Raw genomic sequence first — 57,210 nt, 5'->3', positions numbered from 1 at the left:
CGCCGGTGCCGGCGTCGGCGCTGGTGCGCGAGGCGGTCATCGCCGCCGGCACCGCCGACTTCACCCAAGGGCCGGCGATGACCGCCGCCGAGCTGACCCGGGCCCTCGACGCCGGGGCAGCGGCGGTGGCGCGGGCGCAGGCGGGCGGCGCCGAGCTGTTCATCGGCGGTGAAATGGGCATCGGCAATACCACGGCGGCGACGGCCGTAGCCTGTGCGCTGCTGGAGGCGAGGCCTGCGGACCTGGTTGGGTCGGGCACGGGGCTCGATGATGCCGGTCTGCAGCGCAAGGCGGCCATCATCGAGCAGGCCCTGGCGCTGCATGCCGATGGGCTCACCGACCCCGCCGCGGTGTTGGCGAGGGTGGGCGGCTTCGAGATCGCCGCCCTGGCGGGCGCCTACGTTGCCTGTGCCCAGCGCGGTCTGCCGGTGCTGGTGGACGGCTTCATCAGCACCGCCGCCGCCCTGGCCGCCGTGCGGCTCTGCGCCGGCGCCGAGGCTTGGCTGCTGCGCTCGCACCGCTCGGCCGAGCAGGGCCACGGGGCCATGCTGGCTGCGCTGGGAGGGGAGACCCTGCTCGATCTCGGCATGCGTCTCGGCGAGGGCAGTGGCGCCGCCGTCGCCGTGCCGCTGCTGCGACTCGCCTGTGCACTGCACAACGATATGGCGACCTTCGCCGAGGCCGGCGTGGCCGCCGGCGTCGAGGCCGTCGACGCCACCTGCGGCGGAGACCAGCGGTGAGTGGCCCGCAGGCGCTGGGGCGTTGGGTGGATCTGCTGCGCCATGGCGAGGCCGCCGGCGGCGCTTGCTTCCGGGGCAGCCGCGACGACCCGCTCACGGCCGCCGGCTGGGCGCAACTGGAGGCCGCCACGGCGACGGATGCGGCCGCCGGGTATTGGGATGGCGTGTTCTGCTCGCCGGCGCAGCGCTGCGCGGCCTTCGCCGCCGCCCTCGGCGAGCGTCTCGGCGTGCCGGTGACGCCGCTGCCGGCGCTGCGGGAGCGTGATTTTGGTGCCTGGGAGGGGCAGCCGGCGGACGCACTGCCGCCGGCGGACCTCGCGGCCTTCTGGACGGATCCCGCGAGCTTCACGCCGCCGGGCGCAGAGCCGCTGGGCGATTTTCGCGCCCGCGTCGGCGCGGGCTGGCGGGCGGTGATGGCGCAGGCCGGATGCCGGGCGCTGGTGGTCACCCACGGCGGCGTGGTGCGTGCGATCCTCGGTGACGTGCTGGGGCTTGCGGATGCATCCCTGTTGTTATTGGAAGTGCCCCACGCCTGCCGCACGCGTATCCGGCTGCCGGAGCCACAAGCCGGCGGGCTGGCGAGCCTGGTGGCCCATGGCTGCCGCTGACCTGGCCCATGCACCGGCCTCGCCGGCGGTTGGGGGTGGTGGCACCGCTCGCGCCCGGGCCCGCTTGCCCGTGGGTCAAGGTGCTGCTACCGTGCCCGACGGACCTGTCGGCAACGAACGCTGCACATAGGCATTGCGATGGCCACCAGCCTGCTCGCCCTGCTCGACGACATCGCCACCGTGCTCGACGATGTGGCCGTGCTGACCAAGGTGGCGGCACGCAAGACCGCCGGCGTCCTGGGCGACGATCTGGCCGTCAATGCCGAGCAGGTGACCGGCGTGCGGGCTCAGCGGGAAATCCCCGTGGTGTGGGCGGTGTTCAAGGGCTCGCTGCTGAACAAGATCATCCTGGTGCCGGTGGCGCTGTTGCTGAGTGTCATTGCGCCCTGGCTGCTGACGCCGCTACTGATGGCGGGCGGTCTCTTCCTGAGCTACGAGGGCTTCGAGAAGCTCTCGCACAAGTATCTGCACCCGCATGCCGATCGCGACCGGCACCAGGCGCTGGCGGATGCGCTGGCCGATCCCGCGGTGGACTTCGCGCAGTTGGAGCGCGACAAGATCAAGGGCGCCGTGCGCACCGATTTCGTGCTCTCGGCGGAAATCGTCGTCATCACCCTGGGCATCGTCGCCACCGCGCCGCTGCCCATGCGCATCACGGTGCTCACGGGCATCGCACTCTTGATGACCGTCGGGGTGTATGGGCTCGTGGCCGGCATCGTCAAGCTCGACGACGCCGGGCTCTATCTGTCCAAGCATGCAGGTCAGGGGTGGTGGCGGGATCTGCTGCGCCGCCTCGGACGCGCGCTCCTGTCCGGTACGCCCTACCTGATGAAAACCCTGTCCGTGCTCGGCATGGTCGCCATGTTTTTGGTGGGGGGCGGTATTCTGGTGCACGGTATCCCGGCGCTGCACCACGGCGTCGAGCATCTGGCCCACGTGGTCCACGGCGTGCCCGCGCTGGAAGGTCTTCTGGGGGTGTTCGCCAATGGCCTGGTGGGCGTCGCCGCAGGCGCCGCCACCCTCACGGCGGCGACCTACGTCGGTCGTTGGCGCACCGGCGCGGGCTGATCGCCGGCGTGCGATGGCGGATGCGCCAGCCAGTCCGGTGGTGACCGCGCTCACGCATGCCTGGCGGGCGCTGTTGCTCGCCGGGCGCTTTCTCACGCGCTGGCCCTTCCCGGCCGCGGTGGATGCGCCGCCGTTCCTCTATGGCAGCGCCGCGCCGTTCTATCCTGTCATCGGTCTGTTGCTCGGGTCGGTGCTCGCGGCCGTCGCGCTCGCGGGCCGGGCGCTGGGGCTGGCCGATGGTGCTGGCGCCGCGGTACTGGCCCTGTTGGTGCTGGGGCTTTGGGTCTGGTCCACCGGCGCGTTGCATCTGGACGGGCTCGCCGATTGCGCCGATGCCTGGGTGGGGGGGCTCGGCAGCCGCGAGCGCACCCTGGCAATCATGAAAGATCCGCACATCGGCGCCATGGGTGTGGTGGTGCTGGTGCTGGTGCTGTTGGCGAAGCTGGTGGCGTTGTGGGTGGTGCTGGATGTCAGCGCCGGCGCCGAGGGCGCCGGACTCTGGCACGGGCTCTGGGTGCTCGTCGGTGTACCGGTGCTCGCCCGGGCACAGATCCTGTGGCTGGTGCTCACAACGTCGGCGGCGCGGCCTGAGGGCCTGGGCGCCGCCTTGGGGGCCTATCTGCCGCGTGGTCCGGCCTGGTTCGCCGCCGCTTTCGGCAGTGCTGCCGTGTTTGGCCTCATCGCCGGCACCGGGCTGGCGGTGGCGCTCATGGCCGCCGCCGCGATGGCTTGGGTGCTGCTTGGTTGGCGGCGGTCGTTGCTGCAGCGCCTGGGCGGTTACACCGGCGACGGCATCGGTGCGCTGGTGGAGTTGACCGAGACCCTGGTGCTCTTGGCCGTTGCGCTGACACTGGCCGCGGACGGCGGCCTCGTGTCAGCGCCTGCATAACGATTCCGCGCCGGCGGGGCCAAGCATCGACGACGGATCTGGCGCTGGTCCCGTGAGCTGGTCCCGTGATCGGTGGCCGGCTGTTCCGGGGGTGGCCGACCCCGCCGCTCAGGGCTGCGCGCTCACCGCCTCCATGGCGGCCTCGTAGCGCGTGCCCAGGGCGTCTCGCAAGCCCGCTGACTTGGCGCCGGCACAGCCGCCCAGCTCGCGCAGCCTGGTGAGGAAATCCTCTCGCATGCGCGCCTGGGCATCGCGGTAGTAGCCCTCGGGGAAGAGGTCGTCCAGCACGTCCAACACCGTCATGCGAAAGCGGCTCACGAGCTCTTTGTTGAGGTTCTCGGTGCGCCGTCCGGACTGGTCGTTGCGGCAACGGGCATTGTAGAGGTCGAGCTCGAAAGCGGCTTCGACGGCCTCGACCAGCAGCGCGCGGTCGGCGTCGGTCAGAAACGCCTCATCAACGGCGACGAGCGTCGCCGATGGCAAGCCCAGCAACAGTACGAGTGCGGTCGCGAGCCACATCCTGCGGGGATGGGCATGGGGCGGCGGTCGCATTCGGCAACGGGCAGCCTCGCCTCTGAAGGGCATGCGCACGCTCCTCAACTGCGTCCGTACACGGGTACCGCGGCGCCGCTGATACAGCGTGCCGCCTGCGAGGTGAGGAACAGCATCACGTCGGCGAGGGCGTCCGGAGGCACCCAGGTGTCGTGATCGTTGTCCGGCATGGCCGCCCGATTCTGCGGTGTGTCCACGGTCCCGGGCAGAATACAGTTGACATTGATGTCGAGCGGCTTCGTCTCCGCCGCCAGGCTCTCGGTGAGGGATACCACCGCCGCTTTGGCGGCGCAGTAGGGCCCCATGTTGCCCTGACCCTGCAGGGCGGCGCGGGCGGCCACATTGACGATGCGGCCGTAGCCGGCGTTGCGCATCAGGGGCATGACGGCGCGGGCCATGTGGAAGACCGAACGGGCGTTGAGGTCCAGCATCAGATCCCAGGTGGCGTCGTCGGTGGCGTCCAGCGTCGGGCCCATGGCGAAGCCGCCGGCGATGTTGGCAAGGATGTGGATGTGCTCGAATCGCTCTTGTACAGCACTCACGGTTCCGTGCACCGATGCCGGATCGAGCAGGTCCACGCCGAAGCTGGCGGCGTCGGTGCCCTGGGGCAGTTGGCCCACCAGCCGGGCCATGGCTTCGGCGTCGTGGTCCAGCAGCGCGATGCGCGCGCCCGCCTGCGCTAGTTTATGGCACAACGCCGAGCCGAGGTTGCCGGCGGCACCGGTCACCACGGCGACTTGGCCTTGGAATTCGCTCATCGGGTTGGTCTCCTGACTCGAAGATGGTGTTGCACTGGCACCGCTGTCAGTTGAGGGCACGCAGGGCCTGCGTAAAGCACTGGCGATGCGGCTTGGCGGCGCGGGGTGCACTGGTCGCGATGCCATGCGACGGCCCGGCGCACCTTGTATGATAGCGCCCATGACGCATGTCCACGCCGATCGAATGGTTGTGGCGGGCGCCGGGGTTGCAGCCGCCCGGGCGCCCGCCCCGCGGCGCGTTGCTGGCGCGTGCCGCGACCAGCGCGCAGACAACACGCCGGAGTATCGTTGATGGAATGGCTGTTCCTGCTGCTGCCGGTGGCCGCCGCCAGCGGCTGGTGGCTGGCGCGCCGCACACCCCGTTACGCCGGCGCCCAGAACGAGCGCGAGCCGGTGTTCTTTCGCGGGTTCAACCATTTGCTGAACGAGCAGCCGGACAAGGCCATCGACGCCTTCCTCGAGCTCGCTGAAGTCGACAGCGAGACGGTGGAGACGCACCTGGCATTGGGTGCATTGTTCCGTCGCCGCGGCGAAGTCGACCGCGCCATCCGCATCCACCAAAATCTGGTAGCGCGGCCGAGCCTCGGCGATGCCCAGCGCGGCTTTGCGCTGTACGAGCTCGGGCGTGACTACATGCTCGCCGGGTTGTTCGACCGCGCCGAGAGCCTCTTCAGGGAGCTGGTAGAGCGCCAGGTGCTGCAGCGGCGTGCGCTGCGCGCCTTGATCGAGATCTATCAGGCCGAAAAGGAATGGCTGAAATGCCTGGAGACCGCCGAGGCGCTGGAGCGCGTCAGCGACGTGTCGCTGCGTACCGAGATTGCGCAATACCATTGCGAGCTCGCCGAGCAGTGCCTGCGCGATGATAAGCCCGATCGGGCGCGCTCGCACCTGCTGGATGCTCAATGCGTAGACGCAGACTGCATCCGCGCAAGCCTGGTGCAGGCCCGCATGGAGCTCAATGCCGGTGATGCCGAGACCGCCGCGGTCTTGTATCATCGGGTTGCACAGCGTGGTCCCCGCTACCTACCGGCGCTTCTGCCGGAGTTCGTGGCGTGCTGGCAGCGCCTCGGGCGCACGTCCATCACCGCGCAGCTGCAGGCCTTGTTCGAGCAGCACCCGTCGCCGCCGTTGATGCTGCGGCTCTGCGACGCCATCGAGGCCGAGCGGGGGGGTAACGCAGCGCGGGAGTTTCTGGTGGGCTATCTCGGCCGTCGTGCCGACCTCTCGGGTGTCGGGCGCCTGCTTGCCCTGCGTCGGCAGGCACAGCCGGCGGGGTCGACGGAAGATGGCGTCATGCTCGCGGTGATCGCCCGTAAGCTCGCGGCGAGCCCCGACTATCAATGCGACCACTGCGGCTTCGAAGCCCGCGAGCTGCATTGGCAGTGTCCAAGCTGCAAGTGCTGGGGCAGCATCAAGGCCGTCGAGCCCGAGCCCATCGGCGAGCCGGCCGTACTGCGTCAGCGCCAGACGGCCTGAATCCCGGACGGCGTGAACCCAGACGGTCTGCGCCGCGGATGGCCCGCATACGGGGGATGGCCTGACCGCAGGCGCGCCCCAACCGATCTTGACCGGGCAGCAGCGGTGAGGGGCTCGGGATGGACGTCCGTTTTCGACCTACGGGGCTTCACACACAGGACGCGGCAGCCATGATCATGCCCACGGAACCACGCATCATCGTCGCGCTGGACTTCGCCGACAGCGCTCCCGCGCAGTCCCTACTGGAGCGGCTGGACCCGGCGCAGTGCCGGATCAAGATCGGTAAGGAACTGTTCACCCGCGCGGGGCCTGCGCTGGTGACCCGGGCCGTGGATGCGGGCTTCGCGGTCTTCCTGGATCTCAAATTCCACGATATTCCCAACACTGTCGCCGGCGCCTGCGCTGCGGCGGCGGATCTTGGTGTGTGGATGGTCAATGTCCACGCCCAGGGGGGACCGGCCATGCTCGCCGCCGCAGCCGAGCGGCTGGCACAGCGTACCGAGCGCCCCCTGCTGGTCGCGGTCACCGTCCTCACCAGCTTGGCTGCCGAGGATCTCGCGGCGATCGGCTGCCCTGGAACGCCGGCGGCGCGGGCGCTCGAGCTGGCCGGCCTGGCGCAGGCGGCGGGGCTCGATGGGGTGGTGTGCTCGCCGCAGGAGGCCTCTGCGCTGCGCGCGCGCTTCGGTGCGGATTGCCTGCTGGTGACCCCGGGTGTGCGCCCGGCGAGCGCCGCCGCGCATGACCAGAAGCGCATCATGACCCCCGCCGACGCCGTCGCCGCCGGCGCGGATTATCTGGTGGTGGGCCGGCCCATCACCGCGGCGCCGGAGCCGGCGACGGCGCTGGCCGCCATCGCCGCCGAGATCAACGACTGAGCGTATGGGCTGGAGCGACGCACCGCGTCGACCGGCGCCGGGATCTTCGAGCCGAGCAACACAGCACAGGAGTCAATATGGCGAAAATTCGCAAAGCCGTCTTTCCGGTGGCGGGCCTCGGGACACGTTTTCTGCCCGCCACCAAGGCGAGCCCGAAGGAGATGCTGCCGGTGGTGGATAAACCGCTGATCCAATATGCCGCCGAAGAGGCCGAGGCGGGCGGGGCCGAGCATCTCATCTTCATCACCGGCCGGCACAAACGCTCCATCGAGGATCATTTCGACAAGAACTACGAGCTGGAGACGGAGCTGCAGGATGCGGGCAAGGACAAGCTGCTGAAGCTGGTACAAAACGTGCTGCCGGAGCACGTGGATTGCATCTTCCTGCGTCAGCCGGAGGCCCTGGGTCTGGGGCATGCGGTGCTCTGTGCCAAGCCGGTGGTGGGCGATGAGCCCTTCGCCATCATCCTCGCCGATGACCTGATCCGTAACGACGACAAGGGCGTCGTGGCGCAGATGGCGGAGGTGTATGAGCGTACCGGCGCCAGCGTGCTCTGCGTGCAGGAGGTGCCGCACAGCGAGACCGACAAGTACGGTATCGTCGCCACCGAGCAACAACCCGATGGCAGCCTGCGGGTGGTGTCCATCGTCGAGAAACCGAAGCCCGACGCGGCGCCGTCCAATCTGGCCGTGGTGGGGCGTTATCTGCTGAGTCCGCGCATCTTCGAAAAACTGGAGCAGACCCGGCCCGGTGCCGGCGGCGAGATCCAGCTCACCGACGCCATCGCCGCGCTCCTGGAAGAGGAGCCGGTGGTGGCCTATGCGTTCGAGGGCAAGCGCTACGACTGCGGCAGCAAGGAAGGCTATCTGGAAGCGACGGTGGAGTACGCCCTGGCGCACCCCGAGCTTGGCGAGTCTTTCCGGGCCTATCTCAAGCAGTTGGCGGTTTGAGACGGCGCCATGGCAGGCGGGCTCGGTGCGGCGGCCGTCACGCCTGGCCGCCACGCCCGCCGCGCGCCAGCACACAGCGGCGGCGCAAGCGCTCAGCCCAAGAGCGCCTCTTCAAGCTGCGCGAGTGGCACGGCCCGCAGATAGGCTTCCAGCGTTTGGCGCTCGACGCCGCTGCCTTCCACCTGGACCTGGATGCGTGTGCCCACCAACAACAACAGCCGACTGGTGCCATCCTGGTGCAGTTCGAGCACGCCGCGGTAGCCCGCATGGGTGTAGGGGGTCGCACCCGGGCTCGCCTGCATCAGGGTCGTCAGCATCGACAACAGCGGCGAGTCCGCCGTGATGCCGATGGTGACGCTGGCGCCGGCGTCGTTGCGGTAAGTGCGGGTGAGCGTGGTGCCGGTGAACATGGCCGCGATGCCGCCGGCGTCGCTGACGGGGTCGTCGGCACTCCAACCGGGCAGTGGCGCCGGCAGCAGTGCGAGCTGCCGGGCGCGCAATTGCTCTTTGATCTGGGCGATGGCGAATTCCAGGGCCTGAATCGCCACCTGCTCATCGCCCGCGACGTAAGCGCGCTCGGCGGCATCGATCTGATCGGTAATCGCATCGGCGTGTACGGGTGCGGCGGCGAGTGCGAGCACGGCGCAGGCGAGCGGCAGGCGCATCATCGGTGTGACTCCTCGATCAGCGGTGCTCAGTACAGCAGGCGCGAGAGCTTGGCCCGGTAGGTGCTCACCAACGGATCATCGCCGAGGAGGTCGAAGATCATCAGCATGCCCTTGCGTGCGGCATCGTCGCCGTAGCCGCGGTCCTTGCGCATGAGCACGAGCAGGTTGTCCAGGGCGGCGGCGTAGTCACCGGCGAGCACTTGCTGTGCGGCGAGACCATAGCGCGCGGCACTGTCGTCGGGCGCGTCGGCCAGGCGCGCCTCGCACGCCGCGGGCGCGGGTGCCGCCGCGGCGGCCGCGGTGAAGGCCAGCTCGCCTCGCAGCCGTGCGACCGCCGGGTCGGTGGCGAGCTCCAGCGGCGTGTGCTCCAGCATGTCGGCGGCGGCATCGTAGTCGCCGCGGGCGAGGGCAAGACGGACCTCGGCGGGGAACAGGTGCTTGTTGTCCGGGTCCTCGGCGCGCACCTCGGCGAGCAGGGAGGCGGCGGTGTCGAGCGCACCGTTGCTGATGTGCTCGGCGGCGGCGGCGATGCGGCGGTCGCTTTCGCGCTCGATGTGGCGGGACAGGAATTCGCGGATCTGGCCCTCGGGCAGGGCGCCCATGAACTGATCCACGGGCCGACCGTCCTTGAACAGCTGCACCGTGGGCAGGCTGCGGATGCCGAAGGCGGCGGCCAACGACTGTTCGGCTTCGGTGTCCACCTTCGCCAACAGGAATGCGCCGCCGAGCTCGTCGGCGAGCTTGGCGAGTATCGGCATGAGCTGACGGCAGGGGGCGCACCAGTCGGCCCAGAAGTCGACGAGAACAGGCCGTTGGCTGGAGCCGGCGATGACCACCTGCTCGAAGTCGGCCTCGGTGACATTGACCACGTAGGGTGATTCGGTCATACACAACTCCGGAGGGTTCTGCGGGTGGTGACACCCGCGACGACATTGGAAAATAATTGGTCAGTCACATTGATTCAAGCAGGACCGTTGCGGGCGGGTGCGCCCGGGAGGAATACCTTGATGGCCGAGCCACTGCACTTGGTCTGTCCCCACTGTGATGCCGTGAACCGGCTGCCGGCCGCGCGACTCGGCCGGGCGCCCGCGTGCGGCAAGTGCCATCGCCCGCTGTTCGATGCCCATCCGGTGGCCCTCGATGAAGCGCGCTTCCAGCGTCATGTCACCCGCAACGATATTCCGGTGCTGGTGGACTTCTGGGCGCCCTGGTGCGGCCCCTGCAGGATGATGGCCCCTGCCTTCGAGGCCGCGGCGGCCCGCCTCGAGCCCCGCGCCCGGCTGGTGAAAGTCAACACCGAGGAGGCGCAGGGGCTGGCCATGCGCTTCGGCATTCGCTCCATCCCGACGCTGGCGATGTTCCGCGGCGGCCAGGAGATCGATCGCCGGGCCGGCGCCATGGATACGTCGCAACTCGTGCAGTGGGTGCAGACGTTCCTGTGAGTGGAGCCGGGGGCGGGCGCGACGGCGATCCCCGAATCATGCCACACTGAGATCGCCTCCGATGCCCGCCGGGCGATGGCCCCCGCAGCGCTGCCACATGGACAGCATGCGGGCCATGATTTACCATCGTCGGTCGGGTGCGGTCATGCCTGGATGCCGGTGCTGCCCGCCCCATGCTCCACGCGGCTCGATACGGCGACAGACTCGATGGCTGGCGCCGCACCGCCCTGCGTCTGCCCAACACCCTTAAGGTCTGGCCGGAGGTCGACTTGCGCCAACCCGCAGTGCTGGTCTTGGAAGACGGCTCGGTCTTCCGCGGCATCTCCATCGGAGCAGCTGGACAGAGCGTCGGTGAGGTGGTCTTCAATACGGCCCTGACCGGCTACCAGGAGATCCTGACCGACCCCTCCTACAGCCGCCAGCTGGTGACGCTCACCTATCCGCATATCGGCAACACGGGCGTCACCGACGAGGACGAGGAGTCCGCTGCTGTGCACGCGGCCGGGCTGGTCGTCCGCGACTTACCGGCGCGAGCGAGCAACTGGCGTCGCCAGCAGGACTTATCGACATACCTGCGCCTGCAGGGTGTGCCCGGCATCGCCGACATCGATACCCGCAGGCTGACGCGGATCCTGCGCGAGAAGGGGGCGCAGAATGGTTGTCTGCAGGCGGGCGAGGGCCTGGACGAGGCGGCGGCACTGGCGGCGGCGCGAGCCTTCCCGGGGCTCGCCGGCATGGATCTGGCGCGCTCGGTGACCACGGCGCAGCCATACACCTGGACCGCGGGGCTGTGGTCATTGGCGCTCGGTCAGGGGGCCCCGCGCGCCGACGATGACCCGGCGCTCGCGCACCACGTCGTCGCCTACGACTTCGGCATCAAGCGCAACATCCTGCGCATGCTCGCCGCGCGCGGCTGCCGCATCACCGTGGTGCCCGCCGAGACGCCGGCGGCCGACGTGCTGGCGCTGCGCCCCAACGGCGTCTTCCTGAGCAACGGGCCCGGCGATCCTGAGCCCTGCGACTACGCCATCAGAGCTATCCGCACCCTGATGGACGCGGGGATGCCGCTCTTCGGCATCTGCCTCGGACACCAGCTGCTCGGGCTCGCTTGCGGGGCGCGCACGCTGAAAATGAAGTTCGGGCACCACGGCGCCAACCATCCCGTGTTGGAACTCGCCACCGGCAAGGTCATGATCTCGAGCCAAAATCATGGCTTTGCCGTCGACGAGGCCACGCTGCCGGCGGAGGTCATGGCGACCCATCGCTCGTTGTTCGATGGCTCCCTGCAGGGGATTCGTCACCGCGAGCGGCCGGCGTTCAGCTTTCAGGGACATCCTGAGGCGAGCCCCGGCCCGCACGACGCGGCGCCGCTGTTCGACGGCTTCATCGCCGCCATGGCCGAGCGTGCCTAATATCAACGCCGGATAGCAGCGCCGGATCTCACAGCTCGATACCGGCGCCAGACACCAACCACGCCCACAGGGCGCTGCCGCCGACGACCTAGCGCCCGGGTGAGCCTGGCACCGGCGCGTCTGGCGGCGGCGGTAGCAGCGAAGCAACCACGAAGTCAGCGGTCATGCCAAAGCGCAGCGACATCCACAGCGTGCTCATCATCGGCGCCGGGCCCATCGTCATCGGCCAGGCCTGTGAGTTCGACTACTCCGGCGCGCAGGCCTGCAAGGCGCTCAAGGAAGAGGGCTTCCGGGTCATCCTGGTCAATTCCAATCCGGCCACCATCATGACGGACCCGGAGATGGCCGATGCCACCTACATCGAGCCCATCAACTGGCGGGTGCTGGAGCGCATCATCGAGCGCGAGCGCCCGGATGCGCTGTTGCCCACCATGGGCGGGCAAACGGCGCTGAACTGTGCCCTGGATCTGGCCCGCGAGGGGGTGCTGGAGCGCTTCGGCGTCGAGATGATCGGCGCCACGCGCGAGGCCATCGATAAAGCCGAGGACCGCGATCTGTTCCGCCAGGCCATGCGGCGTATCGGTCTGGGTCTGCCGCGCTCGGCCATGGCGCACAGCTTGGAAGAGGCGCAGCAGGTGCAGGCGCAGGTGGGCTTCCCCGCCATCATCCGGCCATCGTTCACCATGGGCGGCAGCGGCGGCGGCATCGCTTATAACGCCGAGGAGTTCGAAGACATCTGTCGCCGCGGCCTGGATCTCTCGCCCACCCGTGAGCTGCTGATCGAAGAGTCGGTGCTCGGCTGGAAGGAGTTCGAGATGGAGGTGGTGCGCGATCATGCGGACAACTGCATCATCATCTGCGCCATCGAGAACTTCGATGCCATGGGTGTGCACACCGGCGACTCCATCACGGTGGCGCCGGCGCAGACGCTGACGGATAAGGAATATCAGATCATGCGCGACGCCTCGCTGGCGGTGCTGCGCGAGATCGGCGTCGACACCGGCGGCTCGAACGTGCAGTTCGCCATCAATCCCGATGACGGGCGCATGATCGTCATCGAGATGAATCCGCGCGTCTCGCGCAGCTCGGCGCTGGCATCCAAGGCCACGGGCTTCCCCATCGCCAAGGTGGCTGCGAAATTGGCGGTGGGCTATACCCTCGATGAGCTCCGCAACGACATCACCGGCGGGGCGACGCCCGCCTCTTTCGAGCCGAGCATCGATTATGTCGTCACCAAGATACCGCGGTTCGCCTTCGAGAAGTTCCGCGAGGCGGACTCCCGTCTGACGACACAGATGAAGTCCGTCGGCGAGGTCATGGCCATCGGCCGCACCTTTCAGGAGTCCCTGCAGAAGGCCCTGCGCGGGTTGGAGACCGATCGCGACGGGCTGAACGGCGCCATCAACCCCGCCGACGCCAAAGCCACGGATAGCCTGCGCCGCGAGATCCGCCAGCCGGGGCCGGACCGAATCTTTTATATCGCCGATGCCATGCGCATGGGCTGGTCGGTAGAAACAGTCCAGGGGCTCTCCGGCATCGATCCCTGGTTCCTCGCCCAGGTGGAAGAGCTGGTCGTGCTCGAGGCCGAGGTCAGGGCGGGGGGCATCGACGGCCTGAACGCCGAGCGGCTGCGCATGCTCAAGCGCAAGGGCTTTTCCGACAAGCGCCTGGCGACGCTCGTGGGCAGCGATGAGGCGCGCATCCGCCGACTGCGCCGAGACCATGGCATCCGCCCGGTCTTCAAGCGCGTGGACACCTGCGCCGCGGAATTCGCCACGGCGACGGCCTACATGTATTCCACCTACGAGGAGGAGTGCGAGGCGGCGCCCTCGACGCGGCAGAAGGTCATGGTCCTCGGCGGCGGGCCGAACCGCATCGGCCAGGGCATCGAGTTCGATTATTGCTGCGTGCACGCGGCCCTGGCGCTGCGTGCGGACGGCTACGAGACCATCATGGTCAACTGCAACCCGGAGACCGTCTCCACCGACTATGACACCTCCGACCGGCTGTACTTCGAGCCGCTGACGCTGGAGGATGTGCTGGAGGTGGTGGCGGTGGAGCGTCCGCTGGGTGTCATCGTCCAGTACGGCGGGCAGACACCGCTCAAGCTGGCGCGGGACCTGGAAGCGGCCGGCGTGCCCATCATCGGCACCTCGCCGGACTCCATCGACCGGGCCGAAGACCGCGAGCGCTTCCAGCGTCTGGTGCACGCGCTCAATCTCAGGCAGCCCCCCAACGCCACCGCCCGCAGCGAAAGCGAGGCCCTGGAGCAGGCTGCCGCCATCGGCTACCCGCTGGTGGTGCGCCCGTCCTATGTGCTGGGCGGCCGGGCCATGGAGCTGGTGTACGACGACATCGAGCTGGCCCGCTACATTCGCAATGCCGTCAGTGTCTCCAACGAGGCCCCGGTGTTGCTGGATCGGTTTCTCGATAACGCCATCGAGGTCGACGTGGATGCCGTCTGCGACGGCGAGCAGGTGCTCATCGGCGGCATCATGGAGCACATCGAGCAGGCGGGCGTGCACTCCGGCGATTCCGCCTGCTCGCTGCCGCCCTACACCCTCTGCGCCGACGTGCAGCAGCGCCTGCGCGAGCAGATGACCCAGCTCGGGCTCGCGCTGGGCGTGCGCGGCCTCATGAATGCGCAGTTCGCCATCCAGGACGATGAGATCTTCATCCTGGAGGTGAACCCCCGGGCCTCGCGCACCGTGCCCTTCGTCTCCAAATCCGTCGGCGTGCCCCTGGCCAAGGTGGGGGCCCGTTGTATGGCCGGACGCAGCCTCGCCGAGCAGGGCCTGCGGCTGGACGTCGCACCGCCGCGCTACTTCGTCAAGGAGGCGGTGTTCCCCTTCGTCAAATTCCCGGGTGTGGATACGGTGCTCGGCCCGGAGATGAAATCCACCGGCGAGGTGATGGGCATCGGTAATAGCTTTGCCGAGGCCTTTGGCAAGGCTGTGGAGGGCGCCGGTCAGTCGCTGCCCAGGCGCGGTAACGCCATGCTCAGTGTGCGCGCGGCGGACCGTGAGCGTCTGGTGGCGGTGGCGCAGGCACTGCACGCCCTCGGCTATACCCTCTACGGCACCCATGGCACCGCCCGCGCCGTGCGCGAGGCGGGGATGGCATGCATCGGCGTCAACAAGGTCAAGGAGGGGCGTCCGCATATCGTCGATATGATCAAGAACGACGAGATCGTGTTCATCGTCAACACCACCGAAGGCGCCCAGGCCATCGCAGACTCCGCCGAGATCCGCCGCGCGGCCCTGCAGCACAAAGTCACCTACACCACCACCATCGCGGGCGCCGAGGCCACGTGCATGGCCCTGCGCCAGGGCGACCTCCTTAGCGTCAGCCCGTTACAGGCGCTTTACTGACCTCCGCGTCGACGCTACGCTTGAAGCCGACGCAGTCGCCAGCTACAGGCCACCGCATTCACGGGGCGGGCTGCTGCATCCGGTTAGCCAACCGCGTGTCGGCCACTTGATCTGCGCCGGCGATCCCGCAGCGAAACCAACACAACACGCCGTGCGCGGATGCTCGCGCCACGGCGCGGAAGAGGATTTCACACATGACCCAGGTACCTCTCACCGCCAGGGGCGCCGAACAATTGCGCGCCGAGCTCGAGCACCTCAAGAAGATCGAGCGCCCACGCATCATCGAGGCCATCGCCGAGGCGCGTGCGCACGGCGATTTGAAGGAGAATGCCGAGTATCACGCCGCGCGCGAGCAGCAGGGCTTCGTCGAAGGCCGCATCCAGGAGATCGAGGGCAAGCTCTCCAATGCACAGATCATCGATGTCGGCCAGTTGCCCCGCACCGGCAAGGTCGTCTTCGGGGTCACCGTCACCGTGCTCGATGTGGACAAGGACGAAGAGCGCACCTTCGTCATCGTCGGCGACGACGAGGCGGACATCAAACAGGGCAAGATCAGCGTCAGCTCGCCCTTCGCCCGCGGCCTGATCGGCAAGAGCGAGGGCGACGTGGCCATGGTTGAGGCGCCCGGCGGCAAGCGGGAGCTTGAGGTGCTCGAAGTCCGCTACGAATAATCATCGGTCCGCCGTCCAGGGACGGCGTCCAAAGACTGGAGACTGGAGATGACGATGTCTCGGCTGGCCATCTTTCTGCTTGGTATCATCTGTGCCGTTCCTGCCCATGCGCTGCGCTGTGGCACCGGTGTCGTCAGTGAAGGTGACAGCACTTTCGAACTGCTGCAGACCTGCGGTGAGCCGGCGCTCCGAGAAGAGACCGAGCGCCAGGTGCCCTATCAGATCTACGATCGTGTCCACGATCGCTACACCACCGCGTACGACACCGTACCCATGGAGATCTGGACCTACAACTTCGGTCCGCGGCGCTTCATTCAGCGCATCACCATCGAGGAAGGACGTATCAAGCACATCGAGCGCGGTGGCTACGGCTACTGAAGTGACCGGTCTCGCCGACGCCGCAAAGCGTCGGACGGTCCGCGGCGGCGGTCCGACATGTGCTGCATATCCTGGCGCTCGCAGGCAACCTGCGAGGCGCGTTGCATTCCCATAACCGGCGCCGGCCGCATCGGTGCTCCGCTGCGGGAATCAGCGCTGTCCCGTCCGCAGGTCATGGGGGAAGCCGCATGTACGTCATCACCAACCGCGCAGTCAGGGAGACCAAGCCCGGCGAGCCCTCGGACCTGACTATGTTCGGCGAGCAGCCGAATCCCGCAGGTCCCAATGAGCTGCGCATCGTGCGCGTCGAGCGTTCGGGCGACGATTGGGTTGCCCACACGCTGAAAGACGTCTTGTTGGTCCGCGAGGCGCGTGCGCTGCGCGATCAGTGGAACCTGGACATCGATCCCAGGGCCATCCGCCATGCCAGTCTGCAGGTGGCCTGTGATCTATACGAGCAGACCCGCACGACGGGCCGCAATCTCGCTGTCTATGTGCATGGCTACAACAATGACATGCGCGATGTGGTTGAGACCGCCGAGCGTATCGAGCGCGACCATGGCGTGATCTGCTTGGTTTTCAGCTGGCCCGCGAACGGCGGTGGTGTCATCAGCGGCACGCTCGCCTATCGTCGCGACAAGAAGGACGCCCGTGCATCCATGGATGCGCTGAACCGGTTCTTCGAGAAGCTGCAGTTCTTCCACGAGACACTGACGGCGGGGATGCGCAAGACGCTGCGCGCCCAAGCCGTCGAGCGCCATCCGAGCAACCCCGGGCGCGCTCAGGCCCTCTATGCGAAGCTCTGCAGCGAGGGGTGCGGCACCAAACTGAGCCTCCTGTGCCACAGCATGGGCAATTATCTGCTCAAATACGCGCTGCAGCCGGGCATGAGCGGTGCGCGCTCGCTGATCTTCGACAACGTCTGCCTGATTGCTGCGGACGCCAACAACGCCGGCCACGACACCTGGGTACAGGCGCTCGATGTGCGCAATCGTGTCTATGTGTTCATCAACGAGGATGACTTCGCCCTCAAGTGGTCGCGGCGCAAGCCGGGCGAGGAGCAGCTGCCGCGGCTCGGCAGCCACATCAAGAACCTCGTCGCCGTCAATGCCTTCTATGTGGATGTCACGGGCGCAGTGGGTGTCGGCGACGCCCACGGCTATTTCGTCGGCGCTGTGCTGAGTGTCAATGTCAAGCTCAAGCAGGTCTTCACAACGGTCGTGAACGGCGCCAGCGCGGAGAGCCCACCGGGCTCGGTACTGGCGTTCGCCGCCGATCTCAACCTGTATCGACTGGTCGGCGATTGACGCCGCCCGCGACACGCCTCGCGCCGATGCTCGTGGGGACGCCGCGACGCCGTGCCGTGATCCGTCACGGCAGGGCGCACACCCCACAGACAGGCCCATGGATGTCCGCTGCAGACCCAACTTCGGGGTATCATGTGCGATTGCTTTGGATATTTCGGAGATACGCACCATGGCGAGCTACAAAACGAACGAATTCAAGGGTGGTCTCAAGATCATGCTGGATGGTGATCCATACACCATCGTCGAGAATGAATTCGTCAAGCCGGGCAAGGGGCAAGCCTTCAATCGCGTCAAGGTCCGCAACCTGAAGACCGGCCGTGTGGTGGAAAAGACATTCAAGTCCGGCGACTCGGTGGAGGCGGCGGACGTCCACGAGACAGACCTGCAGTACCTCTACAATGACGGCGAAATGTGGCACTTCATGGACACCGAGACCTTCGAGCAGATCGGTGCCGACGCCGCCGCCGTGGGCGATGCTGCCAAGTGGCTGAAGGAGCAGGATCTGTGCAAGGTCACGCTCTATAACGGTGCCCCGCTGTCCGTGGATCCGCCGAATTTTGTCGTGCTCACCATCACCGAGACCGACCCCGGCTTGCGCGGTGATACCGCCACCGGTGGCACCAAGCCCGCAACGTTGGAAACGGGCGCCGTGGTCAATGTGCCGCTGTTCCTGGAGGCGGGCGAGATGATCCGCGTCGACACCCGCAGCGGCGAGTATCTGTCCCGCGCCAAGGAAGCCTGAGCGGCGCATCACGGTGTGCAGGTGCACGCATGCGCAGCCGCGCCGCACCGGCGGGTGCCCGTGCCCGTCGGCGCCGGTGCTCACGCCGGCCGCGAGCGTCCATCGAAGGCGCTCGCGCAGGTCCATGCGCGCAACCTTCAGCCGCCGATGTGCTTAGGCCGGATTTGCCGTGACCCGCGACGACCCTTGGCGCCCGTGCGCCGATCACACGGCGCTGCGCGCCCGCGCACGACTCCTCGCCGAGCTGCGGGCATTCTTTGCGGCGCGCGGCGTGCTGGAGGTCGAAACCCCCGTCCTCAGCGCCGCGGCAAACCCTGATCCGGCCATCGAGCCGCTGCATCTGCAGGCGGATCTCACCGGCACGGGCGCGCGGCGTTGGTTCCTGCAGACCTCGCCGGAATTGCCGATGAAGCGTCTGCTCGCCGCCGGCAGCGGGCCCATCTACCAGGTCTGCAAGGTATTTCGCGCCGACGAGTGTGGTCGCCGGCACCATCCGGAATTCTCACTGCTGGAGTGGTACCGACCGGGATTCCCGTTGGAGGATCTGATGGACGAGGTGGCCGCCCTGGTGCGCCGACTCCTCAGCCGCCCGGCATTGCCCATCGAGCGTCTGCGCTACCGCGACCTGTTCCTGGATACGCTCGGCATCGATCCATGGACTGCCACGCCGGCGCAGCTGCGCAGCGTCGCCGCCACCCGCGGCATCGCCGGCGCCGGCGAGCTGGCGCTGGACACCGACGGCTGGCTGGATCTGCTGCTCAGCCATTGCCTGGAGCCCCATCTCGGCCGCGGCCGCCTGACCTTCGTCCAGGACTATCCGCCGAGCCAGGCCGCCCTGGCCCGGGTGCTGCCCGGTCCACGGCCGGTGGCGCGACGCTTTGAGGTCTATCTCGCCGGCATGGAGTTGGCGAATGGCTTCGATGAGCTGTTGGATGCGGCAGAGCAACGCCGGCGCTTCCGTGGCAATCAGGTGCGGCGAGCGGCGCATGATCAGTGTCCGGTGAGCCCGGATGAACGTTTCCTCGCGGCGCTGGAGGCGGGGTTGCCGCCCTGTGCCGGGGTCGCCCTGGGCCTGGATCGGTTGCTCATGTGCGCACTCGGCGCCGAGCGCATCGACGCGGTGCTCACCTTCTCAGCGGACCGGGCCTGAGCGCATGGGCCGCGGTCGTGATCGGCGGCGCACCAGGATTGTGCAATATCCCGTTGACCGGTGCGTACTGCGCACCGGCATAGGGCGCACCGGCTGGATGCTCCTGGTGTGAGTCCGGCGGATGTGACGGCTTTCCCAGCAACGTGAATGGCTTGCTACTTTGGCTTGGTCTTTGCTTGGCAGGCGTTGCCATGGCGGGTGTGCCAGCACCCGCTGCAATTTCCTCGAGACGGAGCCAGACTAGATGCCGAAACGTGCCACCGCCCGGACCACAAGTGTCCGTGCCCGACTGATTCAATCCTTCACGCTCGCCGCCGGCCTGGTGCTCGGCGCCGGCCTGTTGCAGGCCGAAGACCAGGACGACGCAGCCGCCGGCGACACCATCAAGGTGGGTGTCCTGCACTCGCTCTCCGGCACCATGGCCATCAGCGAGACGACGCTGAAGGACACCATGCTGATGCTCATCGAGCAACAAAACGAGAAGGGCGGCCTGCTCGGCAAGCCGCTGGAGGCCGTGGTAGTCGATCCGGCGTCGGACTGGCCGCTGTTCGCCGAGAAGGCGCGTGAACTGTTGGAGCAGGACAAGGTCGCCGTGGTGTTCGGCTGCTGGACGTCGGTGTCACGCAAGTCCGTGTTGCCGGTGTTCGAAGAGCTGAACGGACTGCTCTTCTACCCGGTGCAGTACGAAGGTGAAGAGTCCTCACGCAACGTCTTCTACACCGGCGCAGCGCCCAACCAGCAGGCCATCCCCGCCGTCGACTACCTGAAAGACGAGCTCGGCGTGGAGCGCTGGGTGCTGGCGGGCACCGACTACGTCTACCCGCGTACCACCAATAAGATCCTCGAGGCGTACCTGAAGCAGAACGGTGTCGCCGAGGAAGACATCATGATCAACTACACGCCCTTCGGCCATTCCGATTGGCAGTCCATCGTCGCCGACATCAAGCGCTTCGGTTCCGCCGGCAAGAAGACCGCGGTGGTCTCCACCATCAACGGCGACGCCAATGTGCCGTTCTACAAAGAGCTCGGTAACCAGGGCATCTCCGCCGAGGATATCCCCGTCGTCGCCTTCTCCGTGGGCGAGGAGGAGCTCTCCGGCATCGACACCAAACCGTTGGTGGGGCATCTGGCGGCGTGGAACTATTTCATGAGCGTGCCCACCGACGACAACGATGCCTTCATCGAAACCTGGCATACATTCATCGAAAACCCGGATCGGGTCACCAATGACCCCATGGAAGCCCACAAAATCGGCTTCGACCTCTGGGTGAAGGCGGTGGAGAAGGCCGGCACCACCGATCCGGACGCCGTCATCGACGCCATCGTCGGTCTCGAGACCCAGAATCTCACCGGCGGCACGGCGACCATGCTGCCGAACCACCACATCACCAAGCCCGTGCTCATCGGCGAGATTCAGGAAGACGGTCAGTTCGCCGTCGTCTGGCAAACCGATGCGGAGGTGCCCGGCGACGCCTGGTCCGACTACCTGGAAGGCTCCAAGGATCTCAAGGGTGACTGGACCGACCCGGTGAACTGCGGCAACTACAACACCAAGACCAAAGAGTGTCTCGGCAGCGAGTCCGCCGAATAGGCCGCGCCGAGCCCGGCAAGCGGCGGTTCGCCAACGCGCACCGCCGCGGGCTGGATGGTGGTCGTCGCACGGGCGCCCGCAGGGCTGGGCCGGTGAGATTTGCCGGGCCCATACGCCGGGTGTCGGCGATGGTCGTCACCAGCCCCGCAACGACTGATAACGCATCGGCGACGGCTGTCCGTCAGCGCCCTGATCGCTCAACCGGCGATCGGCGCACGCCGCCGCCCGTGCCTGTGGAACGCAACGAACAACGCTGAGAACGCTGCACTCATGGGCTCGCCGCGCCTGTTCAGATTTCATCGTCCATCCGGGACTGTGCCCACCCCGCCGGTTGCAGCACTGCTGCTGCTGCTCTTTGGCGTCGCGGCAGGCGGCGCATCCTGGGCGCAGGCCGTCCCCGACGTCGCCGACGGCGACTCGACACCTACCGCCACCGCCGCTGCGCCGCAGCCCGGCGGTGGCAAAACGGAGGCGTCGCCGGCGACCACTGTCGATGCCGATGCGGCCACGCCGTTATCCGCAGCGCCCCCGACACCGTCGGCTGCGGCGCCAGACCCGGGCAGCACCGCGCCAGCGCCGCCGTCGGGCACGGGCGCCAACACAGATGCAATGGCCGCGGACGTCGAGCCCGCGGACCCGCCCGTAGCGACGCGGGCCGAAGAGGCTGCCGCCGCCGAAGCACCCAGCTTGGCGGCGGCCCTGGCGGCGCTCGCGGACCGCTCCTTCCAGGTCAAGCAGGCGGCGGCCGAGGCGATCGCAGCCAGCGGCGATGCGCGGGCGGTGGATTTCCTGAAGGCCCTGCTGGCGGGCGACCTCTACTATCGCACCGACGACGATCGCATCGTTTTCGCCGAGCGCAGCGATGCCGGCTGGGCCCTCACCGACGCCCTCACCGGCGAGCCACTCGGCGAGGTGGGTCGTCGCGACGCGCGCAAGATCACCGTCAACAATCGTATGCGCACGGCCCTGCGTACCGACATCGCCACGCTCACCTTGGCCAGCCCGGATGCGGCGTTGCGACTCAGCGCAGCCCGGGAAATGGTCGGCACCACAGACGCCGACACACTGGCGGCGCTGGAGGCGCAGCTGCCCGCTGAGGAGGACACAGCGGTGCGTGCCGCCATCGAGCTGGCACTCGCCATCGCCGGACTGAATGCGGCCTCCGCGGACGCGCGGCTCGACGCGGTGGCGGCGCTGGGTGACAGCCTCGACCCGCAGGCGCGCAACGCCCTGGACGATCTCATCCGCGCCGAGCAGGACCCGGCGGTGCTCGCCGCCGCGCAAGCCGCGCGGGCGCAAACCGAGCAGCGGGTCGAGAACATGCGCCGGCTCGAGACGCTGTTCTTCGGCCTCAGCCTCGGCTCGGTGCTGGTGCTGGCGGCCATCGGCCTGGCCATCACCTTTGGTGTCATGGGGGTCATCAACATGGCCCACGGCGAGCTCATCATGCTGGGTGCCTACACCACGTACCTGGTGCAGCTGGCCATGCCCAACGCCATCGACTATTCGCTGTTCGTGGCCATTCCCATGGCCTTTGTGGTCGCTGGACTCTTTGGCGTGGCGATCGAGCGTGGCGTGATTCGGTTCTTGTACGGCCGGCCGCTGGAGACGCTGCTCGCCACCTTTGGTATCAGCCTGGTTCTGCAGCAGTTGGTGCGCACCACCATCTCGGCGCAGAACGTCATCGTCGAGAATCCGAGCTGGATGAGCGGATCACTACAGCTCAATCCGGCGTTGTCGCTCACCTTCAACCGGCTCTATATCTTTATCTTTGCGCTGATAGTGTTCGTAGCCCTGCTGCTGGTGCTCAAGCGCACCGCCCTGGGCCTGCAAGTGCGGGCGGTATCCCAGAATCGGGCCATGGCCCGCGCCATGGGCGTACGCTCCGGGCGGGTGGACGCACTCACCTTTGGGCTCGGCGCCGGCATCGCCGGCGTCGCCGGCGTGGCCTTATCGCAGCTCACCAACGTCGGCCCCAACATGGGGCAGGCCTACATCATCGATTCCTTTATGGTGGTGGTGTTTGGTGGCGTCGGAAACCTTTGGGGCACCCTCGTGGGCGGTCTCAGCCTCGGGGTCGCCAACAAGTTCATGGAGCCCTGGACCGGCGCAGTGCTGGCGAAAATCCTGGTCTTGGTCTTTATCATCCTGTTCATCCAGTGGCGCCCGCGTGGGCTCTTCCCGCAGCGTGGACGGGCGGCGGATGGGTAACGGGCGCGCAGCGTGGGGTGCGGCGGTTCGGCCCGGGCGTGTAAGCAGTCTTTGATCAACGAGGGGGAGCGGTCCATTGGGACTATTCAAGGGCGACACCGGCGGACAGGTCATGCTCGGGCTGCTGCTCGCGCTGGCCATCGTGGTGCCAGTGCTGAATCTGGCGGTGCCCGAGGGCAATCCGCTGCATGTCAGCACCTTCACGGTGACCCTGCTCGGCAAATATCTCACCTATGCGCTGCTGGCGGTGGCGGTGGACCTGGTTTGGGGGTATCTCGGCATCCTGAGTCTTGGTCATGGCGCCTTCTTTGCGCTCGGCGGCTATGCCATGGGCATGTATCTGATGCGCCAGATCGGCGACCGCGGCGTCTATGGCGACCCGGTTCTGCCGGACTTCATGGTATTCCTCGACTGGCAGGCGTTGCCCTGGTTCTGGCACGGCTTCGACCTGTTCTGGTTCGCGGCGCTGATGGTGATGCTGGTGCCGGGGGCCCTGGCCTTCGTGTTCGGCTGGCTCGCATTTCGTTCCCGCGTGACGGGCGTCTACCTCTCCATCATCACCCAGGCGCTCACCTATGCCCTGATGCTGGCGTTCTTTCGCAATGAAATGGGCTTCGGCGGCAACAATGGTCTCACCGACTTCAAGGATCTGCTCGGCTTCGATCTGCAGGCCGACGGCACCCGTGTCGGACTCTTCATCGCCTCTGCCGTGGCGTTGGCCTTGGGCTACATCGCCTGCCGCTGGATCGTCACCTCCAAGCTCGGCCGCGTCGCCGTGGCCATTCGCGATGCCGAGGCCCGCACCCGCTTCATCGGCTATCGGGTGGATCGGGTCAAGGTCGCCATCTGGACCTTCTCGGCCATGCTCGCAGGCATCGCAGGTGCCCTGTATGTACCGCAGGTGGGCATTATCAACCCAGGCGAGTTCTCACCGCTGAATAGCATCGAGCTGGTGGTCTGGGTCGCCGTGGGTGGTCGCGCGACGCTGTATGGGGCGGTCATCGGCGCCGTCGTCGTCAACTATGGCAAGACCTACCTGACCGGGGCCTTTCCGGAGATTTGGCTGTTCGCCCTGGGCGGACTCTTCGTGCTCGTGACCCTGTTCCTGCCGCAGGGTATCGCCGGACTCTTCCGCCAACTGCGGCGTCGCCGCAGCGATACGGCGACGGGCGCGACGGCATGAGCACCAGACATGTTAGACCGTGCGGGCGGCGGCGTCGGGATCGTAGCCTCAGGTGGTCCCGTGTCCACGCCGGCACCGACAGTTGTAATCGGCCGTTTTAATCGACAGCGCAGGCGAAAGCCCTGAAGACGGAGGGGATGGCATGAACATGCATAAAGAGGAGCCGCGGGATCTGCTGCGTCGGGATCGCGCGTTCGATTTCAGGGGGCGGCGTCAGACCTGGCGCCAATTCAGGGACTCTATTCGCCGAGACCGTCAGTTCGCCTTCGTGGTCAAGGCGAAGGGTCAGAGGCAGGAGGGTTGAGCTTGAGCCCGGTGGTGGACAACGGGCGCGACCTGCTGCGGCGGGAGCGCGCCTTCGACTTCAGCGCCCAGCGCCAGGCCTGGCTCCAGTTCAAGGAGAGCATGCGCCGGGACCAGACCTTCGAGTTCATGGTCAAGACCCAGGACCTGGAACTGGATGTGAGTCATGGCCCGATTCTCTACATCGAGGATCTCAGCGTCAGCTTCGACGGCTTCAAGGCCATCAACCACCTGAACTTCTATGTGGATGCCGGCGAGCTGCGCTGCGTGATCGGTGCCAACGGCGCCGGCAAGACGACGATGATGGACATCATCACCGGCAAGACGCGGCCCGACGCCGGCAGTGTCTACTTCGGGCAAAAGATCGATCTGCTGCGGCTTTCCGAGCCCGAAATCGCCCAGATCGGCATCGGGCGCAAGTTCCAAAAGCCCACGGTGTTCGAGCATCACACCGTGTTCGAGAATCTTGAGCTGGCGATGGCCGCCGACAAGCGCGTCTTCTCGACCCTGTTGGCGAAGCTCACCGCCACGCAGCGCGATCGCATCGACGAAGTCCTCGAGACCATCGGTCTCGGGGAGTACGCCCGCCGGGAAGCGGGCAGCTTATCCCACGGCCAGAAACAGTGGCTGGAGATCGGCATGCTGCTGATGCAAGACCCCCTGCTGCTGCTCGTCGACGAGCCCGTCGCCGGCATGACCCACCAGGAGATGGACCGCACCGCGGAACTGCTGCTGTCACTGCAGGGCAAGCACTCGGTGGTGGTGGTCGAGCACGATATGGACTTCGTGCGCTCCATCGCCCGGCGCGTCACGGTCTTGCACCAGGGCAGCGTGCTCGCCGAAGGCAGCATGGAGCAGGTGCAAAACGACCCGCGCGTGGTGGAGGTCTATCTCGGTGAGTAGTCCAGACGCCGTGCTTTCTATCGCAAACCTCAACCAGTACTACGGCGAAAGCCACACCCTCTGGGATCTGGAGCTCGAGGTGCCGACGGGGCAGTGCAGTTGTGTCATGGGCCGCAACGGCGTTGGCAAGACCACGCTGATGCAGTGCATCATGGGCTTGCTCCCGCTGCGCTCGGGCGCTCTGCAATTCCAGGGCCGCGATATCGCCCGGCAGGCGGCCGAGCGCCGCGCCGAGCTCGGCATCGGTTATGTCCCCCAGGGACGCCAGATCTTTCCGCTGCTGACGGTGCAGGAGAATCTGGAAATCGGCCTGCCGGCACGCGCCGACGGCAAACGCGAGGTTCCCGGTTACATCTTCGAGCTGTTTCCGGTGCTCAAAGACATGCTGCGCCGCCGTGGTGGCGACCTCTCCGGTGGTCAGCAGCAACAGCTCGCCATTGGCCGTGCGCTGGTGATCGACCCGAAGCTCCTGATCCTGGACGAGCCCACCGAGGGCATCCAGCCCAACATCGTGCACGAGATCGGCGACATCATCCGTCGCCTCATCGACGACCTCGGCCTCACGGTGCTGCTGGTGGAGCAGAAACTGCCCTTCGCCAGGCGCGTCGCCGACCGCTTCATCATCCTCGACCGCGGCCGACTCATGGCCACGGGCCCGATGCCGGAGCTGAGCGAAGCGCTGGTGAAGCAGTACCTGACCGTTTGACGGCGTCGCCTGCGGCGGACCCAACGGCGCACTCCGGCGCCGCGGGCAAGCCGTGGTGCGCTCTACGCCCCGGGCCGAGGCTCCGCTGGCGCCTCAGGCATAGGCCGGCTGAAAGGCGGTTTCCGGCTCGGCGAGGGGCGCACCGGCGCTGGCATCCCAATAGGGCGAGAGCCTGCGCAACTGCGCGACGATGGGCGGCACGGCGGCGATGACCCGGTCGATGTCCGCCACGGTGTTGTAGCGCGAGAGGGAGAAGCGGGTGGTGCCGTGGGCGGCGGTGAACGGGATGTCCATGGCGCGCATGACGTGGCTCGGCTCCAGGGAGCCCGAGGTGCAGGCCGAGCCCGACGAGGCCGCGATGCCGGCCTTGTTCAAGAGCAGCAAAATCGCCTCGCCCTCGATGTACTCGAAGGCGATATTGCAGGTGTTGGGGAGCCGGTTGGACGGGTCACCGGTGACGAACGCGTTCGGCACCTGCGCCAGGATGCCACGCTCCAGGCGGTCGCGGAGCATGCGGACCTGGGTTTTTTCCGCGTCCATGTGGGCCAGAGCGAGCTCGCAGGCCTTGCCGAGGGCGACGATGGAAGCGCTGTTCTCGGTGCCGGCGCGCCGGCCACGCTCCTGGTGGCCGCCGCGCAGCAGCGGCCGGAAGCGCGTGCCGCGGCGGAGATACAGCACGCCAATGCCCTTGGGCGCATGCAGCTTGTGCCCGGAGAGTGACAGCATGTCGATGGCGCTGCGCTTGAGGTCGATTGGTATCTTACCGACCACTTGTACGGCATCGGTGTGGAACATGACGCCGGCGGAGCGGGCCAGCTCGGCCATCTCCTCGACCGGAAACAGGGTGCCGGTCTCGTTGTTGGCCCACATCACCGAGACGATGGCGACCTTGCTGGACAGCGCGTCCAGGTACTGCTGCATGTCGAGGCGGCCTTTGCGGTCCACGCGCAGATAGTGGACGGTGTAGCCCTCCTTCTCCAGGTGCTCGCACAGGCTCAGCACCGCCGGATGCTCCACCACGGTGGTGATGATCTCGCGGCGCTCCGGCTGGGCCTTGAGGGCGGAGAGGATGGCGGTGGCGTCGGACTCGGTGCCACAGGAGGTGAACACGATTTCCGAATCCAGCGCGGCACCCAGCAGCGCCTGCACTTGCTGGCGGGCGGTCTTGAGTGCACGTCCCACGCGGTCGCCGAACTGATGCATGGACGAGGGATTGCCAAACTGCTCGGTGAAGTAGGGCAGCATGGCCTCCACGACCTCGGGTGCCACCATGGTGGTGGCGTTGTTGTCGAGATAAATTCCTGCTGGGGCCTGTGTCATGGTGGGCGCTCCGGGCGTGCGATGGGGCAAGGGGCGGGGGCAGGCGTGGGCCGTTGGCAAGGCGCTTGGTCGTTGCTTGTGATTGGTTATTGGTTATTGGTTGTTTGAGGCATCGCCTGCGCGGGCAGTACGCGCACGAACTCGCCTAGATCCTCGACGATGCGCTGCTGGATGCCTTCGAGTGTGGTGGTTGCCATCTGGCAGCCGGCGCAGGCGCCGGTCATGTTGACGAAGACGTTCTTGCCGTCGATGTCCACGAGCTCCACATCGCCGTGGTCGCGCTGCAGGTTCGGCCGGATCGCCTCGATGGCGTGCTCGATGCGCCGGATGCGGGCGAGAGTGCCCAACCTGGCGCCCGCAGACCCGGACTTGTCGGCGGGCGGCGGCGCCGCTGCCGGGTCAAAGGTCTTGCCCTGCTCGGCGAGCACGCGGGTCAGGATCTCTTCGATACCCTCGTGGCAGGCGGAGCAGCCGCCGCCGGCCTTGGTGTAGTGCGTCACCGCTTCCACGCTGCTGAGACCGTTGGCGCGAATGGTCTCCTCGATCAGCACCGCGTCCACGGCGAAGCATTTGCACACCAGTGCGCCTTCCTCGTGGTCGTCCTGCCAGACCTCGCCGCGGTAATTGGCCACGGCGGCCTGCAGCGCCTCGCGGCCCATTACCGAGCAGTGCATCTTCTCGGGCGGCAGGCCTTCCAGGAAGTCGGCGATGTCCTGGTTGCTGACATGTAGGGCCTGGTCCAGGGTCATGCCCTTGATCAGCTCCGTCAGTGCGGAGCTGGAGGCGATGGCGGAGCCGCAGCCAAAGGTCTGGAAGCCGGCCGCCTGGATGGTGTCCGTCGCCGGATCGACTTTGAGCGTCAGGCGCAGGGCGTCGCCGCAGGACAGGGAGCCCACTTCTCCGATGGCATTGGCATCGGCGACGGCGCCGGCGTTACGCGGGTTGAAGAAATGCTCTTTGACGGTCTCGGAATAATCCCACATGGCTCGGCTCCGGTTGGCGAGGTTGGGCAGACTGGATGCGGTTGGCTCTACGAGGAGACTGGCCGGACCTTCTTGGCCTTGGCGGATGTCCGGGCCGGTTGGATTGACAAAGCTCACGATGCAGGTGATAAGCAAACATCGAGCCAACATGGGATTTTCACCAGAACCTATTGAAATAAAGGACTTTCTGATGAGCAGTTCCGGCGCTTGCGCAGTGTGTGGAATACGACAGGCGGGGTCGCGCAGCGTCGCAAGCGGGACGCGAAGGCAGCGCGGGCATCGCCGTCGCGCTCGCAAGCATGCGGTGCCGCGGCATGGCTGTGCCGCGTCGGGACTGTCGCCAGGGGGAGCGCTGGGGGGGGGCGCTGGGGTGGTGGGATGTACTGGGGGGCGCGCCCCAGGCGCCGGCGCCTGGGACGCGACAACACGCTCAGAGCTTCGGCTTCGGCGTTGCTTCGGTTTCCACCGGCAGTGCTGGATAGACCACGTCGGGCTGCTCGCCGGTGAGGGTCTCGAGGAACCCAGTGATGCTGGTGACCTCCTCATCGGTGAGCTTGGCCCCGAGTTGTGCCGTGCCCATCACCGCCACGGCCTGCTCCAGGTCCCAGATCTCGCCGGAATGGAAGTAGGGCGCCGTGATGGCGATGTTGCGCAGGGGCGCGGCGCGGAAGACGTATTCATCCGACGCCGTCTTGGTGACCCGGTAGCGGCCCTTGTCCTCCGGCGGCAGGATCTCGGCGCCGGGACGCTTGATCAGGCCGAACGGATAGTATGACTGGCCACCGAGGTTGATGCCCGAGTGGCAGGCGGTGCAGCCCTTGCTGATGAACAGCTCCAGGCCTTCCTTCTGGGCGTCGGTAAGGGCGCCGTCATTGCCTTCGAGGAATTGATCGAAGGGCGCGTTGGGCGTCACCAGGGTAACCTCGAAGGCCTCGATGGCCTTGGCCATGTTGTCGAAGCTCACCGGCTCGTCCTCGCCGGGGAAGGCGCGGGTGAAGCGCTCCACATACTCGGGCATGCTGTTGAGCGTGACCACCACCTGCTCGGGGTCGTTGGCCATCTCGACGCCCGCCTGGATCGGGCCCTTGGCCTGCTCCTTCAGGTCTTCGGCGCGACCATCCCAGAACTGGGCGGCGTTGAACACGGCGTTCAGCACCGTCGGCGAGTTGCGCGGGCCTTTCTGCCAGCCGTGGCCGACGGAGGTGGGCAGGTTATCGTCGCCGCCGGTGCCGAGGTTGTGGCATGTGTTACAGGAGATGACGCCGGAGGCCGACAGCCGCGGGTCGAAGAACAGCATACGCCCCAGGTCGATCTTCTCGCGGGTCACCGGATTGTCCTTCACCGTCTGCAGGCCGTAGGGGACGGGCTCGAGGCCGACGGACTTGGCCTTTTCGCGCAGCGCTGCGTCATCGGCCTGGACGCCGGCGGCGGTCAGAAGGATGGGCAGCAGTGCGCCTGCGGCGATGATAGATCGTGGCTTGCTTCGCATAGTCTTGGCTCGCATCCCGCTTGGGTTGAAGTGGAGTTGGTAAGACTAGCGAGGCAAATCAGGGAATTCATTGTCGTGGGGCATGGAACCGACACGGTTCGGGTGGCGGTATGGATTAGGTGCACGATCGAGCCCGGTACGCATGCGGCGGGTCACATCCGCCGCGGGGCAGTGTCTCGGGTCTGCGGCCTGCGTGGGCCGCACGGGATGTTGCGGGACGCTCAATGCACGCCGCTGACGGGCATCATGTCCACGTCGCAGGCGCCACCGACGCTGACCGAACGTGTGCGTGCGGCGTTGCGGCAGGACTCGCCCTGGCTCTCGATGCGGCAGTTGAGGGCCACCGGTTGGCCGGCGCTCAGCCAGTGGGGCGTTCGCCGCCAACGTCCCACGTTGCTGAAGCGGCAGCCCGGCGAGACGCCGTAGGGCGTGCAACCGCCGCCGCCGCGGAGCTGGACCTTGCGGTCGTCGACGATAAAGCCTGGATAGTTGTCCTCGATGCGGATGTCGTCGCCCCGGTCCGTCATCTCGAAACGGAGCTCCTTGAAGCGATAACCCCCGCCGACGCGATCACCCACCTGGATGCGGGTGTTGGCGATCAGGGCATGGTCCGGGCCGTTCTCGGCGACGGCGCCGGACATGTACTCGATACGATCATGTTGCGGGAAGCACTTGCCCATGGCCGGCGGGTGGTAGTAGTGGCGCATCTGCGTGAGATCCGACAGGGTATTGCCGGGGAACAGGTCCCGCAGCGCCGCGTCACCGCCATAGAGGATCCGCTCGGCATCGCCAACGCTCTGGGTGTACATGGCCTGGACGCGGTCGTAGAAGTCCTGATGCGCCAAATCCGTGCGCAGGTAACAGGCGGTGAGTCCGGAGATCATGGTGAGGTAGGCGTCCCAGATGTTGTACTGGGACACGTCGGAGGCGACGCCCTGGAAATCGCCCGGGAAGCGACAGCCCTGGCGGCTGAGGCATTGGCCCACGGCACGGTTGCGAATGGAGAGCACCACGGTATTGCGCTCGCAGGCGCCGTAGGCCGAGCAGCCGCGGTCGAGGTGGCCCTCGAAGATGGCGGTGCGCATGGCGTAATCCAGGTGCTTGGCGCGGGCGAGGGTGGTGTCGTCCCACTTGCCGCTGTTGCGGGCGATGAAGCTGTCCCAGGCCGATGCGAGCTTGGCGCGACGGTCGGTCATGCGCCCATTCACCGATGCGCACTGGGGCGAGTTGTGGAAACTGCGGACGATCTTGTCCAGCGTGCTCCCGCCGGCGCGCTCGGCGGCTTTCGGATCGCCGCGGCCCGGCGGGTCGAAGAAGGGTGACTTCTCCAGCTGATAGAGATCCCGCACACTGACCACCCGGCTTACGTTCGGCCCGCAATGGTGATTGGGCACCCGCTTGCGCTGTTGCGCGGCGAGTGCGCGCTCGAAGTCGCGGGTGGCGGATTGTCCCGACGCCCGGGACGCATCCACGACGATCTCGAAGCCCACATAGGGCGTGCCCTGGGCGTCCGTCAGCGCCCGTCCGTTGCGCACCACCAGGCAGGGGATCACGGCGGTGCCCTGGGTGAGGCTGCCGGCCCTTGGCCCCGGTCCGTCGGCGCCGATGCGGTAGGTGGGTACCGTCAGCGGTCCGTTGAACTTGTACAAGGTCATCACCGGCGCGGCGGGGATGTCCGCAACGGCGATCTGCGGCAGCAGGGCGGCGGCGAGCAGGGCTGGGCCCAAAACGGCGGTGCGCAGGGAGGCATGCATGATGGTGGCTGGATTCCGTTATCGGTGGGGACGACGAGGCACGGCGGCGGCGCGACGCGACGGCGTCCGACGGCCGCGTATTGCGCCAGTATCGACGCATGAACGCAAGCGGATGGTGCCGCGCTGCAGACGCGCGGGGCGCAGCACAAAAAAGCCCGCCATACGGCGGGCTTTGGGGGACCATGCCAGGCTTGGGCCCGGCGTGCGCGCTTACATCTCGAGCTGCACGCGCAGCTTGTTCATCGCGTTCTTCTCGATCTGGCGGATGCGCTCCGCGGAGACGCCGAACTGCTGGGCGAGCTCGTGCAGCGTCTGCTTCTTTTCGGTGAGCCAGCGCTCGCGCAGGATCGTCTTGCTGCGCTCGTCCAGCCCCTCCAGCGCCGCGAACAGGCGCTCGCGCTGATGGGCGTCGTTATCTTCGCGCTCCAGGTTGGCGGCGGGCTCCATGCGCATATCCGGCAGGTAGGTGGCCGGGGCGGAGGGGCCCTCGTCGTCGTCATCGTCGTGGCCGTCAAAGGCCAGATCGTGGCTCGCCAGGCGTGACTCCATCTCGAGCACGGTCTCCGGCTTGACGCCGAGGTCTGCCGCCACGCCTTCCACTTCTTCCTTGGAGAACCAGCCGAGACGCTTCTTCGCGCTGCGCAGGTTGAAAAACAGCTTGCGCTGGGCCTTGGTGGTGGCGACCTTCACGATGCGCCAGTTGCGCAGGATGTATTCGTGGATTTCGGCGCGAATCCAGTGCACTGCGAACGAGACCAGGCGCACACCCACGTCCGGCTCGAAGCGGCGCACGGCCTTCATCAGGCCAACGGTGCCCTCTTGGATCAGGTCCGGCAGCGGCAGCCCGTAGCCCAGGTAGCCGCGGGCGATGCGAATGACGAAGCGCAGGTGCGAGAGCACAAGGCGCCGCGCCGCCATCATGTCGCCGTGATCACGCAGCCGCAGCGCCAGACTGCGCTCTTCTTCCTGCGTGAGCACAGGAATCTGGTAGGCGCTCGCGATGTAGGCGTCGATCGTTCCCGTCGACAGGGAGCCGAGGTTGGCGATGTCTTGGATCGATGCTTCTTCAGCCATGGTGCTTATACCTGAGTAATATGCTCGGAAATTATGCTAGCAGCCTGAGGCGGCTTTGACAACACTGCTGACCGGGTTTTCGAGCAGCTTTTGAACGGAAAGTTCCTGTGGCAAAAGCTGGACATTTCCGACCTATGCCCATGGTAGTCAAAGGCCGCCGCAGCGCAATGCCTTTTTGCGACTGGGGACATCTCGTCCGATGAATGGTGCACTCCGTGGCTCGAGCGACGCTCGTGCCGCCGGCATGTGTTGATGTAAACACGTGTTTTCTAGGTAAAAGCCGGTAGTGGCCTTGGGATTTGCGGAAATCTGGATGTCGCCGTCCCCGCGCCCGGCCACGAGGGCTGTCGACGCCGCGGAGGGATGTGCGCGGTCGTGGGCGTCTTGTCCAGATTCCTTGACCAACTGCGGATCAGGCTTTGATCGATATTTGCGAGGTGAGTAACGCGGAATTCGAATGGCTCAGGATTGCGTTGCGGCTGGCCGGGCGGGCGTGGGGCACGCGCCTGGGGCCCATGGCGAAGCGGGCGGGCTGCAGCGTTGCGCGCAGCCGGGCCAGGGCGATGCGCCCGCCGCGTCGGCGCAGCTGTGGGTTCGACTGGGCGATCAGGTTTGAGGGGCCGGCTCGGGAGTCCGGGCTTGGGGAGGCTTCAGTGGGGCAGTCAGGGCCAGGCTGTGAGTGACGTGGGGCGATGCGCCGAATCGTTTCGTTTCGCCGGCTGCGCCCTGGCGGGCGTCGATACGGCGATCAGCTGCGCGCCGGCCCGAGGGCGGTGTGGCGGCGGGGTCCGTGGCGTCGGCCACCCGTCTGTGTGGTTGTGCTGAGCGTCAGTCGCCGACGCAGGGATAGCGCTCGATGCCGGCCTCTGCCATGGCGACGGCGCGGAATATCGCGCGGCCCTTGTTCATGGTCTCTTTCCACTCCAGCTCAGGCACCGAGTCCGCCACCACCCCGGCGCCGGCCTGGATGTGCAGGGTGCCGTCCTTGATGACGGCGGTGCGGATGGCGATGGCCGTGTCCATGTTGCCGTTGAACGCCAGGTAGCCGACGGCGCCGGAGTAGATGCCGCGCTTGACGGGCTCGAGCTCGTCGATGATCTCCATGGCGCGGATCTTGGGCGCCCCGGATACGGTGCCGGCGGGGAAGGTGGCGCGCAGGACGTCGATGGCGCTCATGCCCTCGGCCAGCTCGCCGGTGACGTTGCTCACGATGTGCATGACATGGGAGTAGCGCTCGACGATCATCTGGTCGGTGACGCGCACGCTGCCGGTCTTGGCCACCCGACCGCAGTCGTTGCGCCCCAGGTCGATCAGCATCAGGTGCTCGGCGAGCTCCTTGGGATCTGCCAGCAACTCCGCTTCCAGCGCCTGGTCTTCCTCCTCCGTGTAGCCGCGGCGGCGGGTCCCGGCGATGGGCCGCACCGTCACCACGTCGTCCTCCAGCCGGGTCAGGATCTCCGGTGAGGAGCCGACGATCTGGAAATCGCCCAAGTCCAGGAAGTACATGTAGGGCGAGGGGTTGAGCCCGCGCAACGCCCGGTAGAGGTCCAGCGGCTGTGCCTGGTAGGGGATGGACAGCCGTTGCGACAGCACCACTTGCATGCAGTCGCCGGCGAGGATGTAGTCCTTGATGCGCGCAACGGCGGCCTTGAAGCCCGCCTCGCTGAAGCCCGAGACGAAGTCCGTCTCCACCACCCGCCGGCCGCCGGCTTGCGGGTTGCGCGGTGCGCCGCGCTGCATCTTCGCCACTAGGGCGTCGATGCGGGCCTGACCGGTGGCCGGGCTGTCGCCGGCCGTCGGGTCGAGATGCACGATGATGTAGATGCGCCCGCGCAGGTTGTCGAAGACCACCACCTCCTCGGAGAGCATGAGCAGGATATCCGGTGTGCCCATCTGGTCGGGGTGCGGGCACTGGGCGAGCCTGGGCTCGATGTAACGGACGGTGTCGTAACCAAAGTAGCCCACCAGACCGCCGGCGAAGCGGGGCATATCGGGATGCTCGGCGGCCTTGTAGCGGCGCTGGAACTGCTCGATCCAGGCCAGCGGATCGGCGGTCTCGGCGGTCTCGATGACGCTGCCATCGCGCTCCACCACCACCCGGTGTCCATACACCTTGAGCACCGTGCGCGCGGGCAGCCCGATGATGGAGTAGCGCCCCCACTTCTCGCCGCCCTGCACCGATTCGAACAGGTAAGCGTAGGGGCCGGCGGCCAGCTTGAGGTAGCAGCTGAGCGGCGTGTCCAGGTCTGCGAGCACCTCGCAGACGAAGGGGATGCGGTTGTGGCCCTGGCGTACCAGGGCATCGAAGCTCTCGGGCGTCATGGGAGCAGGCTGTCCAATGCCGCCAGCGAGTCGATCACCGCGTCCGGCTCGGCGTCGCGGATATCCAGGCCGTGATTGTATCCGTAGCTCACGCAGACCACCGGGAAGCCCGCGGCACGGGCGGCTTTGACGTCACTGATGGAGTCGCCCACCATCAGCGATGCCGCCGGCGCGACGCCGAAGTGCGCCGCCGCGTGCAGCAGCGGCAGGGGACTGGGCTTTTTCTCCGGCAGGGTGTCACCGCTGATGATGAGGCGGAAGTGTGCCGCGATGCCCAGACCCGCGAGCAGCGGCTCGGTGAATTGCGCCGCCTTGTTGGTGACACAGCCGAGCGGGATGCCGCGCTCGGCGAGTGTCGCCAGCCCCTCGCGCACGCCGGGGTAGAGCTGCGCGTGCTCGCCGTTGTGCGCGGCGTAGCGCTCGAGGAAGATCGGGTAGGCGCGCGTGAGGTCCGCCGCATCCGGCTCGCCGTCGAGCGTGCCGGTGAGGGCGCGCTTGACCAGGCGCTCCACGCCGTTGCCCACCCAGTGGCGCACCGCCGCCTCGCCCTGGGGCGCACGGCCCAGCGCGACCATCATCTCGTCTACGCTATGCGTAAGGTCCGGCACGCTGTCCACCAGCGTGCCGTCGAGATCGACGAGGACCATCTGCGGGTCGAATACGCGCGTCATGCGGATGCCGCTCCTCAGCCGCCCACCGACGCCAGCGCCTCGCGCATCTTGGCGATGATGCTGTCGTAGCGGTGGGGGTCCGCATCCTGACCCTTGCCGAAGATGCCGGAGCCGGAGACGAAGGTGTCGGCGCCCGCGGCCTTGATCTCGGCGATGTTGTCCACCTTCACGCCGCCGTCGACCTCGAGCCGGATCTCGCGGCCCGAGGCGTCGATCATTTGCCGCACCTGGCGCAGCTTATCCAGCGCCGACGGGATGAAGCTCTGACCGCCGAAGCCCGGGTTCACGGACATGAGCAGCACCATGTCCACCTTGTCCATGACGTACTCCAGGTAGGACAGGGGGGTGGCCGGGTTGAACACCAGGCCCGCCTTGCAGCCTTCGTTGTGGATCAGCTGCAGGGTGCGGTCGATGTGCTCGCTGGCCTCGGGGTGAAACGTAATATAGGTTGCGCCGGCCGCGGCGAAGTCCGGCACGAGGCGGTCCACGGGCTTGACCATGAGATGGACGTCGATGGGTGCCGTCACGCCATGCTTGCGCAGGGCCTCGCAGACCAGCGGCCCGATGGTGAGGTTTGGCACATAGTGATTGTCCATGACATCGAAATGCACGATGTCGGCGCCGGCGGCGAGCACGTTGTCCACTTCCTCGCCGAGCTTGGCGAAATCCGCGGACAGGATGGACGGGGCGATCAGGTCTTCAGCGGCCATCGGGGGTCTCCGTTGGGGCGTGCCACGGCGCAGCGGCAGCCGCTCGGCACGGGCAGGTATCGAGACCCGGCACTTTAACCGATGCGCTTGGGCTTTTCACGGCACAGGGGCTAGGATTTGTGCGAAGACGCGGCGAGAGCGCTGCAGATGCACTCCGTCACCAGCGCCGTCTCGCCGTCGACCTGCCAACGGATGTCGCAATCGTAGAGGCGCAGCGCGAAGGCGTTGCGCTCGGGGTAGCGGTCCATGTAGCCCGGCCGTGGGTCCTGGGCGATGACTTGCTCGATGAGCCGCCGCAGCCGCAGCTGATGGTCGGGGTCGCGGGCGGCGATGGCTTCGGCGGCGGCGTCGGTGATGCGCACATGGAAGCGGCGCGCCGGCTCGGCGTGGGCGAAGCCGCCGGCGGCCTCTGCAATGGCATCGGCGTAGGGGACGTAGGGCTTGATGTCCAGCACCGGCGTGCCGTCGAGCAAATCGACGCCCGAGACGTGCAGCGCCAGCCCGTCGGCATCCGCCGCCAGCCCGTGCTGGGCCACCGCCGACAGGCCGATGGGATTGGGCCGGTAGGGCGCCCGGCTCGCGAACACCCCCACCGTACGCCGTCCGCCGAGCCGGGGCGGGCGCACGGTGGGCTTCCAGCCGGCGGTGAGGCAGTCGGCATGGCACACCCAGAGCAGCCAGACATGGCTGAACCCCTCGAGGCCGGCGAAGGCTTCGGCGCGGTCATAGGGCGGGTGCAGCAGGATACGCCCCGGGGCGTCCACCAGCCGCGGCTGGCGCGGAATGCCGAACTTGTCCGTGAAGGGCGTTCGCGCCGTGGCGATGGGCGCGAAGGAGTATGTGGTCATGGTCGACCGCCGGGTGCGTGACCTGGTCCGATGAGGCGCTTCGGCTTGCGGGCGGTGGCGAGCACATAGTCGAGCCCGCGGTAGACACTGGTGGCCTCGAAGCGCAGCGCGAGCTTCGCCGGCAGCCGTGCCATGGGATGCAGACGCGTGAGGGTTTCGGGGTGCTCGGCGAGGAAGCGGTGCAGCGGTGCGTAGACGTGCTCGCGGATGGACTCGACGCGGATCTGCTCGAAACCGCTCATGGCGAGCTTGGCGTGGTACGTGGGCCGGGTGTAGGCGTTTTCCGGCGGGATCGCGAACTTGCCGGACACGAGCCGCCAGGAGAGCTGCTGCTCCAGGCGCGCCGGAAAGCCGCGCACCGCGGGCATGGGGATAATGTCCGCGAGCACCAGCCGCCCGCCCGGGCGCAGCACCCGCCACGCCTCGCGCAGGAAGCGCTCCCGCGAGCGGAAGTGGAAGGCGCACTCCACGGCCACCACCTTGTCGATGCTCTCTGCTGCGATGGGCATCTGTGTGGCCGAGCCGTGCTGCAGGTCGATGCGATCATCGAGCCCGAGCTTGCTGACGCGCCGCCGCGCCACCTCGACCTGGGAGGCGGTGATATTGAGACCGATGATGCGGCCCGGCTTTAGGGTTTGCGCCCAGAGGATGTCCTGATCGCCGAAACCGAAGCCGCAGTCCAGCACGTGGTCCTCGGGGCCGAGCGCCGCCGTTTCGCCCACCAACATGGCCAGGGCGTCGCTCGCGGCATCGAGATCGGTGGCCGCTTGCCAATATCCCAGATTCAGGTACAAGCCACGCTCGGTGGGGGAACTGGTGGCGAGCAGGTCATAGATGCCGGCGGCATCGAGTCCGTGGAACGGATTGTAGAGCCAGTTCAGATAGCCCAGGCTCTCGCGCAGGCGGCTTGCGGGCAGCGTCGTGTCAGACATGATGGGTCTCCGTGTGCGTTCATCCCAAGGTGGGGGTGTAACAGCGGCTGCGCGAGGGCATGGTCGGCTCGACGGCCGGCGTCTTTGGGGTGGGCCATGGCTGGCGATGCGGCGCGTGGCGGCAGCGACGGGCGCGTTGGGAATTCAGCCCGTGCCGCAACCTTTTACATGGTGGGTGCCGCCGCAGCCGGCGGCGCCCGCGGCTGCCATCGCTCGAATCAAGCTGCCCAGATCAACCCCGTCAACGCTAGGAGGCTTCCATGGCTTCGGCATCTCGCTACACCTTCACCCAGCGCCTGCTGCACTGGCTCATCGCGCTGCTCGTCTTCGGTCTGCTCGCCGTCGGCTTCACCCTCTGGAGCCTGGGCTACCAGGGTGTCGTCGACACCTTCGGCCAGGAGATGACCAATCAGCTCTACAAGTATCACAAGACGTTCGGCATCCTACTATTGCTGCTGATGGTGCTGCGTGTCGTGCTGCGGCGCATGACGCCGCCGCCGGCCTACGCGCCGCCCCTCTCCGGCCCGGTCAAGGCCGTCGCCGGCGGCACCCATCTGCTGCTCTACGTGCTGCTGCTCGGCATGCCCATCGGCGGCTGGCTCGCCACCGCGGCCGGCGGCTTCCCGGTGCAGTTCTTCGACTGGAATCTGCCGGGCTTCATCGGCAAGAACGAGGCCCTGAGCGAGCAGCTGTTCATGCTCCACGGCTATGCGGGTCTCGCCATCGCGGCGCTGCTGGTCCTGCACATCGGCGCCGGCATCAGGCACTGGCGACGCAAAGACGGCATCATGCGCCGTATCAGCCTGCCGTGATCGCCCCTCAGGCATTGAGCACGCGGCGGCGCCTGGGCGCCGTCCCAGCGCTCGCCACAGCGCTCGCCGTGTTGCTCGCCGCGGCGCTCGCGGCGCTTGCGCCGATGCCGGCGCCCGCCGCGGGCGGTGTCGAGCTCACCCTCGCCACCTGGAACATCGAGCACCTCGCCGCCGCCGACGGGGCCGGCTGCCGGCCGCGCAGCGCCGCCGACTACCAGCGCCTGCGCGACGTCGCGGCTCGCTTGGACGCCGATATCATCGCCGTGCAGGAGGTCCAGAACACCGACGCCCTGGCCCGCGTCTTCGACCCCGCGGTCTACGATCTGGTCGTCTCGCCCCGCCGTGAGGAGGGGCGCAGCCGCTGCCGCGGCATGGACGGCCAGCGTCGGCTCGCACAGCGCACCGGCTTCGCCATCCATCGCCAGGCATTGCGAGCGGCGGGGCTGGAGCATCGGCTGCTGCCGGGCTTTCGGGAACTCGGCGACCAGGGGCGCCGTTGGGGGACGCGCATCCAGCTCGAGCGTGCAAACCGGCCCCTGCTGGAGCTGATGTCCGTGCACCTCAAGGCCGGCTGCGCCTGGGGCGGGCTCGAGGGGCGGGTGCGCCGCGGGCAGTGCCAGATCCTCAGGCGCCAGCGTGGCATCCTGGAGGCATGGATCGACGCCCGGGCCGGCGCCGACACGTCCTTCGTGCTGCTCGGGGACTTCAATCGCCAGCTGGATCAGCCCAACGACCATTTCTGGGCGGCCATCGACGACGGCGAGGTCTGCGACTGGCGGCCCGACCCGACCTTGGGCCGCCGCTGCCTGCCGGGGAGCAGCCGAGCCGATGCCGACGCCGACCTCGTGCTCGCCGGCGCCGGCCGTCCCTTTCCCCATGCCCCCAACCCGAAGTACCCCTACGCCATCGACCACATCGTTCTCGGTGGGCCCGCCACGGACTGGCTGGTGCACGGCAGCTGGCGGGTGCTGAGCTACGGCCGCGGTGCCAAGCCCTCTGACCACCATCCCATTGCGGTCACCCTGCGCCTGCCCACCGCCACCGACTAGGGCGCCAAGGGGCGGCGGCGTCAGCCGAGCACCGGCGTGCTCGGTCCCACCGCCGCGCGCGCCGGCTCCAGCGGCTTGCCGCTGTCGAAGGTCTCGTCCATGAACTTGAGCGCCCGGTCTTTCGTGCGAATGAAATGGGTTTCATCCAGCAGGTGGAACATCTTGCCGCGACGCAGGGTTTCGTAGACCTGGGCCTTGAGGCTGGAGAAATAGATCTCGACGCCGTTGTCGCGGAAGGTCTCGATGACGTCGCGCAGGCGCTCCTCGCCGGTGACATCGACGTCGTTGATGCTGCTGCCGTCCACCAGCACGGCGCGGGCCTGGGGGTTCTTGGCGCGGGCCTCCAGCAGCACATCTTCGAAGCGTGAGGCGTTGACGAAGTTGAGCGAGCCGTCGAAGCGCACGACGATATAGTTGCGACCGATGGGCGCGATGTCGTTCATGCTGACGCCGGCGAGGCGGCCCTCGGGGTCCAGGCCCAGGATGTCGGTGCGCGGCTTCATGGTGCGCACCAAAAAGAGCACGATCGCCAGCCCGGCCCCCAGCAGGATGCCATTGGCCAGCTGCGGAGCCATGGCCAGGGTGGCGACGAAGGTGATGATGCCCACCACGGCCTCCTGGCGCTCGATCTGCCAGGCCCGCACCAGGGCACGCACGTTGATGAGCCCGAACACGGCCATCATGACGATCACCGCCAGCACCGCCTGCGGCAGATGGTAGAGCAGCGGCGTCAGGAACAGCAGCACCAGCATGACGCCGACGGCGCTGCAGATGGCGAACATGCCGGTTTTGGCGCCGTTCTTGGCCGCCACCGCCGAGCGTGAGAACGATCCGCTCACCGTGTAGCTGCTGAAGAAACTGCCGACGATGTTAGCGAGACCCTGGCCGACGAGCTCCTTGCTGGTGTCCACCCGCTCCTTGGTCTGGGCGGCGATGGCCTTGGAGATGGAGGTGGCCTCCATAAAGCCGATGAGTGCCATCACCAGCGCCGAAGGCAGCAGGGTCCAGAAGACATCCATGCGCAGCTCCGGCAGCTGGAAGCTCGGCAGGCCGGCCGGGATGGCGCCGACCACGGCACCGCCGCCCATCATTGTCACCTGATCGCCGGTGACCCGGCTCAGTCGCCAGATGCGACCATCGTCCTCCAGCGTATCCGCCAGCTGCCCCCGCGGGTAGAACAGCTCGCCGCCGTCCGCGGTGACCACGCGCGCGAACTGCAGGTTGTGCAGCGCCACCTGGCGCTCGTTATTGGCGCGCTTGCGCTGATCCAGCTCCCGGTTCAGCACCCGCAGGTCGGCCTCCAGCAGGGCGAGCTCGGCGAAGCGTTCAGGGTCGTTCTCGGCCTTGAGGGTGCGGATTTCGGCGTTGAGCCGGGAGGTGGTCGTGCCCAGCGATTCGATGCTGCGCACCGTCATGGCGTAGTCGGCCGCCAGCGCCTGAGCCTCGGTGTCCTGGATGGCAGCGAGGGGCGCGGTGGCATTGCGCTCGAAGCCGATGGCCCAGCTCACCAGCGTCGTCAGCACCACCGCCAGCAGCACGCCCGGAACCTTGGGGATGTAGCGGCGGGCGCCGATGATGATGCCGAAGGTGGCGATCGCGAACAGGAGCGTCGGCAGGTGGGTGTGCGCCAGCTGCTCGACCACGTTCCAGAGATCGAGCACGAAGTTGTCCGTACGCGGGAAGGGCACATTCAGCAGCTTACTCAGCTGCGAGAGGCCGATGATGAGCGCCGCCGCGTTGGTGAAGCCGACGATGACCGGGCTGGAGAGGAAGTTCACCAGGATGCCCATCCGCAGCAGCCCGAGGGCGAGTCGCAGCACACCCACCATCAGCGCCAGCATCACCGACAGCACGATGAAGTCCTCGCTGCCCAGCGCCGCCAGGGGCAGCACCGCCGCCGCGGACATGAGCGAGAGCATGGCCACGGGGCCCGTGTGCAGCTGCGGCAGCGAGCCCCACAGCGATGCGATGATCACGGGCATGAAAGAGGCGTAGAGCCCGTAGACCACGGGCAGGCCCGCCAGCTGCGCATACGCCATGCTCTGCGGCACCAGCACCAGTGCCACCGTGATGCCGGCGATCAGGTCGCTACGCAGGGTGTCCCCGGAGAGCGGGAACCAGCGTAGGAAAGGAAACAGGGTCGTCAGCAGGTTCGCAGGCATGATGGCTCTTGTTGGGGCGGTCCTTGGAAGGCAGAACGCATGGTAGCCGAGGCCATCCCGGGGCTACATCGATGATCCCGCTTGTAGGGATAGAAGATCGTCTATGGATTGCAGGGACGATTGCGGGCGCACCGCAGACGGCGTCGACGGCGCCGCTGCAGGTGCGCCGGGACCGGACGAGAGATGCGCCGGGCGGCCCGGCACGGGTGTCTCCGCACCGGGCATAGGGCGACGATGGCGACGTGGCTTAGGAGACGTGGCTCAGAACTTGGTCACCACCACGTTGACGCCGTCCTCGGAGCCCAAGTCGAAGGTGTTTCCGGACACCTGAGCCACGGTGCCGATCTGCTCGACGACGAACGCCGGGTCAGCCGCGGCGTTGATCACCAGTCCGTTCTCAGCGCCGTCGGCGATGACCAGGGTCGCGGCATCCGGGCGTGTCACCGAAATACCCGCGGACGGCGACAGAATGGTGAGATTGGCGTTCAGGAAGCTGACCTGCAGCGACGATGGATCGCGGTTGGCCTCGACGAAGGACGCCGCCGCACCCACCGCACCGGTGCGCACCTTCTCCACCAGGCCCGAGGCCGTGGTCTTGGCCTTGGTGGCAATCTCCCGGGCCTGCTCGCTGTCGGCGGCTTCCTTGATGGAAGCGATGGCCTTGTCCAGTTGCTCTCTCCAGTTCATTGGGACCTCCTCTGGTGCGTTGCGGCATGCGCGGTGTGCGCACGCCGGGCAGTGTCAATCGGTCGCCCCTGCGTCGTTTGGCGGTGACAGCAGGCGTGGATCGTGGTCAGCTTAACCCCGACACTGGCTGTAGGCGCAGTATAGTCTGCGCATGGCGCGGCGCTATCGGACGGACACTGATTTGGCCTCGGTCTGGAAGCGGCAGTGTGATTGGTCCCAAGCCCTAACCCCCGGCGACCGGTCCCTCAACGCCCATGCGCTTTTGGCATGTGGATGCGCCGCCACAGCCGTCCGTCGCGCTTGAGCAGATCGCCGGCGGCGGCGGGGCCCCAGGTGCCGGCGGCGTAGTTGGGGAATTCGCGCGGGGGTAGGGCGGACCAGACATCGAGCACGGACTGGACGATCTCCCAGCCCTTCTCCACGGTGTCGGCGTGCTTGTAGAGGGTGGCATCGCCCTTCATGCAATCGTAGATGAGGGTCTCGTAGCCGGTGGCGGGCTTGTTGCCGAAGTAGTCCTCGTAGCAGAAGTCCATGTTCACGGTGCCGATGCGCATGGTCGGGCCCGGAACCTTGGCGCCCAGGCTCATCTGAATGCCCTCGTTCGGCTGGATGCGCAGCACCACCATGTCCGGCTCCAGGTCGTCCACCTCGGTGTCCTGGAACATGATGGTGGGCGCCTTCTTGAATTGAATGGCGATCTCGGTGTACTGCGCCGTGAGCCGCTTGCCGGTGCGCAGGTAGAAGGGCACGCCCGCCCAGCGCCAGTTGTCCATGCCGAGCTTGAGCGCGGCGAAGGTTTCGGTGTGGGAGCTGGGGTCGACGCCGTCGGAGGCGCGATAGGCCTGAACCTGCTCGCCGTTGGGCATGACGCCGGCGCCGTACTGACCGCGCACGGCATGGGTCAGCACCTGCTCCGGGCTGAGCGGCGTGATGGCGTCCAGCACCTTGTTGACCTCGTCGCGCATGGCGCCGGCCTCGAAGGAGTTGGGCGGCTCCATGGCGAGAAACCCGAGCAGCACCAGCAGATGGTTCGGGATCATGTCGCGCATGGCGCCGGCTTCTTCGTAGTAGCCACCGCGATGCTCGACGCCGACGGATTCGGCGACGGTGATCTGCACATGGTCGATGTGGTTGCGGTTCCACAACGGCTCGATGAAGCCGTTGGCGAACCGGAACACCATAATGTTCTGGACGGTCTCCTTGCCCAGGTAATGATCGATGCGGTAGATCTGGTCTTCGTCCAGATTCTTGTGGAGATGATTGTTGAGCGCGATGGCAGAGTCCAGATCGCGGCCGAAGGGCTTCTCGATGATGACGCGGCGCCAGTCCTCTTCGGTTTCGTGCAGGAGACCGACATCGCCCAGATAGTCCGCCACCTTGGAAAACAGACTGGGCGGGATGGCCATGTAGAACAGATAATTGCCCTCGGTGGCGCGTTCCGCGTCGATGCGGCTCAGGCGCTCGCAAAGGTTTTCGTAGTCGGGCGGATTGAGCATATCGATCTTCATGTACTGGAGGCGCTCACACAGGCGCCGCCAAACATCATCGTCGAAGCGCTCACCCACCTGGTCGCGGATCTGCTCGCCCATCATTTCGCGGAAGGCCTCGTCGTTGAGGTCCAGTCGGTCGAGGCCGAGCATCACGAAACTGTCCGGCAGCAACTGGGCGTTGCACAGATGGTAGAGCGACGGCACCAGCTTGCGCTTGGTGAGATCGCCGCCGGCGCCGAAGATGATCATCACATTGGGCGGCGCTGGCGAGGCCTCGGTGTAGTCGGTTTGCATGAGGGACATGGTTTTCTCCGAGCCCGTCCTGTGCGGATGTCGATGGACGTCAGTGTAGGTGCTGGCGAGTGTGCGAAAGGCGCAAGGGCGCACAGGTGTGCGCATGCAGGTGTGTGACGGGCAGCCGCGCCACACGCCTGCACTTGCTGGACACTAAATGTTGCTTCTCTGTTGTAACAGAGTACGGTTCTGGCGCGCGCGTGCCATTGGCGTCGGCGCAACGGAACGCTTCGTCAGGACTCGGGCTTCTCGTGATGCCCACCGAACTGAAAGCGCATGGCCGACAGGATCTTATTGGCGAAGTCCGCCTCGCCGCGGGAGCTGAAGCGCTCATACAAGGCCGTGGTGAGCAGCGGTGCCGGGGTGCCGGTCTCGATGGCGGCCTGGCAGGTCCAGCGGCCCTCGCCGGAGTCCGACACCCGCCCGCCGAAGCCGGCGAGCGCGTTGTCCTCGTGCAGGGCGATGGCGGTGAGGTCGAGCAGCCAGGAGGCGACCACGCTGCCGCGGCGCCAGACCTCGGCCACATCGGCGAGGTTGAAGTCGTACTGGTAGTGCTCGGGGTTGGCGAGCGGGGCGGTCTCGGCGTCGATGACCTGATCTTTACGGCCGATGCCGGCGTGCTTGAGAATGTTCAGCCCTTCGGCGTAGGCGCCCATCAGCGCGTACTCGATGCCGTTGTGCACCATCTTGACGAAGTGCCCGGCGCCGCTCGGCCCACAATGCAGGTAGCCCTGCTCGGCGGGCGTGGGCTCGCCGCTGCGCCCGGCGGTGCGCTCGATGTCGCCCATCCCCGGGGCCAGGGCTTTGAAGATGGGGTCCAGGCGCTGTACGGCGTCGGTGTCGCCGCCGATCATCAGGCAATAGCCGCGCTCGCGGCCCCAGACGCCGCCGGACGTGCCGCAGTCGAGAAAGTGCACGCCGATGTCACGCAGCGATTGCTGGTGACGGATGTCTTCCTGGTAGTTGGAGTTACCGCCGTCGATGATGCTGTCGTCGGCCTGCAGGTGCGGGCGCAGTTCGGTGATGACGTGATCCACCACGGCCGCCGGCACCATGATCCACACCGCGCGCGGGGCACTGAGCTTGGCACACAGGTCCTGAATGCTGTCCGCCCCCGTGGCGCCGTCCTTCGTCAGCGCCGCGACGGCCTCTGGGCTGGTATCGAACACGACGCAGTCGTGCCCGGCGGCCATCAGCCGCTGGACCATGTTGGCGCCCATGCGACCGAGCCCGATCATGCCGAGTTGCATCTGCTTGGCTCCTCTGTTTGGTTTGGAAAGTCAGGGTGGCAGGCTACGCGGATACGCGCGGACATACGGCCCATAGCCATCAGGGTTTTCCCATCAGGGCTTTCAGCGCCCTTCGAGCACGACGACGCTGCGGGGGCCCACCCGGTAGCGTCCGTGCTGCACCGGCGGCTGGTGCTGCGGGGCGAGCACGGCGGGCTCGCGCCCGGTATCCACGGCCAGCAGCCAGCGGCGGTTGTGCAGCGGCGGCAGCGCGAAGTCGAGGGTGTCTTCCCACATGTTGAGTATCACATGCAGGTGCGGCTCGTCGTCGGTGAGCCCCGCCAGCATGAAGGCCAGGGTGCGGGTGTTGCCATCGTCCCAGCCCGGGTCGTCCAGCTCCACGCCATGCCAGCTGATATCCGGCGGCGCCCCCGCGCGCTCCGGCCGGCCCGTGAGGAAGCGACGCCGGCGCAGCGTGGGGTGGCGCTTGCGGAACGCGATCATGGCACGGGTGAAGTCCAGCATGGTGCGATTGTCGTCCGCCAGACGCCAGTCGATCCACGACAGCGCGTTGTTCTGGCAATACGTGTTGTTGTTGCCCTGCTTGCTGCGCAGCAGCTCGTCGCCGGCCAGAATCATGGGCACACCCTGGCTCAAGAGCAGGATGGCCATCAGGTTCTTCGCCTGGCGCCGGCGCAGCGCCAGGATCTGCGGGTCGTCCGTCGGCCCCTCGGCGCCACAGTTCCAGCTGAGATTGTCATTGTGCCCGTCGCGGTTGTCCTCGCCGTTGGCCTGGTTGTGCTTCTGGTTGTAAGCGACCAGGTCGTGGAGCGTGAAACCGTCATGGCAGGTGACAAAGTTGATGGAATTGGCCGGCAGCCGCCCGCGGTGCTCGTAGAGATCGCTGGAGCCCGCGATGCGGGTGGCGACCTGCTGCACCAGCCCCTTGTCGCCGCGCACGAAGGCGCGCACCACGTCGCGGTAATGGCCGTTCCACTCGGCCCAGCGAAAGCCCGGGAAGTCCCCCACCTGATACAGGCCGACGGCATCCCAGGCCTCGGCGATGATGTGCGCGCGGCCCAGCTCGGGTGAGAGCTCCACCGACCAGAGCACCGGCGCGTGGTGCTCCGGCGCGCCGTCCTCGCCGCGGGCCATGGCGCTCGCGAGGTCGAAGCGAAAGCCATCCACATGCATGTCGTGCGCCCAGTAGTGCAGGCTGTCGATGACGTAGCGCGTCACCATGGGGTGGTTACAGTTCACCGTGTTGCCGCAGCCGGTGTAGTCGCGGTAGCGGGTCTTGTCGCCGAAATCCAGGTGATAGAAGATTTCGTTCCCCATCCCCTTGAACGAGACGGTGGGCCCGTCGACGCCACCTTCGGCGGTGTGGTTGTAGACCACATCCAGGATCACACCAATTCCGGCCGCATGCAGCGCCTTCACCATGTCGCGGAACTCGTCACGGGCCGCCCTGGCGTCTATCGCATAGTGCGGATGCGGTGCGAAAAAGCTGTGGGTGCTGTAGCCCCAGAAATTTTCCAGCCCCAGGGCGGCGGTCTTCGGCGGCACGTCCTGGAGATCGAACGCCATCACCGGCAACAGCTCCACATGCGTGATGCCGAGGGCTTGCAGGTACGGGATCTTCTCGACCACGGCGCTGAAGGTACCGGGATGGGGCGTATCCGCGGACGGGTGACGGGTGAAACCGCCGACGTGCATCTCGTAGATCACCGCTTCCGTCAGCGGTACGTGCAGATGGGTATCGCCCTGCCAATCGTAGTCGTCGCGCACCAGCAGCGAGCGCATGGCGGTGGCCAGGTTATCGCCCGCACGGCTCGCCGCATCCCGGTCCCACAGGCGGTCGTCCACGGCGACGGCCCAGGGGTCCAGCAAGAGCTTCTCGCGGTCGAAGCGGCAGCCGGTTTCGGTGGTGTTACCGGGGCCGTCCATGCGCCAGCCGTAGCAGATGCCGTCGGGCAGATCCTGCACGAGCACGTGCCAGAAAAAGAACGTTTTGTGCAACCGCGGATCGAGTTGCACGATCTGGAAGGGCTTCGGGCTCGCCGGACCATCGAAGAGCAGCAGCTCCACCATCGTCGCGTGTCGCGAGAAACAACAGAAATTGACGCCACCGTCGACGAAGTGGGCGCCTGTCGAATCCCAGGTGCCGGGTTGGATGCTGTAGGTGCGCGCTGGCATGGGGCTCCCCGGAGCAGAGGTGGGTTGATGCGCCGCAGACCGCCGTGGCGCCCATATCGGCGCTCGCAACCGATGCGCCCGTTGCCCACGCACTGGCGCTCGCGGCGACCGGCCCCATCTTAAGCCGGCTGGGGATGGGCTGCATGTCCATTCGACGAAGCCCGGACCCTGTTCCGGCCGCGACCGGCTTTGTGGAGGCGACACACATGAACTATTGCAGCCACTGCGGCGAAACGGTGACTCTGCGGGTGCCCGAGGGTGACAATATGCCGCGCCACGTGTGCGATGCCTGCGCCACGATCCACTATCAAAATCCGAAGATCGTCGTCGGCTGCATCCCCGAGTGGGACGATCGCATCCTGCTCTGTAAGCGCGCCATCGAGCCCCGCTACGGCCTCTGGACCCTGCCCGCGGGCTTCATGGAGAACGGCGAGACCGTCCAACAGGGCGCCGCGCGGGAGACCCTCGAAGAGGCGAGCGCCACGGTCGTCGTCGGTGACCTCTACACGCTATTCAACCTGCCGCACATCAACCAGGTCTACATGCTGTTTCGGGCGCAGCTCGAGCGCCCGAGCTTTGGCGCCGGCGCCGAAAGCCTGGAGGTGGCGCTGCTGCGCCAGGACCAGATCCCCTGGGACGCCATCGCCTTCCCCGTCATCAGCGAATCCCTGCGGCTCTACTACCGCGATCGCAGCGCCGGGCACTTTCGCCTGCGCACCGGGGCCATCGAGCGGCTGCCGGGGCCCGAGCGACGCTACCGCACCCGCGTTTACGATGACGATGGTGTCTGACTTGCCTCTTCAGACAACGCCTGTTGTGCCTCCGATTGAATGGTCGGTTCGCAACGTTTGCACATCGTTTCATCCTCTTACGCTACATTGTTGAGAAGTTCGGCTCAAGCCAGGTTTTCGCTGCCCACACCGTGGTGGACACGAAACAGGTTCTGCGGATCGTACTTGCGTTTGATGTTCAGCAGTCGCGGATAATGTCTACCCCATTGCGCCTCCTGCCAGTTCTCCAGAAAATAATCCGCTTCTGTCGAATAACTGCCGGCACCCGGCGTGACCGCTGCAATTGCGGCCATGGCACGCGATACCTGATCCCGATCCCGACGCGATGCTGCGAGATCGGGTTCTTTGCCGGCTACACCCGGATAGCGATATTGCTGCGCTGAGGCCATGATGACCAGCGCGGCGGCTTCCAGGGCCTGAGGATGTAGCGCCGTTTGCTGATCACGGGCCCGGGCCTCGGGATGCTCGCCGGACAGGCCCTTATTGATCTGAAAGATGAAGGGCCGAAGCCGCGATGCCTTGTAGAGCGCTTCGGCCAGTTCGCTCGGTGACTCGCGCGTCAAGGCTGCTGGGATCCAGCGGGATTGGTAGCTGTTCCAGAAGACCGAGAGCTCGCCCTGGTTGCCCGTCCACCAAAACTGGTTGTCGGGCGACTCGGGGCGTGGATCACGAGTGATGAAATCCGGATTCTGGGCGTCCCAGTAGTCGGGATTCCAGAGATCAGAGAAGGGGAGAAATCGATACTCGGGTGCGATATCGAATAAATCGGGCTGTGCGCGCAATGGGGCGAAAAACCTTTCCAAATCCTGCTGGGCATCTTTCAGCGAACGATCCAGGAAGGTGAGCCGGAACCCCAGGCTGTTGTCGGGGCCGAAGGCGACTGACTCACCCCAAGTCGGATTGTCCAGCACCCGGGGATAGAATTCGACAAAGGCCTGAACGAGCTGACGGTAGGCGTCATCGCTGTTAGCCTTGACCGATCCGGTAATGATGCCCACCGTTTCGGGAATGGGATGGGTCAGCAGGGTCACCCGGCTGACGATGCCAAAGGTGCCGCCGCCGCCACCCCGAAGCGCAAAGAAGAGATCGGGATATTGATGGGCATTGACGACTCGAACCTGTCCATCTGCAGTGACGATCTCGGCTTGGAGAATGCCCGCGGAAGCGGTTCCAAAGCGTTTGGAGAAGGAGCCAAAACCACTGCCGAACGTGAAACCGCCGCACGCGCCCACGCTGGTACAACCCCCACCCTGCACGAAGCGTCCGGCCTGGGTTGCCGCCGTGTAGGCCTCCAGCCAGCGGGTGCCTGCCTCGACGGTCATCGCGTGTTGCGGTTTGGTTCCCGCCGGCGCACCCTCCGGCACGAAGGCATCATGCAGTTGGATCTCGCGCATCTCATGCGTCCAGACCAGTAGCGAATTCGGCGCGCAGTTGCGGCCCAGATAATCATGCCCGGTTCCCTTGACGACCAACCGAACCCCTTGTTCCCGCGCAAAATTGACTGCAGCAACGATATCTTGGGTGTTGTTGGCACGCACCGCGTAGGGACTGGCTACGGCCTGCCAGGCCTCGAGCCAGCCCGTCGACTGCAAAGCGCCTGGCTGCTCCTCGTTCCAAAATGGATTCTTCAGCAGCGAGAATACCTCCTGGCTTGCAGGCGAAATCCAAGGCAATTTGGGTTGGATCAGCCGACCGCCAACCGCCTCGTTCAGCGCATGCCAGGCCGCGGACCCCGGCCAGTGATCAGGTCGGGTGTCTGCCGCGGTAGCCGCAGTGAACCATGATCCGGCGAGCAAGGAACCGGTCATTGCGGTTGAGGATTTGAGGAAGCGACGACGGGAGGGAGAGGTTGGCGTCATGGGGCGACTCGCGATAACGGACACGGTAAAGGCTCGAATACATTCTCACAGACGTTGCTTTGCGTTGCCAAATCCGCGCAAAACATAGTGGACGGGTCCGGTTTATCGCACACGATTATCTCCCGCGCTCGCCGCAGGGCCGGAGCACCTCACGGCCTGTCCTGGCACAAAAAAGGGGGACGGGTCCGGTTTATCGCACAGTGCCACAATTCAGCCATCTTCACCCGCTTCGCGTTCCAAGCCTCGCGCAGCGCCTCTGCCCTGTTCGCCTTGTCGCGTCTCTCTTGGGAATCTTTGGCATCATGTCTCCCTTTCCAGATCAACACCGTCAAAGGACAACCGTCATCGTGGAACCTTGGAACATGTTGCGATTCCTGTGGGTCATGCTGTTGCTCGTCAGCCTTGAGGCGGGTGCAATCGACGGGACACCGGACTCAGGGGCTGACGGGAGGATTCATCAGGTCGGCATCCTGCCGGTTGCGCCATTTGCCTTCAAGGACGCCGAGGGTAAATGGGACGGCCTGAGCGTGATGGTGTGGAAGCAGATCATGGAGCAGTCCGATCTGGACTATCGATTTGTCGAAATCGCCACACCCGGTTAGACCATTCGAACGGTCTCGGTCAGGCCATCCCTGCACCAACAGCGGATCCGGAGAAGCGGACAGCGGCCGGATGCCGTGCCTTGATGACCTGGGCGCGGCGGCCTGAGCACCACCCGGGGGGCTTCAGGCCGCCCTGGGCGTCAGACGCCGACGATGGCGTCGAACAGCAGCGGATCGATGTACTGCGGCTCATAGTCCAGTCCGAGTGCGCGCAGCTCCCGGACGAAGGCCCGCAGGTGGTTCTTCGAGCCCTCCAGCAGGTTGTCGTAGGTCCGTTCCAGGTCTGGCTGGTCGGTCTGCTCGATGGCATGCAGCAGGTCGAGGATGTCCAGGTCCTCGATGGTGGCGCCCACCGTCAGGGCCTCCGCCGAGGAGCCCAGGCCGGCAGCCACCAGGTCGTCGTACAGCGCCTGCAGGTCGGCGACGCTGAAGGTACCCTCGCCGGGCAGGGTCGGATCCGTCAGGCCGTAACGGTCGAGCTTGTCGCCAAGGGCGTCGAAATGGCGCTGTTCGGATGCCGCAATGCGTTCCAGCACGGCCAGGTCCCACTGGGCATCCAGCGCGACATAGACATCATGGGCCAGCTTTTCCTCCTCGCGCATCCACAGTAGGGTGCCGGCCTCCTCGGCGCTGAGCACGGGTGTCGGAGCGGGGGGACCGCCGCCGGGACCCTTGGCCATGGCAGGCAGGGAACCGAGGCAGAGGGCGATGGCAGCCGGAAGAACCAGTGAACGGATAGTCATGACGAGACCTCTGTGAGTGGATGGGACGGACCAGGACGATGGCAACCGCCGGGTCATTGCTGATAGGTCTGCCGCATGTTGCGGCGCTGCGCCATGTCCTCGGAGAAGCTCCGGGTCTGGGTACGCTGCTGCAGCATCTGCCCGTCCTGCTGGTTGCCGCCGCTGCCGGACTGGGTGCGCGACTGGCTCCGGCGCTGGGTCATGGTGCCCTGACCAGCACCCTGGCCGCTTCCTTGGGCATAACCACCGCCGCCCTGCCCATAGCCGCCGCCTCCACCGCCGCCCATGCCGCCACCGCGGGCCTGGGCGTCCAGGGACAGGGTCAGGGCGAGCACCCCAACCAGCGCCAGAGGTGTGACCATTGCCGACTTCTTCATTGCTTGCATCTCCGATTTCAATGGATGAATCGTCAGCCTTCAACGCCCCCGACCACCGCCCCTACCGCGACCGCCGAATCCCGAGCGATTCCCAGAGCCATATCCCGAACCGGACCCCATGTCCTGGCTCCCGGATTGGGAGCCAGATTGGCCTTGCCTGGCCTCGTAGCCCGATCCATAGGGCAGGTCAGAGCGGAATCCGCCACGGCGTCCCTGTCCTGCGTTGCCGCTCCCTTGGCGGGCCGCGCCGGTGCCGAGGTCCGGCAGAGACCCCACCGGCGCCGAGGGCGCGGGTTTCCAGATCCCGCCGCCACGCCTACCGAGGCCCCCGGTGGGGAGATCTTCCCGCAGCAGCCTGAGATCCAGGGCTCCGGGGTTGGGCTCGGGCACCTGCGCGGCCGCGCTCCCGAGCGGGCCAAGCAAGGCAATCAACAGTCCGAACCGGGTGGCGTGCTTCATTATCGGGGTGTCTTCTGTGCTGACGGGGTGAGTCTGCGCCGCGGCTGTAGCCCTGGTGTGTCGCGGCAGGCGCCTTTTGTATCCTTCCGTATCAGACCGTCTCGCAGAGGGTCTGCACAGGGATGATCCGGGGTATGCTCTTGTCATGAAACCTGCGTCTGCCCGCATTCTCGTCGTCGACGACGACCCCGCGTTGCGGGATCTGCTGCAGGCCTATCTGACCGACACCGGCTTCGTCGTCGACCTGGCGGTGGACGGCGAGGGCATGCGCGAGGCCATGCAGCGGGCGGTTCCGGATGCGATCATCCTGGATCTGATGTTGCCGGGGGCCGATGGCCTGATCCTGACTCGGGAACTGCGTGCGCAGTCCCAGGTGCCGATCCTGATGCTCTCGGCGCGAGGGGAGGAGGTCGACCGTGTGGTGGGTCTGGAACTCGGGGCGGATGACTATCTGGCCAAGCCCTTCAGCCCGCGGGAGCTCCTCGCCCGGCTGCGGGCCCTGCTCCGGCGCGCCGGGGCGGCGCCGGCGGCAGCGTCCCGACGTGATCGCTTCGGACCCTACCGGCTTGACCGGGACGCGCGCCGGCTGCTCCGGGACGATGCTGACGTGGGTCTGACCGGTGCCGAATACGACCTCATCGAGGTGCTGGTGGATCGCCCCGGGCGGGTGCTGAGCCGCGATGTGCTGCTGGATCTGCTCAAGGGCTATGATCGCGACCCCTTCGATCGTACCGTGGACCTACGGGTCGCGCGGCTGCGGCGCAAGATCGAGCCGAACCCGGCACAGCCGGTCTACATCCGCACGGTGCGCGGGTCCGGCTACCTGTTCAATCCCCGAGGCGCCGAGGCCTGATCCCCGGCCATGGCCCGCGCCCTCAGCCTGCGTCAGCTCAATGCCCTGCGTCTGGCGCTGATCTTCGTCCTGTTCGAGCTGCTGGCGGCGCTGGCGGTGGTGTTCCTGCTGATGTTGCCAATGGCGCAGCGGGCCTCGGCCGATCTGACCGGACTCATGGTGCTGTCGGCGCAGACCTGGAGCGAACTGCCGCCGGGCACCCGGCCGGCCTTCGAGCAGGAACTGCAGCAGGCCCACGGGCTGATCCTGACCGCAACCGCCCCCGCGGAGGCGGGTCCGCCGCACCGCCGCGGGCTCTATCTACGCGCACTGGAGGCGCGGCTGAGCGACCGCGTGGGCGACAGCGTGGCCTTGCTGGGAGCGGAGCGCTCCGGCGAGCGTTGGCTCTGGGCACCCCTGCCCAGTGGCGGCCAGACCCTGTGGCTCGGCTTTTCGCATCACCGGGTGGGTCCGCATCCGCTGGCCACGCTGGCGCTGACGCTGACCGGCGGCCTGGTGCTGGCGGCCGTGGCCGCCTGGTGGCTCGGTGGACAGATCCTGGCGCCGATCCGTCGCTTCGACGCCGCGGCCGCCATCCTGGGTCGCGGCGAGACGCCGACCCTGCTGCCCGAGGAGGGGCCGCGGGAACTGGCGGGGCTCGCGCACCGGTTCAATCTGCTGAGCCGCCAGATCGCCGATCTGCTGGAGGCGCGCACCACCTTGCTCGCCGGGTTATCCCATGATCTGCGCACACCGCTGGCGCGGATGCGGCTGGCGCTGGAGATGCTGCACCGCCGGCCCGATCCGGCCTGGATCGAGCGTCTGGACAAGGACATCGAAGAGATGGACCGTCTGGTGGCGGATGTCCTGACCCTCGCACGCGGGCTCAGCCATGGGGCGCCGGAGCCGGTCGAGCTGCCAGTCCTGCTGCAGGAGATTGCCGAGGCCGCGCGGGCCGCTGGTGCCGATGTACGGCTGCGCTGCCCGCCGGTGACGCTGCAGCTGCCGCTGGAGCCGGTGCGCCGCGTGCTGGCCAACCTGCTCGACAATGCGCGGCGCTATGCCGGCGAGCATCCCGTGGAGCTGCTCGCGGAGTGCGCGGACGGCGGTTGTCGCCTCGGCGTGCTGGACCTGGGGCCGGGGATTCCGGAGGCCGAGCTCGATGCCGTGTTCGGGCCTTTTCACCGGGTCGAACACTCCCGCAGTCCGGTCACCGGCGGCACCGGCCTGGGCCTGGCGATCGTCAGACAGCTCGCGCAGGCGAACGGCTGGCGGGTCTGGCTGGAGAATCGGCCCGGGGGCGGGCTGGCAGCCTGGGTGCAGCTGACAGCCGCGGCCGGCGGGCCTTGAGCAATCATCAGCACGAGATGTTGGAGACCTATTGCGCCGCCAAGGGCTGGCGCAGCGAAGTCACCCCCGTGGCGCGCCCGAGCGCCAACCTGGCCGCGGTGGCACGCACACCAACGCCCGCCGCCGCCAACAGAACGATGCGCGCGCGTCACCAGCACTTGCGGCGCGCTGCGCCGCCGCACCAACGCCTCCAACGCGCGACGCTCTTTGTCCTAAAGGTGCACGGGGGTGGCAGCGAGGAGGGGCATGTGCATGGACCTCTGAACAGCGACAATAATAGTGGCCGGTATCTTACCTCATAACCCCAGAACTGGTCTCAGGACTTTAGCAGTACTGCACTAGCTGGACCGGATTGAGAGTCGTGTGCCCCTCTTCCTTGGGTCATGGCAGAACATCGTCCCAATAGGCTGCCGCCCAGTCGATCAGATCATTTTCCCGCTGCTCGATTTCCTCCAGTGTCCACCGACTGTAGGCAGCTACTTCGTCGGTAATTGCAAGCCCGGTGGTGCGATAAATCTCTCTCTTCTTGCTGTAAACGTTGTTATTGGCCTCGCTATTACGTGGCGAGGGCAGGAGCACCAGGTTTCCAAGACGGTGACACAGAAAAGTAGCCTCGTGCCCGACGCCTCTCAGTATCTTCGCCCAACCGCTCGCGGGGTCCGGATTCTGCGGAAGGATATGCTCAATACTCCGGCTGGCGCTTTGCTCCCAGATCTTATTCCAGGCGCGCGATGATAGTACACTCCCTTTTTGGGCGTCTAGCCAGCGCTCCCTAGCATAGAAGAAGTAACGAAGCGACTCCTCCCAGCCTTCATAACAATTTTTGCCTCGCAAATACTCCGCCGATTTCTGAGCTGAAAATTCCTCCCCTGCCAAGTCCCGGATACGTTCCATATAGCGCCGATATTTTGTCTCATCATTAGCACTACTAAAAACCGCCCGGGCAAGGCGAACATAATCGCCGACGCGAGTACGAGAGTCGCGCCCCGACAGTCCGAATATCCGAAAAGAGACATGCTCCCACTGCGTCAGCAGCCGTTCGCGCTGAACACCACTGAAACGGAGATCAATGGCCACCGCCAGCAGTCGGGCATGTGCGATTTTCGTGACCGCCGCCTTTTGGGTGTCAGCTAGTAGATCGTCCACGGCGCCTGCGACCTGCTCGATGAACGTCGAGATCTTAACAGTTCGATTCGGATTGCCCGTTGCGGCAGCGCGAAAGACCTCCAGAGCGTCTTCATCGGACAACACTCGACTGGTGGCATCTGGCGACCAAAGTGTCGCCGCAAAACGCAGCGCCTCAGAACTCAAGCCTTGGCGAAGTCCAGCCTTTTCATAAATTCTGCGCCAAACATCTTGCAATTCCTGGAGCATGTCTTCGCGGTTTGGTGCTTCTTCATAGGCAATGCCCATCAACACTGCCTTACAGCGATCCAGCCAGGCAACATCTAACCCACGCGTGTTGAGCACCTCGAATACCGTGTAGACCATGCCCTCGTCGTCCAGCGCATGGTAAATGAAGCGCAACCGGTTCTTGATCAACGCCAATAATTGCATCACGGAGGTGCCGGTTTCCTTCTGCCAGCGCGTGATAAAGCCTTCTGCACTATTGATGCCGGCGACGATGTTTGCATCCACTGCACTGAAAAAGTCTGTCGCATCCTGTTTGACGCCGTGTCGCAGATAATTGGTGAAATAACCAGAGTAATCATGATTGGTCTGGAGCAGGACCAAGGTATGGTCATCACCCATCACCAACTGACTCTCCAGCTTAGTGCGCTCTGAGTCATCCTCATTCAATGCCAGCGCAATTGCCTTCAATACAAGAATCAGTGTGGTCAGACGCTGTTGACCATCGACGATGTCCACCACCTGATACTCGTCGGTACCAAGCGTCTGACGCCCCCGATTGACTCCCACGATCGTCGCCATAAAGTGGAAGTCGTGATTCTTCCGGTAAAGAGTGATCAGATCGCTATACAACTCAGCCCGTTGCTTTTCTTTCCAACTATAGGCTCGTTGATAGCCGGGAATTCGGAAGAGCCGATGATTGAGTAATTCACTCAAGGTCAGATTTTGGGGATCAATGCGCATTTCCTAATTGCTCCTAGCCGTTTTTCAGGCTGATGTATGAATGCTCGCGCCTAGGATGTTTAATCTCGCCCTTTTCACGCACTTTTTAATTCTACAGTTCCGTGCTCACCAGGCTCGCGTCAGGTGC

50 protein-coding genes (1 of these 50 only partly in view) are annotated in these 57,210 nt (G+C 66.5%); 27 read left to right on the top strand and 23 right to left on the bottom strand.

Annotation, left to right across the window (positions count from 1 at the left end):
- The 4 genes from cobT to QZ588_RS06735 all read left to right on the top strand — a co-directional run.
- Positions 1-740, top strand: the 3' portion of a protein-coding gene (gene cobT / locus QZ588_RS06750; RefSeq protein WP_295541132.1) for a nicotinate-nucleotide--dimethylbenzimidazole phosphoribosyltransferase. 349 nt of this gene lie to the left of the window's left edge; only the last 740 of its 1,089 coding nucleotides appear in the window; its start codon lies off the left edge, out of view; the stop codon is at positions 738-740.
- A complete protein-coding gene (locus QZ588_RS06745) occupies positions 737-1,348 on the top strand; it encodes a histidine phosphatase family protein (RefSeq protein WP_295541130.1) in 612 nt (203 codons plus the stop codon). Before cobT ends, QZ588_RS06745 begins: the two co-directional genes overlap by 4 nt.
- A gap of 138 nt (positions 1,349-1,486) precedes the next feature.
- On the top strand, positions 1,487-2,416 hold the full coding sequence (locus tag QZ588_RS06740; protein ID WP_295541128.1) for a DUF808 domain-containing protein: 930 nt from the start codon (positions 1,487-1,489) through the stop codon (positions 2,414-2,416).
- A gap of 13 nt (positions 2,417-2,429) precedes the next feature.
- The gene (locus QZ588_RS06735) at positions 2,430-3,305 is read left to right on the top strand and encodes an adenosylcobinamide-GDP ribazoletransferase (RefSeq protein WP_295541127.1); all 876 of its coding nucleotides are present in this window, start codon (positions 2,430-2,432) and stop codon (positions 3,303-3,305) included.
- A 108-nt stretch (positions 3,306-3,413) separates the two neighbouring features.
- On the opposite strand, the gene QZ588_RS06730 is transcribed toward QZ588_RS06735, so the two are convergent.
- Complete coding sequence (locus QZ588_RS06730; protein WP_295541125.1) at positions 3,414-3,824, bottom strand: hypothetical protein; 411 nt, start codon at positions 3,822-3,824, stop codon at positions 3,414-3,416.
- 77 nt (positions 3,825-3,901) lie between these two features.
- Positions 3,902-4,615 carry an SDR family NAD(P)-dependent oxidoreductase gene (locus QZ588_RS06725; RefSeq protein WP_295541124.1) on the bottom strand — a complete coding sequence of 238 codons (714 nt, stop codon included), beginning with the start codon at positions 4,613-4,615 and terminating at the stop codon, positions 3,902-3,904.
- A 291-nt stretch (positions 4,616-4,906) separates the two neighbouring features.
- Between QZ588_RS06725 and lapB the strand changes: the two genes are divergently transcribed.
- The 3 genes from lapB to galU all read left to right on the top strand — a co-directional run bounded on the left by lapB (position 4,907) and on the right by galU (position 7,916).
- Positions 4,907-6,091 (top strand): lipopolysaccharide assembly protein LapB, encoded by a 1,185-nt coding sequence (gene lapB, locus QZ588_RS06720; protein WP_366929536.1) that lies wholly within the window; start codon positions 4,907-4,909, stop codon positions 6,089-6,091.
- A 170-nt stretch (positions 6,092-6,261) separates the two neighbouring features.
- Positions 6,262-6,966, top strand: coding sequence for an orotidine-5'-phosphate decarboxylase (gene pyrF, locus QZ588_RS06715; RefSeq protein WP_295541121.1), 705 nt, complete (start codon positions 6,262-6,264; stop codon positions 6,964-6,966).
- 77 nt (positions 6,967-7,043) lie between these two features.
- Positions 7,044-7,916, top strand: a complete 873-nt coding sequence (gene galU, locus QZ588_RS06710; protein WP_295541119.1) for a UTP--glucose-1-phosphate uridylyltransferase GalU — start codon at positions 7,044-7,046, stop codon at positions 7,914-7,916.
- A 92-nt stretch (positions 7,917-8,008) separates the two neighbouring features.
- Here the strand turns inward: galU and QZ588_RS06705 are convergent, their stop codons facing one another.
- Positions 8,009-8,584 (bottom strand): hypothetical protein, encoded by a 576-nt coding sequence (locus QZ588_RS06705; protein WP_295541117.1) that lies wholly within the window; start codon positions 8,582-8,584, stop codon positions 8,009-8,011.
- A 26-nt stretch (positions 8,585-8,610) separates the two neighbouring features.
- Positions 8,611-9,471: a thioredoxin gene (gene trxA, locus QZ588_RS06700; protein ID WP_295541115.1), complete on the bottom strand. Its 861-nt coding sequence runs from the start codon at positions 9,469-9,471 to the stop codon at positions 8,611-8,613.
- Between the two features lie 120 nt (positions 9,472-9,591).
- On the opposite strand from trxA, the gene trxC reads away from it, so the two are divergent.
- The 14 genes from trxC (at position 9,592) to urtE (ending at position 25,954) form a co-directional block, all read left to right on the top strand.
- Complete coding sequence (gene trxC / locus QZ588_RS06695) at positions 9,592-10,026, top strand: thioredoxin TrxC (RefSeq protein ID WP_295541113.1); 435 nt, start codon at positions 9,592-9,594, stop codon at positions 10,024-10,026.
- A gap of 269 nt (positions 10,027-10,295) precedes the next feature.
- Positions 10,296-11,438, top strand: coding sequence for a glutamine-hydrolyzing carbamoyl-phosphate synthase small subunit (carA, locus tag QZ588_RS06690; RefSeq protein ID WP_295541111.1), 1,143 nt, complete (start codon positions 10,296-10,298; stop codon positions 11,436-11,438).
- Between the two features lie 164 nt (positions 11,439-11,602).
- Positions 11,603-14,809, top strand: a complete 3,207-nt coding sequence (gene carB / locus QZ588_RS06685) for a carbamoyl-phosphate synthase large subunit (RefSeq protein WP_295541110.1) — start codon at positions 11,603-11,605, stop codon at positions 14,807-14,809.
- A gap of 194 nt (positions 14,810-15,003) precedes the next feature.
- The gene (gene greA / locus QZ588_RS06680) at positions 15,004-15,480 is read left to right on the top strand and encodes a transcription elongation factor GreA (RefSeq protein WP_295541109.1); all 477 of its coding nucleotides are present in this window, start codon (positions 15,004-15,006) and stop codon (positions 15,478-15,480) included.
- A gap of 48 nt (positions 15,481-15,528) precedes the next feature.
- On the top strand, positions 15,529-15,858 hold the full coding sequence (locus QZ588_RS06675) for a DUF2845 domain-containing protein (RefSeq protein ID WP_295541107.1): 330 nt from the start codon (positions 15,529-15,531) through the stop codon (positions 15,856-15,858).
- 188 nt (positions 15,859-16,046) lie between these two features.
- Complete coding sequence (locus tag QZ588_RS06670; RefSeq protein ID WP_295541105.1) at positions 16,047-17,165, top strand: alpha/beta hydrolase; 1,119 nt, start codon at positions 16,047-16,049, stop codon at positions 17,163-17,165.
- Positions 17,166-17,334: 169 nt separating this feature from the next.
- The gene (gene efp, locus QZ588_RS06665) at positions 17,335-17,907 is read left to right on the top strand and encodes an elongation factor P (RefSeq protein ID WP_295541103.1); all 573 of its coding nucleotides are present in this window, start codon (positions 17,335-17,337) and stop codon (positions 17,905-17,907) included.
- Positions 17,908-18,076: 169 nt separating this feature from the next.
- Positions 18,077-19,057 carry an EF-P lysine aminoacylase EpmA gene (epmA, locus tag QZ588_RS06660; RefSeq protein ID WP_295541101.1) on the top strand — a complete coding sequence of 327 codons (981 nt, stop codon included), beginning with the start codon at positions 18,077-18,079 and terminating at the stop codon, positions 19,055-19,057.
- A 244-nt stretch (positions 19,058-19,301) separates the two neighbouring features.
- Positions 19,302-20,648 (top strand): urea ABC transporter substrate-binding protein, encoded by a 1,347-nt coding sequence (gene urtA, locus QZ588_RS06655; protein WP_295541099.1) that lies wholly within the window; start codon positions 19,302-19,304, stop codon positions 20,646-20,648.
- A 609-nt stretch (positions 20,649-21,257) separates the two neighbouring features.
- The gene (gene urtB, locus QZ588_RS06650) at positions 21,258-22,859 is read left to right on the top strand and encodes an urea ABC transporter permease subunit UrtB (protein ID WP_295541097.1); all 1,602 of its coding nucleotides are present in this window, start codon (positions 21,258-21,260) and stop codon (positions 22,857-22,859) included.
- Positions 22,860-22,971: 112 nt separating this feature from the next.
- A complete protein-coding gene (urtC, locus tag QZ588_RS06645) occupies positions 22,972-24,042 on the top strand; it encodes an urea ABC transporter permease subunit UrtC (RefSeq protein ID WP_295541152.1) in 1,071 nt (356 codons plus the stop codon).
- 142 nt (positions 24,043-24,184) lie between these two features.
- Positions 24,185-24,346: a hypothetical protein gene (locus tag QZ588_RS06640; RefSeq protein WP_295541095.1), complete on the top strand. Its 162-nt coding sequence runs from the start codon at positions 24,185-24,187 to the stop codon at positions 24,344-24,346.
- Positions 24,347-24,447: 101 nt separating this feature from the next.
- Positions 24,448-25,248 (top strand): urea ABC transporter ATP-binding protein UrtD, encoded by an 801-nt coding sequence (gene urtD, locus QZ588_RS06635; RefSeq protein WP_295541150.1) that lies wholly within the window; start codon positions 24,448-24,450, stop codon positions 25,246-25,248.
- A gap of 10 nt (positions 25,249-25,258) precedes the next feature.
- Positions 25,259-25,954 (top strand): urea ABC transporter ATP-binding subunit UrtE, encoded by a 696-nt coding sequence (gene urtE / locus QZ588_RS06630; protein WP_295541093.1) that lies wholly within the window; start codon positions 25,259-25,261, stop codon positions 25,952-25,954.
- A gap of 93 nt (positions 25,955-26,047) precedes the next feature.
- On the opposite strand, the gene nifS is transcribed toward urtE, so the two are convergent.
- The 10 genes from nifS to QZ588_RS06580 form a co-directional block, all read right to left on the bottom strand.
- Positions 26,048-27,274 (bottom strand): cysteine desulfurase NifS, encoded by a 1,227-nt coding sequence (gene nifS / locus QZ588_RS06625; RefSeq protein ID WP_295541091.1) that lies wholly within the window; start codon positions 27,272-27,274, stop codon positions 26,048-26,050.
- An 86-nt stretch (positions 27,275-27,360) separates the two neighbouring features.
- On the bottom strand, positions 27,361-28,257 hold the full coding sequence (nifU, locus tag QZ588_RS06620; protein ID WP_295541089.1) for a Fe-S cluster assembly protein NifU: 897 nt from the start codon (positions 28,255-28,257) through the stop codon (positions 27,361-27,363).
- A gap of 430 nt (positions 28,258-28,687) precedes the next feature.
- Entirely contained in the window at positions 28,688-29,746 is a 1,059-nt protein-coding gene (locus QZ588_RS06615) for a cytochrome-c peroxidase (RefSeq protein ID WP_295541087.1), read from the bottom strand.
- Between the two features lie 221 nt (positions 29,747-29,967).
- Complete coding sequence (locus tag QZ588_RS06610; RefSeq protein WP_295541085.1) at positions 29,968-31,500, bottom strand: hypothetical protein; 1,533 nt, start codon at positions 31,498-31,500, stop codon at positions 29,968-29,970.
- A 210-nt stretch (positions 31,501-31,710) separates the two neighbouring features.
- Positions 31,711-32,574: an RNA polymerase sigma factor RpoH gene (gene rpoH / locus QZ588_RS06605; RefSeq protein ID WP_295541083.1), complete on the bottom strand. Its 864-nt coding sequence runs from the start codon at positions 32,572-32,574 to the stop codon at positions 31,711-31,713.
- 828 nt (positions 32,575-33,402) lie between these two features.
- Positions 33,403-34,896: an anthranilate synthase component I gene (gene trpE, locus QZ588_RS06600; RefSeq protein ID WP_295541081.1), complete on the bottom strand. Its 1,494-nt coding sequence runs from the start codon at positions 34,894-34,896 to the stop codon at positions 33,403-33,405.
- Complete coding sequence (locus QZ588_RS06595) at positions 34,893-35,567, bottom strand: phosphoglycolate phosphatase (RefSeq protein ID WP_295541079.1); 675 nt, start codon at positions 35,565-35,567, stop codon at positions 34,893-34,895. Before QZ588_RS06595 ends, trpE begins: the two co-directional genes overlap by 4 nt.
- Before the next feature lie 14 nt (positions 35,568-35,581).
- Positions 35,582-36,277, bottom strand: a complete 696-nt coding sequence (gene rpe / locus QZ588_RS06590) for a ribulose-phosphate 3-epimerase (protein WP_295541077.1) — start codon at positions 36,275-36,277, stop codon at positions 35,582-35,584.
- A gap of 110 nt (positions 36,278-36,387) precedes the next feature.
- Positions 36,388-37,125, bottom strand: coding sequence for a tRNA (N6-threonylcarbamoyladenosine(37)-N6)-methyltransferase TrmO (gene tsaA, locus QZ588_RS06585; RefSeq protein ID WP_295541075.1), 738 nt, complete (start codon positions 37,123-37,125; stop codon positions 36,388-36,390).
- Positions 37,122-38,057, bottom strand: a complete 936-nt coding sequence (locus QZ588_RS06580; protein WP_295541073.1) for a methyltransferase domain-containing protein — start codon at positions 38,055-38,057, stop codon at positions 37,122-37,124. The genes tsaA and QZ588_RS06580 overlap by 4 nt, the downstream gene beginning before the upstream one ends.
- A gap of 260 nt (positions 38,058-38,317) precedes the next feature.
- Here QZ588_RS06580 and QZ588_RS06575 point away from each other — a divergent pair, with 260 nt between their 5' ends.
- Positions 38,318-38,869: a cytochrome b/b6 domain-containing protein gene (locus QZ588_RS06575; RefSeq protein WP_295541071.1), complete on the top strand. Its 552-nt coding sequence runs from the start codon at positions 38,318-38,320 to the stop codon at positions 38,867-38,869.
- Entirely contained in the window at positions 38,866-39,918 is a 1,053-nt protein-coding gene (locus QZ588_RS06570; RefSeq protein ID WP_295541069.1) for an endonuclease/exonuclease/phosphatase family protein, read from the top strand. The genes QZ588_RS06575 and QZ588_RS06570 overlap by 4 nt, the downstream gene beginning before the upstream one ends.
- A 20-nt stretch (positions 39,919-39,938) precedes the next feature.
- On the opposite strand, the gene QZ588_RS06565 is transcribed toward QZ588_RS06570, so the two are convergent.
- From QZ588_RS06565 to glgX, 5 genes are all read right to left on the bottom strand, one after another.
- Positions 39,939-42,080 carry a SulP family inorganic anion transporter gene (locus tag QZ588_RS06565; RefSeq protein WP_295541067.1) on the bottom strand — a complete coding sequence of 714 codons (2,142 nt, stop codon included), beginning with the start codon at positions 42,078-42,080 and terminating at the stop codon, positions 39,939-39,941.
- A gap of 261 nt (positions 42,081-42,341) precedes the next feature.
- Positions 42,342-42,767 (bottom strand): hypothetical protein, encoded by a 426-nt coding sequence (locus QZ588_RS06560; protein ID WP_295541064.1) that lies wholly within the window; start codon positions 42,765-42,767, stop codon positions 42,342-42,344.
- Positions 42,768-43,012: 245 nt separating this feature from the next.
- Entirely contained in the window at positions 43,013-44,560 is a 1,548-nt protein-coding gene (gene zwf, locus QZ588_RS06555) for a glucose-6-phosphate dehydrogenase (protein ID WP_295541062.1), read from the bottom strand.
- Positions 44,561-44,784: 224 nt separating this feature from the next.
- On the bottom strand, positions 44,785-45,801 hold the full coding sequence (gene gnd / locus QZ588_RS06550) for a phosphogluconate dehydrogenase (NAD(+)-dependent, decarboxylating) (RefSeq protein WP_295541060.1): 1,017 nt from the start codon (positions 45,799-45,801) through the stop codon (positions 44,785-44,787).
- 102 nt (positions 45,802-45,903) lie between these two features.
- Entirely contained in the window at positions 45,904-47,976 is a 2,073-nt protein-coding gene (gene glgX / locus QZ588_RS06545) for a glycogen debranching protein GlgX (protein WP_295541058.1), read from the bottom strand.
- Positions 47,977-48,182: 206 nt separating this feature from the next.
- On the opposite strand from glgX, the gene QZ588_RS06540 reads away from it, so the two are divergent.
- Positions 48,183-48,767, top strand: coding sequence for an NUDIX hydrolase (locus QZ588_RS06540; RefSeq protein ID WP_295541056.1), 585 nt, complete (start codon positions 48,183-48,185; stop codon positions 48,765-48,767).
- A gap of 104 nt (positions 48,768-48,871) precedes the next feature.
- Here QZ588_RS06540 and QZ588_RS06535 read toward each other — a convergent pair whose 3' ends face one another.
- Positions 48,872-50,626 (bottom strand): FAD-binding oxidoreductase, encoded by a 1,755-nt coding sequence (locus QZ588_RS06535; protein ID WP_295541054.1) that lies wholly within the window; start codon positions 50,624-50,626, stop codon positions 48,872-48,874.
- A 362-nt stretch (positions 50,627-50,988) separates the two neighbouring features.
- On the opposite strand from QZ588_RS06535, the gene QZ588_RS06530 reads away from it, so the two are divergent.
- A complete protein-coding gene (locus QZ588_RS06530) occupies positions 50,989-51,228 on the top strand; it encodes a hypothetical protein (protein ID WP_295541051.1) in 240 nt (79 codons plus the stop codon).
- A gap of 140 nt (positions 51,229-51,368) precedes the next feature.
- Here QZ588_RS06530 and QZ588_RS06525 read toward each other — a convergent pair whose 3' ends face one another.
- Both QZ588_RS06525 and QZ588_RS06520 read right to left on the bottom strand, forming a co-directional pair.
- Positions 51,369-51,971: a DUF2202 domain-containing protein gene (locus QZ588_RS06525; RefSeq protein ID WP_295541049.1), complete on the bottom strand. Its 603-nt coding sequence runs from the start codon at positions 51,969-51,971 to the stop codon at positions 51,369-51,371.
- Between the two features lie 53 nt (positions 51,972-52,024).
- Positions 52,025-52,348: a hypothetical protein gene (locus QZ588_RS06520; RefSeq protein WP_295541047.1), complete on the bottom strand. Its 324-nt coding sequence runs from the start codon at positions 52,346-52,348 to the stop codon at positions 52,025-52,027.
- A 604-nt stretch (positions 52,349-52,952) separates the two neighbouring features.
- Between QZ588_RS06520 and QZ588_RS06515 the strand changes: the two genes are divergently transcribed.
- Both QZ588_RS06515 and QZ588_RS06510 read left to right on the top strand, forming a co-directional pair.
- Complete coding sequence (locus QZ588_RS06515; protein ID WP_295541045.1) at positions 52,953-53,660, top strand: response regulator; 708 nt, start codon at positions 52,953-52,955, stop codon at positions 53,658-53,660.
- Positions 53,661-53,669: 9 nt separating this feature from the next.
- Entirely contained in the window at positions 53,670-54,989 is a 1,320-nt protein-coding gene (locus tag QZ588_RS06510) for an ATP-binding protein (RefSeq protein ID WP_295541043.1), read from the top strand.
- 381 nt (positions 54,990-55,370) lie between these two features.
- On the opposite strand, the gene QZ588_RS06505 is transcribed toward QZ588_RS06510, so the two are convergent.
- Positions 55,371-57,083, bottom strand: a complete 1,713-nt coding sequence (locus tag QZ588_RS06505) for a DUF262 domain-containing HNH endonuclease family protein (protein ID WP_295541041.1) — start codon at positions 57,081-57,083, stop codon at positions 55,371-55,373.
- Between the last annotated feature and the right edge of the window lie 127 nt (positions 57,084-57,210).

The sequence above is a fragment of the uncultured Thiohalocapsa sp. genome (assembly GCF_913062725.1).
Lineage (GTDB): Bacteria > Pseudomonadota > Gammaproteobacteria > Chromatiales > Chromatiaceae > Thiohalocapsa.
This window is presented reverse-complemented; position numbering and strand designations above follow the sequence as displayed.

Excerpts from the sequence above, each read along its gene's own strand:
- QZ588_RS06525 (WP_295541049.1), bottom strand. The coding sequence starts at position 51,971 with ATGACTATCCGTTCACTGGTTCTTCCGGCTGCCATCGCCCTCTGCCTC.
- QZ588_RS06640 (WP_295541095.1), top strand. The coding sequence starts at position 24,185 with ATGAACATGCATAAAGAGGAGCCGCGGGATCTGCTGCGTCGGGATCGC.
- efp (WP_295541103.1), top strand. The coding sequence starts at position 17,335 with ATGGCGAGCTACAAAACGAACGAATTCAAGGGTGGTCTCAAGATCATG.
- QZ588_RS06505 (WP_295541041.1), bottom strand. The coding sequence starts at position 57,083 with ATGCGCATTGATCCCCAAAATCTGACCTTGAGTGAATTACTCAATCAT.
- glgX (WP_295541058.1), bottom strand. The coding sequence starts at position 47,976 with ATGCCAGCGCGCACCTACAGCATCCAACCCGGCACCTGGGATTCGACA.
- pyrF (WP_295541121.1), top strand. The coding sequence starts at position 6,262 with ATGATCATGCCCACGGAACCACGCATCATCGTCGCGCTGGACTTCGCC.
- QZ588_RS06610 (WP_295541085.1), bottom strand. The coding sequence starts at position 31,500 with ATGCATGCCTCCCTGCGCACCGCCGTTTTGGGCCCAGCCCTGCTCGCC.
- nifU (WP_295541089.1), bottom strand. The coding sequence starts at position 28,257 with ATGTGGGATTATTCCGAGACCGTCAAAGAGCATTTCTTCAACCCGCGT.
- QZ588_RS06520 (WP_295541047.1), bottom strand. The coding sequence starts at position 52,348 with ATGAAGAAGTCGGCAATGGTCACACCTCTGGCGCTGGTTGGGGTGCTC.
- QZ588_RS06730 (WP_295541125.1), bottom strand. The coding sequence starts at position 3,824 with ATGTGGCTCGCGACCGCACTCGTACTGTTGCTGGGCTTGCCATCGGCG.
- QZ588_RS06575 (WP_295541071.1), top strand. The coding sequence starts at position 38,318 with ATGGCTTCGGCATCTCGCTACACCTTCACCCAGCGCCTGCTGCACTGG.
- trxA (WP_295541115.1), bottom strand. The coding sequence starts at position 9,471 with ATGACCGAATCACCCTACGTGGTCAATGTCACCGAGGCCGACTTCGAG.
- QZ588_RS06515 (WP_295541045.1), top strand. The coding sequence starts at position 52,953 with ATGAAACCTGCGTCTGCCCGCATTCTCGTCGTCGACGACGACCCCGCG.
- galU (WP_295541119.1), top strand. The coding sequence starts at position 7,044 with ATGGCGAAAATTCGCAAAGCCGTCTTTCCGGTGGCGGGCCTCGGGACA.
- QZ588_RS06595 (WP_295541079.1), bottom strand. The coding sequence starts at position 35,567 with ATGACGCGCGTATTCGACCCGCAGATGGTCCTCGTCGATCTCGACGGC.
- rpoH (WP_295541083.1), bottom strand. The coding sequence starts at position 32,574 with ATGGCTGAAGAAGCATCGATCCAAGACATCGCCAACCTCGGCTCCCTG.
- zwf (WP_295541062.1), bottom strand. The coding sequence starts at position 44,560 with ATGTCCCTCATGCAAACCGACTACACCGAGGCCTCGCCAGCGCCGCCC.
- urtD (WP_295541150.1), top strand. The coding sequence starts at position 24,448 with ATGCGCCGGGACCAGACCTTCGAGTTCATGGTCAAGACCCAGGACCTG.
- lapB (WP_366929536.1), top strand. The coding sequence starts at position 4,907 with ATGGAATGGCTGTTCCTGCTGCTGCCGGTGGCCGCCGCCAGCGGCTGG.
- QZ588_RS06580 (WP_295541073.1), bottom strand. The coding sequence starts at position 38,057 with ATGTCTGACACGACGCTGCCCGCAAGCCGCCTGCGCGAGAGCCTGGGC.
- urtC (WP_295541152.1), top strand. The coding sequence starts at position 22,972 with ATGCTCGGGCTGCTGCTCGCGCTGGCCATCGTGGTGCCAGTGCTGAAT.
- QZ588_RS06740 (WP_295541128.1), top strand. The coding sequence starts at position 1,487 with ATGGCCACCAGCCTGCTCGCCCTGCTCGACGACATCGCCACCGTGCTC.
- QZ588_RS06535 (WP_295541054.1), bottom strand. The coding sequence starts at position 50,626 with ATGACGCCAACCTCTCCCTCCCGTCGTCGCTTCCTCAAATCCTCAACC.
- tsaA (WP_295541075.1), bottom strand. The coding sequence starts at position 37,125 with ATGACCACATACTCCTTCGCGCCCATCGCCACGGCGCGAACGCCCTTC.
- gnd (WP_295541060.1), bottom strand. The coding sequence starts at position 45,801 with ATGCAACTCGGCATGATCGGGCTCGGTCGCATGGGCGCCAACATGGTC.
- QZ588_RS06530 (WP_295541051.1), top strand. The coding sequence starts at position 50,989 with ATGTTGCGATTCCTGTGGGTCATGCTGTTGCTCGTCAGCCTTGAGGCG.
- QZ588_RS06565 (WP_295541067.1), bottom strand. The coding sequence starts at position 42,080 with ATGCCTGCGAACCTGCTGACGACCCTGTTTCCTTTCCTACGCTGGTTC.
- QZ588_RS06670 (WP_295541105.1), top strand. The coding sequence starts at position 16,047 with ATGTACGTCATCACCAACCGCGCAGTCAGGGAGACCAAGCCCGGCGAG.
- nifS (WP_295541091.1), bottom strand. The coding sequence starts at position 27,274 with ATGACACAGGCCCCAGCAGGAATTTATCTCGACAACAACGCCACCACC.
- QZ588_RS06705 (WP_295541117.1), bottom strand. The coding sequence starts at position 8,584 with ATGATGCGCCTGCCGCTCGCCTGCGCCGTGCTCGCACTCGCCGCCGCA.
- carB (WP_295541110.1), top strand. The coding sequence starts at position 11,603 with ATGCCAAAGCGCAGCGACATCCACAGCGTGCTCATCATCGGCGCCGGG.
- urtA (WP_295541099.1), top strand. The coding sequence starts at position 19,302 with ATGCCGAAACGTGCCACCGCCCGGACCACAAGTGTCCGTGCCCGACTG.
- QZ588_RS06675 (WP_295541107.1), top strand. The coding sequence starts at position 15,529 with ATGACGATGTCTCGGCTGGCCATCTTTCTGCTTGGTATCATCTGTGCC.
- QZ588_RS06540 (WP_295541056.1), top strand. The coding sequence starts at position 48,183 with ATGAACTATTGCAGCCACTGCGGCGAAACGGTGACTCTGCGGGTGCCC.
- trpE (WP_295541081.1), bottom strand. The coding sequence starts at position 34,896 with ATGACGCCCGAGAGCTTCGATGCCCTGGTACGCCAGGGCCACAACCGC.
- rpe (WP_295541077.1), bottom strand. The coding sequence starts at position 36,277 with ATGGCCGCTGAAGACCTGATCGCCCCGTCCATCCTGTCCGCGGATTTC.
- greA (WP_295541109.1), top strand. The coding sequence starts at position 15,004 with ATGACCCAGGTACCTCTCACCGCCAGGGGCGCCGAACAATTGCGCGCC.
- QZ588_RS06510 (WP_295541043.1), top strand. The coding sequence starts at position 53,670 with ATGGCCCGCGCCCTCAGCCTGCGTCAGCTCAATGCCCTGCGTCTGGCG.
- trxC (WP_295541113.1), top strand. The coding sequence starts at position 9,592 with ATGGCCGAGCCACTGCACTTGGTCTGTCCCCACTGTGATGCCGTGAAC.
- QZ588_RS06725 (WP_295541124.1), bottom strand. The coding sequence starts at position 4,615 with ATGAGCGAATTCCAAGGCCAAGTCGCCGTGGTGACCGGTGCCGCCGGC.
- QZ588_RS06735 (WP_295541127.1), top strand. The coding sequence starts at position 2,430 with ATGGCGGATGCGCCAGCCAGTCCGGTGGTGACCGCGCTCACGCATGCC.
- QZ588_RS06615 (WP_295541087.1), bottom strand. The coding sequence starts at position 29,746 with ATGCGAAGCAAGCCACGATCTATCATCGCCGCAGGCGCACTGCTGCCC.
- urtB (WP_295541097.1), top strand. The coding sequence starts at position 21,258 with ATGGCCGCGGACGTCGAGCCCGCGGACCCGCCCGTAGCGACGCGGGCC.
- QZ588_RS06560 (WP_295541064.1), bottom strand. The coding sequence starts at position 42,767 with ATGAACTGGAGAGAGCAACTGGACAAGGCCATCGCTTCCATCAAGGAA.